This is a genomic window from Desulfomonile tiedjei (assembly GCA_016212925.1).
Taxonomy (GTDB): Bacteria; Desulfobacterota; Desulfomonilia; order Desulfomonilales; family Desulfomonilaceae; genus JACRDF01.
This window is the reverse complement of sequence record JACRDF010000002.1, coordinates 1-57671: the sequence shown is the minus strand read 5'-3', so window position 1 is coordinate 57671 and position 57671 is coordinate 1. Positions and strand designations below refer to the sequence as shown.

The window sequence follows — 57671 nt, the reverse complement described above, 5'->3', positions numbered from 1 at the left end:
TTCCCCAAAGGGGAATACTGTGAGTAGCCCTGGGTGAAACCCAGGGAAGAAGCCCCGACCAATCACGGAACCGGCCCCGGAGGGGTCGACCCCTTCAGGGTCGAAAGAAACTAATTATTGGCTCTGCGCACCACGGGTTTCATCCCGTGTGGCGCGGGACTACCCACCGTACTCCCCCTTCAGGGGAAAGATACAGGCGACAGCCATTTTCGCGATGGATTTTGAGAACTGTTATAATCCCAGATCGTTATCAGACATTGCTGTCCAGCTGGCAAGACACCGGCCTGTGGTCGCTTGTCCGAGTGCTGGTGTTCGAACCCGCGTTGTGTCTTTCATACGCTTCGTGTTCGACCTGCCCCGCGTGTTCATTGACAATTAAAGGGAGCTGACCGCGACACAGAGGCTGACTAATGAGAATGTGATCCAGTAATAACGGGTTCTGTGACGCGGGGATGCCGACCACTTCATCTTTGTACTTGGCCGACCATCGCAAATGGCCGGGAAAATCGAACAAGGAATGGTTGAAAAACCGCTCGGCAATCAGCACCTCGCCCTGGACGTTGCCGATCAGATCAAAGAATAAATAATTCGTCTCAAAGAAATCTTGACCGGGGCCGTCGTTGCAGTCGCCCATTACGACCAGGCCCGGCTGCGCGAGCTGCTCGAATTTCGCACTTATGTAACCTCGAATATTGCGTGCTTCGGTTGCGAGCTTTATGCGGGCTTTGATGCCTTCCTTCAGGTATTCACCCGTTAGGTTGCCGTCTTCGTCGCGAATAAGGCGCTGCTGGTTTATCTTGGACTTCAAATGCACGCCGATGAACTCGATTTGTCGGCCGTTTCCAAGGTCGTAAATGAGCACCTGGGGGTGCCGATAATGAGAGTGGCGTGTCGGTTTCTCTTCACCCCAGAGGAAAACGGTCCATGTGTTAGCGCCGACGAAGGACTGCCACACTTCCGGGGATTGGAGCCTACAGTTCGCTCGAAGGGCCTCTTTCACGAGGAACCATATCCATTGTGTTCCTTTGGTTTGATACTCGGCATCCCGCGCCCCAAGGGGATCGCCGTCTTGCCGCATGAGGACCGGCACCCATTGGCCGTTGAGGATCCGGGCGCAGAAATCGTGAATGGCCTGTTCCCCTTTGGGTCCTTCTCCCATGCAGATAAGATCGGGATTGATCTCTTCGATTGTTGCTCGGATGCGTCGCGCTCGATCTTCCGTGTGTGCTGAGGGACTTGCCGCAACCAGTCTGTCGGCATGCTCGACGTTCCAACTCATAATTTTCAAAGACATGGTTCCCCCTCCATGTTTGTGGGGCCGATTGGCCCATTTCTAAAAAGGCTGTAGAACCCGCGACTTTCTGGAAGAATTCCCGGGGAGGCCGAACAAAAAGGGCCTCCCCGGACCCCTCCCCAAAAACTCCCATGATTTTGTACCATTGTCGCCACTGGCGACAATGGCTTGGTGTGAGCCTCTCCCATGTCCATTCTATGCCGAGGGGTTCCGAAACCGCTGCTAATCCGAAGGGAAATGATCGATCCCATCGCAATGGTACCTGATCTCTTACGTCAGCAAATTGGCGCACTTTGGCAGTTTCTCAAAAGCCCGGACCCCTCAATTGGGCAGAACACATACCTGTCGTGGGCAATTATTGGTGGGACAGGCGTCTCGCCTGTCTATCGAGGACGGGCAATCCCGCGTTGTGCGCGGGATCTTCCCCACCAACTTATTCACGGTGTCGGACATCATTTTCGGCAACAACTATGTTAGGGGCGGACCTTCGTGCTCGCCATATTCATGATTATGGAACAAATTCGTGTAAGTCCTATCATCCCGGAGGGACGAATTGGTTTAAGAAGCAATTTAGCGCCTATGCGCAGCAATCAATCGCCGCGGGCCTTTTGGTTCCCTCTCCCGCTGGGAGAGGGCTGGGTGAGGGGTCGGTCTTTTGGCATCCCTGCGTCACCCGCCGATCATGCATGATTCACAAAGGTACGATAAATTCCCGAACCGGTTCGCAGGTGGCGCCACGCGCACTTTTTCAAAGGGCACGGTCTTGGGGCACTGCGTGCATTGGACTTCCAAGCTTGGTAAATGAATGTGCATACCAATCGAGGCGGGCAATATCGCTTTGGTTCCCGTCCGCTCTCGGATTGCTTGCACGAGATCAATGCGCAGATCCGTCAAGCCTGCCCAAAACTCACTCACAAGAGTGGCCTTCGGTTTACAGGCTTTAACAAGCTCAATAAGACCGCGGTAGCCCAGGTGGTTCTTCTTTCGAGCTGCTGGGTTCAAAAGTTCCTTTGTCGTTGGCTGGCTGATGTGGGCCACCAGCAAATCGCAACCGACTAAATCGCGAGCTAATCCCTTGAAAAATCCCGTGTCTCCCGTATACCCGATGGTGAGGTTGGAACCGTCATCGCTGGTAAGATGTAGCTTAATACCGACCGCATTGGGAACCTCTTCCTTCGCGTGCCGGACAGGGAAATACTCTACTGAAAAAGGTAGCTTGTGCAGATCTTTGATTTTGCGATCCGTTTCGGCACGCCCGGTGTCAAAAACAACGGGCTTGAATTGATGTTTAGGCTTTTCAACATCAAACTTCACAGCGGTTTTTGTTTCCTCATCCCAAACCAGGGCATAAGGCACCATTCCCTTCTTGTGCAGCCGCCTGTGGACCCCATCAAGCTCGTACCGCAGATGATCTATGCTCTTGAGATCAAAGTTGTGGTCTGAATGATTGTGGCTTACAAGAACAGCGTGGATTTCTCGACCGTGGTACCCTGCGTCGTGGAAATTCTGTAAGAAATCAAATCCAGGGTCGATGACAATTCCTTTACCTTGCCATTTAAGGAAATATCCTCCGCCGCTGCACACGCGCTCCGATCCCTCCAGCAGCGGCACTGAACTGCTCCACCCCCGCAGAATACTCAACACATTGTCTCGATCGGAGTCTTGTCTTTTCCAGTACTTATCGTACTGTGTTTCCCCCGCTACTTCTATCTTAGCAAGTATGCGCTCTTCCGGCGTAGGCTGCATGCCTATTGAAGGTTTGCTTTCGAGTAGAGCGCGGTCATCCGTGCTCAGTGACTCCTTCCGTAGTCCCGATTCCAACAGCGCAACAACCGACCTGGCCCGTGATGCCCAAGGCTCTTCCTTCCGCAATTTGGGATCTTCAAGGGCCTGTCGGAATGCGTCAATCGCCTCCTCGTTTTTGCCCCGGTCTTTTAACGCAAGGCCCAGGTTGTTCCATGCTTTACCCGGCGTGTCGTTCTTGGGATCTTCCAGGGCCTTATGAAAAGCCTTGATCGCCTCGTCGTAATTCCCCTTATCCTTCAGCGCAACGCCCAGGTTGTTCCATGCGTAACCCGGAATGTCGAAATCCGGATTTTCCAGGGCCTTGTGATAAGCCTTGATCGCCTCGTCGTATTCACCCTTGTCTGCCAGCACAAGGCCCAGGTTGTTCCATGCTTTGCCCGGCGTGTCGAAATTGGGATCTTCCAGGGCCCTGTGATAAGCCTTGATCGCCTCGTCGTACTCGCCCTTCCGCGCCAGCACAAAGCCAAGGTTGTACCAAGCTTTACCCGGCGTTTCTAACCTGGGATCTTCCAAGGCCTTCCGGTAACTCTTTATAGCCTCGTCGTACTCGCCTTTCCGCGCCAGCACAAAGCCAAGGTTGTACCAGGCTCTTCCCGGCGTGTCGTAATTGGGATCGCCCGGGGCCTTGCGAAACGCTTTGATGGCCTCGTCGTGCTCCCCCTTCTCCGCCAGCGCAACGCCCAAGTTGTACCAGGCTTTTCCCGGGGTGTCGAACTCGGGATCTTCCAGCACTTCGTGGTAAGCCTTGATTGCATCATCCGGGCGGCCTAGCGTCTGAAATGCTGACCCTTTGAGAAACCACAAATAGCCCTTTTCAGTCGCCGGAATTTTCTTTTCCGCGGAGTCAAGCAGCTTCAGCGCGTCCTCGGCTTTGCCGCGATTTTCGTTGAGGCTCGCGAGCAGAAGGGCTTCGCCCCATTCAAGTCCATGCTCCAGCGTGTAGTCCATAGCTTTCTTGTGAGCAGGAGTGTCACCGTCGGCAGAAGGGCGCTGCTTCACGTGCTCGGCACGAGCGGCCCAGAACAGTCGCCGGAATTCTGAAATGACTTTGTCCTTCATGGTTCTCCCCAACCGAAGAAAGAGGCCTGGTGCAGGAGCGAGGCGCAAGAGAAAGTATGTCAGATACGCGCGGGCATTATTTCATGTCGCGTGGTCCTCTAATTCTATTACCTTTTTCGGACGCATGCACCTTTTATATTGCCGCGCCCGGCGGTAAGGATTCAGCCCCTGGGGGTCAGATACACAGCGTTTTCTGGTTTGCCTTTCTCTGCCCCACCCCTAAAAATCCCCCTACCCTCATAAATGCAAAAATGATGCACCGGGATTCCTCATCAGGAACGATCTGGGTTCGAGGGGCGGCTGCGATGTCATGAACAGCATATCGGTAGGGACCGGCAGCCCGAGGTTTCGGGTAGCCAGGAGGAGAAGGCCTCCCCCTGGCCGTATTCAATCAGTCAGCCCGCGCCTGCTCAAGCGCGAGCTTATTTGGCCTGCTTGGCCGCTGTGGCTGGTTGCGTCGTGTCAGGCACGGTGAACTTCAGTGCTTCGGGCACCAGGCCCCAGACTCTCTTTTGTTGCTTTTCCAGGTTAACCTGGTCTCTCCAGTTCTGTCGCAGTCCGTTCCAATTGAGATCCTTTGCGAAAGCCACTGGAACCGAAATCACAAAAGATGCCAAGATCAGCAGTAACATTAGCTTTTTCATCGTCGTTCTCCTCTCTTGTCCGATTTTGTCCTACAGACATCGCAAGGCGACGGCCTGCCCGCCGTTCTCGCACGGCTTTTCGCCTCCATTGGTCTGAGGAACATGGCTGGGCTTAGGCTTTTTCCTGAGCTTCAATATCCCCGGCATACATGCGCATGGCACAAATAGCCTGATGTATTGAAACTCGGCTGGAAATGGGCCTGTGGATATGTCCGGAGATGGTCACATGAGCAGAAAGACGCTCTGAAGGGAGACAATGGCAGGATTGAGATGGGAAACCAAAGGCGGAATGCGTTTTCCGCCAGCCAGAATCCCTGAATTTACGGCTGAATTCTGCAGGCACAGCGCATGAACCGCCCCATGCATCCAGATGAACGAAGTCAGAGCCCCAAATACGGGGCTGGAGAAACATGTCGGACTCATAGGGAGGATAGAGCAGTTGCAAAGTGCTCCGTCCGCGGTCGGCCCATTTGAGGGCGAACCGTGATCGCAGGCCGGCGGGGCAGCGCCGTCCGACCGGGAAGGCTGGCAAGCATCATGGGCGTGGGCATGGAGGCAATTGTGTTGAGCACAACATGACCCTCCGAAGCCCGTGACCGAATCGACGAGAAATAGACTGACGATCAGCCAGATCCAAACTCGCGGCACAAATTTCGGAATTTTGCTCATGAAACCCGCCCAATTTGAAACGGTTCCTCAGCCTTTGATTTCAGTCTAGGACTCTCTCCTTGTCGCGTCAAGCTGTTCTTTACTAAATCAGTACGAAAAAGTGATGGCCCTCTGAGTAGTCTCCAGGAAATGCATGGGGACCCGCAGTTTCGGTCTGTCCTGGATCGTCTAATGAGGTCAAATATTTTCAAGGGTTACGCGCCCGCGTTTTTTGGTGCGTGGCCCTGGAAATCTCTTTGTCGCAGTTTCGGCGTTTCAATGGAATTTTACGACCTGTCAGGAATATTTACAGGGCTCGCGTAGGCGTCCTGTTGAGCCACTCGGAAAAGTCGCGTAGTTCCAAGCTGATATGTTGTTTACAAAGCAGCGGGATTCTTGGCACAGGCATTGCTTCGAGGTTCGGTGAATTAAACCGAGGATCGCTGGAATGCATAATCAGTTTTCATTATTAATTGCCGACCGAAACCGAAACGTTCGCGATTTTCTCAGGCGTGAGTTTGTCGCCGAAGGATACTCCGTGCAACTGGCCAAAGACGATCGGGAATTACTGGACTTGATAAATGCGGGAGCAGAGCCTGATCTGCTGATCCTGGATCTGGAAATGCCTTATGCCCCAGGACCGGATGTTTTGGCGCAACTCCAGCATTGCAGCCCATGCCTGCCTGTCGTGGTATACACCTTGCTCACCGATCATGCAGGGAACGAGGCCATCCAGAAAGCAGCGGCGTTCCTGGAAAAAAGAGGCAACAACATCGAAGACCTCAAAGCGGTGGTGGTGCAGGTGCTCAGAAAACGGTATCCCGGTGGGCCTGGAATTGCCACGCGGGGCCGTGAAACAACCGAGGAACCAGCAGAAGAATTCCACGATCCGGCAAGCAAGTGATACTCCGGTTGCCGGAGTAATGTCCCTTTGGCCACAAGATTATCAGTATGGTTTTCAGACTGTATCGACGGGGCCCACTTTGCCAGAGCTTCATAACGCCTGTCGTTCCCGCGAAAGCGGGAACCCAGGAAATCCCGCGGGACGGGGGACTGGATTCCTGCCCCGGTTTTCACCGGGGTAAACTTGAGGATCGCAGGAATGACGGAATGTAGTGCCTGCAAATCGGACAAAAATTGTGGCAACTGCTATATATCAGTGCTCAGCGGTTCTGTTGGCATGAAAGTGCACTGCTGGCCAAGGCAGCCGTGGCACCCGATCCACGAAAGCCGAGAATTATTATCCCATCGATATCGTAGTTGGAAAAGTTGCTAGGTTTTGCCCAAGTTTCTTGGACAGGCTGCTACACTGAACTGATCTTCTTCTCGATGCGCGCCAGCCGATCGTCAATGGAATTCAGTCTGGCAAAGACCATGTTCAGGAGGCTGCCCGCCTCGGCGGAATCCGCGGGGTAAACGGCCATTGAATCAGCCTTGCCTGTGGTTTCCTGCGGGCCGGGCACTGGGGCGGCCGGTTCCGATACAGTGGCGGCTTGCTTGCCGGCGTCCTTTGCCGGAGCCGAGTCAGTCGCGGGCAAGATATCCACGGCCGCGGGTGCTTCTTCGCGGGAAGCCGGACTAACCGGCTCCAGTAGCTCAAATGAGGGGTTTTCGACCACTTCCGACAACGCTCGAAAAATTTGTGACGGGGGCAGATCCGGAGTGGCCGGCTCACTGAACTCCTCGAAAGAAACCCCCTCGCCTTCCGCTGCGCGCGTCCGCAAGGGGACCCCTTTGAAGAAGTCGTTAAACTCTTCTTTTGTTAGCTTACCGTTCCGGTAAAGAGGCAGGAGGAACTTGGCGAGTTCCTGATCAGAGGTCCGGTATTTCTTCACCAACTCTCGCTTGAGGGCTCCGTCTCTAATGGCGTCCAAAAGCTCGGTCGGGGTTGCCAATTCTTCCAATTTCGCCATGCTGATTGCTCCGGAAAGGTAATTGTGCGCATTTATTATATCTATTATCCTTTTAAAGATCAACCACAAACACGTTTAAGTGAAGTTTCGGCTTGAATAAAAGCCACTGTATTTCGAATTGCGAACCTGGCGGAAGTCCGTTTCAGAAAAAAAGTTGCTTTTGAAGTTTTTCTGGTGGAACTTCCGGGTGGTAGCGGATGACCGAAGCGCTATCGAGAAAAGATCGCACATGGAGAGCCACATGATAAGAACCGCCCCGAAATACAAGGCGGTGGTCTCGTCCGATTGGAGCGAGTGCCTTTCGCCCAACGGCCCCTTCGACCCTATTAGCTTTAATTATCCGGAACTGACTGCACAGCTTTCCACCATCTTCCGCCAATATACAGGCAACGAGATCTCCCTGTCTCAGGCCGCACGCCAAATAAGAAGTTTGCTTCCGGGTCCTTTCACCGAAGAACAAATGGACGCGTATCTGGATCACTCCTTCAACACTTACACAGGGGTACCTGAGCTAATTGAATGGTGCCTAAGCCGCGACATCCTGTTCATGATCAATACCACCAATACGCAGGCATATTTTCAGCGTGTATTCAAAAAAGGATTGCTGCCCGAGGTGCCGGTCGTGGCCGCCAATCCAATGATAACCTTTGCCGAATCCGAGAAGGACCGCCGTTATGTGCACCAGATCCTGGAGATCGAGGACAAGGCCAGGGTTACCGATGCGTTGGTTCGTTCACTGAATCTCCCGCATCGAAAGGTGATTGTTATGGGAGATAGCGGAGGTGACGGGCCTCACTTCCAGTGGGCCGCGGGGTCAGGAGCCTTCATCATCGGAGTTATGACAAAGCAGTCCCTTGCTTCTTTCTGCCGCACGAAAGGGATAACCATAAATGTGCTCTTCGGAGTGTCTTACGCACCCGGGGAAATCAAAAACATCGAAAAAGAAATGAAAGTGAATTTCATGGAACTCGCTGATGTGATAGAAACAGCCCTCGCGTGACGCGTCTCAATGATGCGCCCGAAACCGTACCATCCTCGCGAAGGCTGAAGGAAGATCGCAGAATATGAAAGCGCTACTAATCGGGTTGTTCTTGATGCTGACTGCGGGCTTTTCAATCAGTGCAAACGCCGCGGCAGATTTCGGGGTGGCTGAAAACGCCTTGGGCGGGTTGCGAGGCATTCGCTATGAGAACGTTTACACGAAAGTCCCCACCTCCGGAAAGCTCGTCTCCATCAAAATCACCGACAGCGGACGAATCTACTATATTTGCCGCGAGAAAACCGGGTACGCGATTTACCACCTGGAAATCAGGCCCATCGAAGGATACAAGGAAAAGATCGAAGAGGAAGTGAAGGAAAAAAGCCGGAAATGGGACCAGATGCACCCTGACGAACTCCTATTCACCAAAGGAAGATACGAGCGTGAGCTGAACAAGCGTTTAAACAAGTACCGAGAGGCTGTTTGGGTCAGAAACGAAATTGTGGTGGAGGAACCTCCTCAGAAACCTGAAAGGGGCGGCAAATAGATAGAACCCAATTCGCTGAAAATCCGGGAATGCGGATCTGACCCGGGAAGATGGATGGAAACAAATCATGAAGCGCTTTGCCATTTTTGTACCTGTCTTTCTGCTGCTCATTTCTCCGGCCCTTTGCGGAGCAGATGACGAAATCTTTCGATTCGCGGTTTTCTCGGATACCCGCGGGCAAGCGAAAACCGCCAAATGCTCCGATGATAACTTCGGCGTTTCTCAAGTTTTGGAGCCGATAGTCAACGCCGTATTGGCAACGAATCGTTCACTACCCATAAAACTGGTCCTGTTCCCGGGAGACATGATGTCCGGCGGATGGAAGCGCGATGCTGCATCAGTCGCGGAGTGCAACAAGATTCAGCTTCTGCATTGGCGCGAAACAGTCAAGCCGCTTCTCGACGCGGGCATTGGGTTCTCGGTCACGGCGGGCAACCACGAAGTGATCGCAAGGGATGAATCGGTTCCTCGAAAGCAATGCTCAGAGCATGCGAGCGCATACACCCCCGCTGAAGAGAATTTCAAAGTTTTCAGAGAAGTCCTGGGTGACATGCTACCCGGCCGCGGCGGGCCGGAGTCCGATTTTGGATTAACCTACTCTTTTGACATGAACGGCTGTCATTTTGTGGTTCTCACCGCTTACACCATGTCTCAAAAAAACTCATTCTCCGAGGAGACCCTGGAATGGTTGGCCAGGGACTTGAGCGAAGCAAAGGCAAGAGGGTTGATCACTTTTGTTGCGTCCCACCCCCCGGCGTTTCCTGGTGGAGGGCATATGTGGGATTCGCTGCCTTTTTTCGACCCCGAGTACACCTGCGATAACCTGAGGGGCATTGATCGGCGCAAGGATAGGGACAGGTTCTGGGACCTTCTCAAGAAGAATAACGTGGCGGCTTATTTTTGCGGCCATGAGCACCAAATTCAGGTGCAGGAAGTGGAAGGTGTCTGGCATGTTGTTTCAGCCGGCCTGACTACTCGGCTGTATCCGCTCAATGGCTCGCCGTGGGACAAACAGCGCAACACGATTCTTTATGACGGGAAATTCCAGAACCCGCGGGCATCCATCATCTGGCCTTGGAATGAGACCCAAAAGGCCTATTGGGGCTGGTGTCTGGTAACTGTGGCTGGGAAGAAGGTCACGATGGAAGTCTTTGGCTCAGATGTTCCGCCCACGAAAGAATCCGATCTAAAGCTGCTCAAGTCCTTTACGCTAACCGAAGGAGGCTCCTAAGGCCGATGATTGAGGCAGCAGGACCTTGACGTCGTTGCCTTTTCCGTCATTCCGGCGAACGCCGGAATCCAGGGTTATTAGTCCGCGTTCTCCGCGGGGGGTTCTGAATTCCGGCTTTCGTCGGGATGGCAGCGTGGACTGATGAGATGCTCCTTATACCAATTGCCACAATTCTTGACCTTTTGCACCGCCCACGCTCCAAGAGAACCGGTGGGGTCCAGAGCCTGCGCCGGACCGCGATCCGGGGTCCCTGTCACGCCAGGGGCGTGATTGATTTGTAAGGGAGAACTGTGCCGGCACGGAGGCCGGCACCCACCAAATTCCAACAGGCACTTCTCACAATCGGACACTATTTTTGACACTTGCTACAAATCTACCGCGTTGCCGCAACTCCCGCCCAAAAAAGGACTTGTATCGTGAAACGCCGCTTTGATGACACAGTCGTTGCCATGCTCAAACGCTCGCCCTTGTTCATCGTATTTGAAGGGATAGACGGGGCCGGAAAGTCCACCCAGGCAAAAATGCTAGCGGATCGGCTGGCCAAAGCCGGTGTTCCTGTTCTCCTGACCGCGGAACCTTCGGACAGTCCCGCGGGGCTTGCGATCAAATCCATGAAGACCCGGCCTGCTGTTGAAGAAGAAGCCAGGCTTTTCACCGAAGACCGCCGCCACCACGTTAAACGAGTCATAGCGCCCGCTTTGAGGGAAGGCCGCACGGTCGTGTGCGACCGGTATGTATATTCTTCGGTGGCTTACCAAGGAGCACGAGGCATAAGCCCTGAGGCAATTATTTCCGCAAACCGAGATTTTGCCATCCCTGCGGATATTACCTTTCTGATTGAAATCCCTGTGGAAACTGCTCTCGCACGAATCGCAAGCGAACGGGCCGGAGGGTTTTCTCCTTTTGAGCTGAAAGAAAACTTGATGGCTGTTGACGCAATTTATCGAGTGCTGAACGATCCGTTGATCCACCGAATCGACGGAGTGCGTCCGACAGACCAAATTCATGAATTGGTGCTCGATGTCCTAGGGACGCTGATGGAGGACCGCCAGGCCGCGCGACTGCGATAGACTCGTCTCACGGACCCCGAAAGTTATTGTTCGAGCCCAACACTGTCAAATTACATAAGGCAATCACTACAACTTATTGACAGAATGACCATTTTTCTGGTATTATTGCTGCGGGTTTGGTTCGAATGGCTATCAAAGGAGAGACCATGCGAGCGATCTGTTGCATAGCAGCGGTGATTCTGGTTGCCTGCTTCGCTCTATACGATTCTTCGGACGCCTGGGCGGCTGCGGATTATGATTCCCGTTTTGTCCGAAATTATCCGCCGGGCAATTATGGGATGTGGTACAAGGCTCAGAGGTTTTCCGAGAATACCGACCCGGAAGTCCCGCGGCAAGAAACGTATCGGTGGGACAGGTTCATGAGCAGGGTTACCGAAGTAGCTTTCCCCTTCTATCCCATTCCTTACGACTGGGAATACGGAACCGATCGGGAGTTCAATCTCCCCGACTACAATCGTAATGATTGGTGGCGGTAACGCCTTTGTGGCAAAGAACTTTTTGGTAGAACTGCCGCGTCCCGAGCGATAATAAGTTTTAAGACCGGCTCAATCGGCGTGGTTAGCGTAGGTCAACCGGCAAGAGGCCCAAGCCGCCCTCCAGGGGCACCCCTGGCTTCTTGGAGTCATGGCGGAGAGAGAGGGATTCGAACCCTCGGAACACCTTGTGGGCATTCACGCGATTTCCAGTCGCGCCCCTTCGGCCACTCGGGCATCTCTCCTTACTAGAGGCAATCTTTATATCATAAAACACCATCGGCAGCACGGTCAAGGAGAATCCATGACTACTCCCGACCAATCCAATGCTTTCCGTAGCGGCTTCATCGCGGTGGCCGGCCGCCCGAATGTAGGCAAATCAACCCTGGTTAATCGCATAATGGGCCAGGAAGTGGCAATTGTTACACCTAAGGCCCAGACAACCCGGCACCGCATCACCGCCATTCACACGCTGCCGAACGTCCAGATGGTGTTTCAGGATACTCCGGGGTTCCACGATGCCAAGACCCCTCTCAATAAGTCCCTGGTGGCCACCGCGGTCAAATCGCTCGAGGAAGCCGACGTAATCCTGTTGATGGTGGAGCCGGGAGAAAAGATCCACGACGATGATCTCCGAATCATAGACCTGATCAAATCCGCCCGCCCCCCCTCGGTCGTTGCGATCAACAAGATAGACACCGTCGAACCACCCACTCTTCTCCCGTTGATTGATGCATTTTCCAAAGCCCACACTTTCGCCGCCATTGTCCCCATAAGCGCCCTGAACGGGTCCGGGGTGGATGATTTAGTTGAGACCCTGATCGCGCTGCTGCCCGAAGGACAGCCGCTCTTTCCTGAGGATGAGATAAGCGATTTGCCGGTGAGGTTTTTTGTCTCCGAGATTGTGCGGGAACAGATTATGAAGCTTACCGGGGAAGAAATCCCTTACAAAACCGCTGTCGTGGTGGAATCCTTCAAGGAGAAGGAGGACCTGGTAGTAATTCACGCGGAAATTCACGTGGAAAGGGACAGCCAGAAAGCGATACTAATAGGGAAAAACGGTACGATGATAAAACGGATCGGGATTAATGCGCGCAAAAAAATCGAGGAATTTTTGGAGCGCCGCGTGCACCTTGAACTCTTCGTCAAAGTGAGCCCTCGCTGGACCCGCGACCCGTACAAGCTCAAAGAATTCGGATACTGAAAGCAACCGGCACGCAGGATTACAGACCGGGCAAAACCCGTGTCAGGGGCACACATGGGCCGCTATTGATCGGCTGTTGGGTGCCACTGACCTGGGAACCAGGTCAGTGCAGTTTTTGATCTGAAGTCGTCTTCACCGTTTGAAAGCGAACTGGTATTATCGGTACCAGGCCACTGCCGGAAAGCACATGAGTTCCGTCCAACAATCTTAGAAGCGCATCCGTATCACCAAGAACCTATGAATTGGCGCTTCGGTCTCGCCCGCCTATTCAATTCTGAAGAACGATTCATCGAACTCCGGTTTACCTTCATATTTTTTCGTGAAGAAACCCGGCGCCATGTCCATATGCTTGAATATTTCAGGGTTCACTTCGACGCCGACCTGATGAAGCGCCTTAACTACTGCGTCCGGCGAGGGCGGGCATGTCTTGACACTTATCATCTTCCCGATATCCGGGTTATCCTTGTTCGCTTCGTAAAGGCACTTTCCTATAAGAACGGTCTTCTTGCCGGGGGTGGGCTTCATCAGTTTTCCTGTCAGGATTTCAACATTATCCCACGCTTGTCCCTTCCAGGCATAAGCGACAGCCGTCAGGGTCATCCCGGTCAAAATGGAACAATACGTACAGATAGTAAGATCGTATTTCGGGTACGCGAGTCCCTTTATGCCCATCTTTTCCATGGGCAAGGGCAATGTGCCGGCTTCGTTGTACTTAAACGCGTGCTCAAGGCGCATGGCCACGTTCTCAATCTTCTCCCCCACGACTTCCACGTCCGAGAGATCGATGGGCATATTGGCGTCCTTTGCGGCATGAACCAGGTGAGGAACCTTGGAGGGCTCGTGTCCCAGGATCGTGGCGCCCACTTTGTCCGCGGCCAAGACGTTCGGCGACGCAACCAGCAGATCGCTGCGCCGTATCTTGCCGTCAAACCCGGGGCCGCGCTCGTTCGTATAAATCCCGTCAATGATCGTGAATGAAGGAGGAAGGGTCTTCATCAGTTTCGAGACCGTATAGTGAAGGTCTTTTTCAAGGTCCGGGGAATGACATTTTTTCCGAGAGTTGACGTCGATCATGCCTTTGAGGTTCTTGATACCCAGGCTTACCACAGCCTGCGCGTGGGTTTTCATGACCGGAATATTGACGACAAAGTCGCTGTGCAAGTAGTCCGCATTAAATTTAAGCTCCAGGTCATCGGCGAGGCGGACCTTTTCAAAAGGCCTTTCTAAGACATTCAAAACCTGGACTCCGTAACGCTTCTTCAAGGCATTGTAGCCCAGGATTTCATGGGAGTGAGCAGCAGTCTCTTTGTCCTTCGGATTGTAGACCACTGTCCCTTCACCAATTGTGATGCGGTCAATTCCGCGCTCTTTGAGCAGGACCACCATGTCATGAATGACTCTAGACGTTGTAATGACCCCCCACTTGGGGAATTCCACCGACTGCGTCCAGAAAACGATGTTAGGTTTAATGAAAACGCTTGCCCCTGCCGGGACGTGATCGAGTCCTCGGCACAATTCAACGGCCTTTCTCACCGATTCCAGCGGGGTCTGATAGCGCACTACCGCTACTTTGGTTTTGCTCATGAAAAACGCTCCTCGACAAAAGGGTTGCCCCAGCGTAGCAGTTACACGCCCTATGTTCAAGGCAGGATGTTGTCAAAAAACAGTCCGTTCAGCTACGCGGGGGGTCTGCACAAGCTACATTGTTACCGCGCAGAGCGCGGAAAAGGGTCCACATGGACTCGTGGCGCGATCCGTGCGATCTTTCTGGAGGGAGGTCTCTTGCTTTCCAGGTGCATGCAAGAAAAAAGGACCGGAAATCGAATAGATTTCCGGTCCTGTGGCGTGTTTTGGGCCGGATTCGACGGTCATGTTGACCGGTTCATCTCGACCTACCTTTTCTCCCTAGCGGAGTCCCGCTTTCGTTGTGTTGATGGGTTGACCTTCCTACTCTTTGCCTGGGTATATACGAGCACAGGACTTCTGGAGCTTCGCGGGCCTAGGCCTGACCCACGACGTTCGTGTTGGGACGAGGACCACTGTTTTCAAGCTTGATCTCCTCAATTATGGAAGCAATTTCCGCATGAAGGATTTCTAATTGCCAATTGAAATAGATGTCCTCGCCGAAGTCCCGTAGAAGCTGTTTTTGAGCGTTGATATAGTCTCTGGGCGACACCGCGCCGGAAAAAACATGAATGGGGTTGATCAGAGTCGCTATCACTTCTTCTTGTCGGTCAGCGGTGTTTTCGAGCTTATCGTTGTTTTGGCTCATGTTGCCTTCCTCTGTTTTTTTCATGCCCTCCTTTAATGCAACCCAAATGCCAACCGACGGCAAAAGTGATATGACTCCTGAAATCAACCAGTTCCGCATATCAACCCCTCCTGGTGTGCCTCTTCCCACTGTCCAGAATCCGACAGGCTTCTCGGGAGCACTTAGCGCAGCATGCTGTTAACGCTCACACAGCAGCGACTGTCCAAAATCGGACATGTCTGTCGCATTCCGCGCAGGCTCCCGGCCCAAAGGAACATTTGACCAATTCGGCTCTATTAAAATATAATGACTCCGAGCCGATTCGAAAGTTCGGGAAAAAGGTAACCTTTCAGCGGGACAAACCTAACAGGCTGGAATCACGATGGGAGAGGCTTTGAGGAGGAGATGGTCTCTTCCTCCATCCTCACCGAGCGCACCGCGCCGAGGCGTGGAACCCCGGTGAAACAACACGAAAATAGGACACAAAAACCTCGTGATCGGGGTTAGAGAGGACGACATACAATGTTTGGTCTTGGTATGCCGGAATTGCTCCTGATTCTACTCATAGTGGTGATAATCTTCGGGGCCAAAAGGATTCCGGAGATTATGGGCGGCATAGGAAAAGGGATCAAGACTTTCAAGAGAAGCATGGAAGAGGAAACACCTCCGCCCCCGCCCGCAGGATCCAATGAAGTTCCCAAGGAAAAGATCGAGCCGAAATAGTCGTCTAGCCGGCAATAATCTAATTTCTTAGCGATAGGTGTACGCGCGGTTCCACAGCCCCGAGGACAGGCTGTGGAAACCTTTCCCCATGAACCCAAAGAGAAATTGATCACTTTTGCCCACCAGAGACACCGCGTCGCGGGACCACGGAGCCGAATCATGGCCTTCAGCAATTTGTTATGGATTTGGGAGATTGTGTCCCTTGCCACATTCATAGGGCTTACCATAATCGCCTGGATCAGGGGGTGGCGGTGGAAGGCTTGCTTTCCCTTTGGCCTGGCTGCTCTGGCTTCCGGTGTGGGAGGTTTTTTGCAGGAGATGATGGAACTGCCCCGCCTGAGCCCCTTGCAGGCCACGGTCCTGTTCCTACCGTGGGACCTTGTTGTGATAGGTATCCTGGCCTGGATGGTGGCATTTCCGCCACGAGTCAAGGACTGAAGAATTTGTGGGAATGGACATATAAAACGGTCGTCAAAATCTTTCTCGTTTTTCACCCGGCCTGAAAGAGTGCGAATTGTGGCTTGGGTGCCACTGACCTGGGCACCAGGTCAGTGCTGATTTGGACCTATGGTAATTGCCAAAATTGATGTCCGTTGGCCCCCGACGGCCCTCCTGCCATTGCTGCCTTGCTCGCCCCGTCGTTCCCGCGAAGGCGGGAACCCACGGAATCCAGCGAGACGCGGGCCTGGATTCCTGCCCCGGTTTACACCGGGGTGAACTTGGGGATCGCAGGAATGACGGAATGGAGTTCCCCCGAAACGGACAGAAATTTCCCAACTGTCACAAGTCATCTTCATCGTTTGAAAGCCAACTCGTATCAGACACTTTTGCTTAGCGGTATCTTTACCAGAGGCGGCCTTCAACGCCACGTTCAGGCGGGCGAAGTGGTTCAGTCTGCTCTTCGGTAGGTTCTTCCCTGAGTACATGGAGCGGATTGGGGGGTAGGGTCTCGCGGAACAGACCCTGCGTCTCTTTGAGCAGAGCGCTGACCCTTTCCACGCGGGCAGGTTGGTCCAGCAGCGTGAGAGCTTTTCGAAAATCTTCCGCGGCCTTCGCGTATTCACGTTTGTCCTTGTACGCCACTCCTCTATTAGCATATGCCAATCCATTCGCCGGCTGCATCTGTATCACCCTGGTCATAACTTGAATGGCTCGATCAAAGTCGGCCTTCAAAAGTAAGACCTTTCCCAGGTTGTAGTACATATCGGCAGAGGCTGACGCAGGGTCGGCTTCTATGGCGCGAGCGAAGTCCTTAATTGCAGCATCGTAGGCCTTCAGAGCTTCGTATGCCGTCCCTCGGTTCCAAAGGACCCCCACATCCGTGGGATCAGCCTTCAAAGCAACATCCAAATCCGGGATCGCCTCCTTGTGGCGGCCTGCAAGCACCTTTGCTTCTCCTCTCAAAGAAGCGACGGGCGCAGACCCGGGCTCCTTTTCAAGGGCCTTATCGAAGTCCTTGATGGCTTCAGCGGGCTTGTTCAAGGTGAGCAGGATCCGGCCGCGAGCTACATAAATGGCCGGATCGGAGGTCTGAAACGACAACAGTCGAGTATAATCTGCCAGCGCATCTTCATTGCGCTCCATCTTAAGATACACCGACGCGCGGTTTGACAAAGCCTGGCCGAACTTGGGGTCGATTTCGAGGGCCCTGGACAGGTCCTTTACCGCGGAATCAAGGTTGCCAAGTAAATACTGAGCCCAGCCCCGATTGTTGTAGGCCTCTCGATTGTTGGGGTCCTGGTTGATGGTTCGATCGTAATCCGCCACCGCCTGTTTTGTCTTGCCCTCGGACAGCGAGAGGTTTCCCCGTTTCAAGTACGCCCGCGCGTGTTTGGGATTCATCTCGATGGCCTTATTCAGATCAGCCAGAGCGGCCCGTGTGTCCTTTTTGCCCGCGTACGCGGTCGCCCGGAGATAGTAAGATTCCGTATCCTGTGGATAAAGCTTGAGCGCCTCATCAAGGTCTGCAACAGCCTGATCGAATTGCCCTAATTCGGTTTCGGCCTCGGCCCGGACCCGCAGCGCGCCCGTATGTTTGGGCTCCAAATCCAGGACGCGATTCATGTCCTCCACAGCCTTGTCAAAGACTCTCTTATGCAAATGAATGAGACCCCGACCGTAGAACGCGTCAACAATATTGGGGTCCCTTGATATTGCCTGGTTGAAGTCCGCCAGTGCCCTTTCCTCGTCCCCCTTGGACCGGTACGCTACTCCGCGATTGAAGTAGGCTCTGGCATTGTTGGGATCGAACACCAGTGCACGGCTGTAAAGGCGGATGGCCTTGTTCAGATCCCATTTCCAGTGGGCTTCCACGGCTTCGGAGTACAAGCTTTTGGCGTTTTCCGCAGCACGGCCGGCGGTCGGATCGAGTGACAATCCAGCAATGAACAAGAGGATCAGAAATAGGAATGGGAGCGAAGGTAACCGTTTCGCCAGCCCCCCGAAAGGGTAGGCGAAAGAGCGGGAGCTTCGGCCGGGCGCTTGGTATTTAGTTCCAGTTAACATGTTGATCCGGTTCGGGTTCGCCATGAAACACGGCCCGGTGAATTTCGTTCGGCCAGAAAATCGCATGAAATTGGCCGTGGCGCAACGATCAAATATCGACTCGGCCCCAAACTACGGATTTGACCTCATGATCTTTCCGGATTGGCTGTTCGTGAACAAGCCGAGAAAAATCATCGTGCGGTCAAATTTTCTTTTACTTGAGCAGTATTGACTGGTGCTCTCAGTGAATTGGGGCCCTGCTTGTCCTCCGGCAGCGCAAGCGCGGCGGTGAAATCAGCTTTCGCCCTTGCTGGGTCGCCTTGAAACTCGAACGCGATCCCTCTTTTAAGATAGGCTTCACGATAGCCCGAATTCAGCTCTATGCTTCTCGTCAACTCTTTAATTGCGTCCCCGATCAATCCCTTTTTCCCCAGCGCCACACCAAGGTTAAAATGGGAAACAGGATCATCCGGCCGGAGCGATACAAACCTGGAAAATAGATTCACCGCGCCTTCATAGTCCCCTGCATTCTCTTTGAGCGTTCCCAACACCAGAAGAGTCTCGGTGTCGTCAGGGTCCAGCTTTGCAGCGGCTTCCAGGTCACTGACGGCTTTATCGAGCTGATTTGCGGCCAGATAACAGGTGCTGCGATATGTGTAAACAGGGGCCGTTTCGCGATCAAGCTCCAACGCCCGTGTAAAGTCTGCAATGGCCTTGGGACATTCGTTGACGCTCTTGTGGATATAACCCCGATTGACGTAACCTCGGGCAAGGTCCGGATTCAAGGTCAAAGCCTTGGAAATGTCCCGCATTGCCAGAACATTATTACCCTTTTTGAAAAAAGCCCAGCCGCGATTGTTATAAATGTCCGCGTATGTGGGATTCAACCGGACAGCGGAACTATAATCCTCAATGGCCTTGTCCAGGTCCTCTTTTCTGAAATAGCCGTTTCCCCTCTGGAAATATGCCAGGGCATACTGGGGATCGAGTTCAATCGCGTACGAAAGGTCTTTAATGGAATTCTCGATGTCTCCCAGTTTAAGACGCGCCGTCCCTCGATTGTAATAGGCTAACGCATGGTTCGGCTTCAGTTTTATTGCCTCACCAAAATCCTTTACTGAAGCCTCAAGATTATTGTTCTGCAACAGGGCCCAACCGCGGTTGTTGTACGCGTCCGCGTCGCGTGGATCTATCTCGATGGCGCGAGAGAAGTCGTCAATTGCTTTTTGCAGGTTACCTTTCCCGTAGTAGGCGTTTCCGCGGTTGTAATGGGCAAGGGCATAGGTCGGGTTCAGCTCGATGGCACTTGAATAATTCTCGATGGCCTTATCAAAATTGCCCTCTCTGTAATACGCGCTCCCCCGGTTATTGAGCGCGGTCTCCATCCGAGGATTCAGCTTTAGTGCCTTCGAGTAGTCCTCAATCGCCTCCTTGTTAGCTCCGAGCCGCTCAAGGGCAAGCGCTCGCCTGAAATACAGGTCCGCGTTGTCCGGCTCCGATCTTATGGCGCGTGAAAAAAAGTCTATGGCTTTCTTATACTCGCCCGCGCTGTGAGCCTTCTTGGCGTTTTCAGCAAGCTCTTCCGGGGCAGGGCTCGCGGCTGTGGCGTGGGCAGGAATGACAAGAATTAATATTAGAAGAGCCGCCGCGCACGTCTTCGACGACATTTATAAAACTCCCTTTTCATAGGGACATGGTTTCTATAATGGTATCATAACATGAAGATAATTGTCTACCCGAATGTGACTTCAGGGTTTTTTGCCACACATTAACAAAGCACTCCCCAGTCCACTCGGTCTTGTCAGGTCCGGATTTTTCTTACTAGCTTATAATCCATACATGACAGTCGCTTGTCAGTATTGTTCCACCGCATGGAAATCTTTGCCGGAATTGACTTCAACAATCGAACGGGCACTGGAATAACCCTGGAAGAGGTCATCCCGGAAGCCTTACTGACGGAGTCCTGGAGAAGGTGCGAGAAGATCTCATAGCAGCTTGCCATTTTCCCTATAAGACAGGCGGCATGTCTCTTCCGCTGCGAACGGCGGACCTGACTTCGCTCCAGAGACATGCCGCCTGTCCACCCAAAGTCAGGTTATTTATTGCGAACTGGTATCAGTCGAACAGCTTGTGCTTTCTATAGAACAACGGCTTCAATATTTTCAGACCCATGAAGGACGCAGCCGGCTTGATCCACGAACTCGCGCGGGTCGCGCTCCCGAGGCAAAGGCGACAATGCGCGTGAACCAGTTTTCCCGTCCGGAATCCCCGCATAATTTTTTCGAGTTCGGGGCTCTTCAGTATTTCCAACAGGCTGGTATTTTTAATGTTTCCCACAGAGGTTTTTCCGTCGAAATCCACGCAACACAAAACCACATCCCCGGAGTATAGAATGGCAAAGTGATCTCTCATTCCAAAGCAATACCCGTGCCCTGCCTCCACGATCCGTTCTTGGCTCAACGCGTTCCCCCAATCAGTCAGAACATAGGTCTCAATAAAGATATTGGGGCTTATTTCGATTACGTTCCAGGCATGAATTCCGATTCTGCTTATCTTGTTTTGTAGTTTGGCTCGGTCGACAGGAGTGCGATTCAGGCGTTTGTAGATCAGGTCGGTCCATTCGAGAATGGTCTTGCGTAAAGTGTCGGCGTCGCCCATGAAGTCGGGGATGCCGAGCTGTTCTCTCATCTTTCCGGCAAACCGGGTGGTCATAATTCGGATCTTGAATATGGGTGGTGAAGGCCTTGCTTCACACGCGGCCAGAAGATCCAGGAGCCTGGCCCTATAGTTGTCAAAATCGATGCGAGTGCCTCTTGTGGCCAGGAAGCTGGCCGCATCGGGAGTTTGAAGGGAAATATCCACCTGGTGCAGGTCCTGCCTGGCGAGCTTGTCAATCGTTTCCGAAGACAGCAGGGCCCCGTTGGTCGTGAGGCCTACAGGCAGGCTCAGTTCTTTGGCGAAATCCAGTATCTGGAAGAAGCGTGGGTGGAGAAGCGGCTCCCCCATGACGTGAAAGGTGACTTTTTCAGCAAGATCGAGCTGTGCGATTTGATTTAAGGCAGACCGTGCCAACTCCTCTTCCATCACCCCGCGGGGACGGGTCATCACACCGTCAGGGCAAAACACGCACGAGAAATTGCATCTGTTGGTAAGTTCCAGATGAATACGCTTGAATTTTGTGGGCAGGTATGAAGGTATACGGTCGGTCACGGTCACTCATTTTCGGGTCATGGTAATCGCGGCACAAGCCGGCCCGTCCGAGGGGCTCGCTTCTAAAACCCCTCAAAGAATCTCTTGAGCGGGCCAGGCGCTGAAACCGAGTATAACTGAGATCATGGATTTTGGGAAGGAATGAGGCCTAGATTGCAACGGACGCCTCAGCCGCGTATTCAGATATCAGCTTGGCCGACACGAACGGCCGGTGATAGGATGCCTTCAAATCACATTTCCTGGAAGTATTCATGCCGCCAAGACTCATGAGCGTCATCGGGATAGGGTTGATCGTGGGGATTTGTTTTCTCGTGTCACGCGATCGGCGCAAGATAAATTGGATTCTGCTGCTGTGGGGGTTGGCCTTGCAGTACTGTTTTGCCGTACTGATGCTGAAAGCCTACCCCCAGGCCATATTTGCCGGAGCGCAATCTCTGTTTGACGGCATTTCCGCTTTCTCGTCACAGGGGGCCAAATTTCTTTTTGGCTCGCTTGCCGAGCATCAGGACTTCGTGATGTTGACCATGGCCGCGGTCATAATTTTCGTAAGTTCCGTTATGGCCGTGCTGAATTATCTCCGGGTCCTTCCTGCTGTGATTTATGTCCTGGCGCGTGGCATGCAACGGACAATGCGCACATCCGGCGCTGAGACGCTTTCCGCGGTGATGCAGATTTTCATGGGCATCGAAGCGGTGACAGGGCTGAAGCCGGTAATAGGGCGCATGACCACCTCGGAGCTTTTTACGGTCATGACCTGTTTTATGGCCAACCTTGCAGGCTCGGTTATGGCCGTGTATGTCGGGGTTTTTGGCGCGAACCCGGGCTACATACTGGCTGCAAGCGTCATGAGCGCGCCAGCGGCTTTGGCCTTCTCCAAGATGATGATCCCGGAAACCGGGACCCCCGAAACAGGGGACAGAATCGAATGGAAAGTCCTCATCCCTGGGGATCGCGGGATTGTTGAGGCCGCGGCCAGTGGAGCGATGGACGGCCTGAAACTGGCCGCCGGGATAGCGGCCATATTGCTGGCTTTCGTATCCATCATCCACATGATGAATGCATTCTTGGCAGTTCTCGGGACCTCATTTGAGCAACTGGGCGGTTACCTGTTCGCGCCGGTGGCATATGTGCTCGGCGTGCCGTGGGAGGACTGCGAGAAAGCGGGCAATTTGCTTGCCCTAAAGACCGTTTTCAACGAGTGGCTGGCCTACAGCCGCATGAAGGAGATGATTGCGGCAAACGAACTTTCACCACGGGCAGTGATGATCCTCACTTACGCTCTCTGCAACTTCGCTAATTTCGGGAGCATGGCCATTCTCATCGGTGGCATGTCCGCTCTGGCTCCGGAACGCAGGGAAGAAATAGTGGGGATGGCGTTAAGATCGCTATTCTGCGGCCTGTTGGCAGGCTTCTGCACCGCCGCGGTAGCGGGCACGCTGAGCGACTATTGAACGGCCGGTATTGGAATGAAGGCAGTTTCTGTCGCAAGCCCAATCCAAGTTAAAGAATCGCTCGGGGGGGCTACCATTACTTTTGCGCGTGTCCAATGTGGGAAAAGTGACCGGTCTCGGTGAGGGAAAGAATAAGGGGCGCAAAAAACCCGCCGGGGAGTCCCCTTTGCCGAAAGGACCTCCCCGCAATCTCCATATTTGAAAAAACTCGGCCCGTTCCCGACCGGGACCGCGACGGTTCATCACGAACCGGGAATCGCGACGCAACCGCAACCACCAAAGAGTTCCTGCTCGAAGCGTCTTTCCAAGTCGTCGTAATCTCCGGCCTCTTGCTCCATACTGCTTACCCGGTTTGCGACACATACATCTCCTCGGATGTCTCCCCCAACGACTTCCTCAGCCTGCGTCGCCGCCTCGGGCTTATTTTCCCAAGTTAGCTCAAAGGCCAGGCTTTGCCTCCCATGCTTGTCCTTGGCCTTGATCTCCAGATCAACCCCACCTGTAGGAGCGAGATTCACCGATTTGCCGTCCGCCTCGACCAGCAAATTGCCCGATCGCGCGGTCTCCAAGACCTGTTGCAGGTAATCCACCGCCATTTGAAAATCGAGTCTGGATTCATGTTCGACTTTGCGGTTGGTCAATTCGTCGCTCCCTTCGTCACGCCCCTCGCGTCCAATATTCTCCGTTGGTTTGAAACCTTTGTCCTCGCCCATGTGAGCCTCCACAGTGCAAGCAAATCTTACCTCTCTATTTTTTTTGATGCAGGACCGGGGCACGAGGGTTCAAAATACTTCGGGAATTCGGGAGGGCCTTGCTAACCCGTAAGATTGACTCGGCGGATGTGGTGTGGCATTCCGGACTGATCGCGTCAAACTGGGAGTTGTTCATGAAACCCTGGATGTTTCTTATTACAGCCATAGTCTTGGAAGTATCGGGGACCACCTCGATGAAGCTTTCCGAAGGATTCACTAAATTCTGGCCCTCGATTCTGATATTCGTCTTCTATGCGCTCTCGTTCATTGCTTTGACCTTCTGCGTAAAACAGATGCAAATAAGCATTGCCTACGCTGTTTGGTCGGGTCTGGGCACGTTCCTGATTGCGATAATCGGGGTAGCTTTTTTCAAAGAGCCTATGCCCGTTGTCAAGATGCTGTCGCTGGTTCTGATAATTGCAGGTGTCCTTGGGGTAAATCTTTCCGGGCCTGGTGAATAGAGAAGCCGCGGGTGGTCCTTCACACCGCCTGTCCTTTCAGCAATTGCCCGGGCCATTGGGATACTCCTGTCGGACAGCCTGGGGAAAAGCTGTTCAGGGCATCTCAAAAAATGGTATGCTGAGACGAGTTGGCTCAGGCCGTTTAACCTCGCAAATTAACTTTTTCGTGGGCGGAATCAAATAACTCTTCCATGTCAGTGTCTTCCCGATCGAAATTACGAGATTTGGCCGTCAATGTAGCGCTGGTATTGTTGTCCACCGTGATCGCGGTCCTGATTGCCGAAATGGCTGTGCGAATAGCCGGTTTCAGGTCAATGTATGCCGGCACCCAGTTTTTTCAATACGATCCGACTTTGGGCTGGCGTTTGCTGCCGAATTTGGAGGGTCCCTTTGAAAGACCGCAATTCCGTACTTACGTAAAGATAAATCAGCTTGGACTAAGAGATCGCGATCGTTCCTACGAGAAGCAGCAGGACAAGAAGAGAATTCTGGTGCTGGGGGATTCGTTTGTATGGGGGTACGGCGTCAACGCTGAGGAAACCCTCACCAGACGGCTGGAGGCAGAGCTTGCAGGAGCGGAAGTCATAAATGCAGGGGTGACCGCATACGGAACGACTCAAGAGCTTCTATGGCTGGAGCGGGAAGGCGTTAAATACCATCCGGACCTTGTCGTCCTGGTTCTGTATAAAAACGACATCCTGGACAACTTAACCCAAGGTTATAACGGATATTACAGGCCGATAATGGTTTTGAAGGACGATGGATCGCTTCAGCTTACTGGAGTGCCTTGTTCACAGGGATCGCTTAAAGATAAGCTGAGAAAGTGGCTTGTCCGTTATTCAGCTCTGACGGGGATAGCGCTGCGGTCGAACTTCCGTTTTCTGTTAAGTTTTGATCGAACAATCTTCGGGAGCGCGGCCCTCGAACAAGGCCGCGAAAATATGGCCTCGGGCTCTAAGCATGATGATTATCCTGTTCGATTAACCATCGCTCTTGTCGAGCAGGCAAGAAAAGTAGCCCAAGACCACGCGGCGAGACTTCTCGTGGTCGCAGTTTGCCATGGTGACTCGTCTTGTACAGATGTTGTCCAGGGACTCACTTCAAAAGGCGTCTCTGTGTTGGAATTGGACAATTTAAAAGGCTATTCTCCCGCGGACATGATCATTCCGGGTGACGAGCACTGGAATGCCGCGGGCCACGCCTTAGCTGCAAAAGCCATCACGGATTTCATCAAGAAAAACGATTTGCTTCCTTGAACGGGGAACGCACCAAGGAGAAGACAATGATCGCTATGAAAACCAATGACGTGGAAGAAGTGAAAGTGGGATCGGTCAACTATAAAGGCCAGACTTCCGAAGCCAAGGACGTAGGTGTTCGCTGGCTTTCAAGAGTCGACCAGGACTCGGCAGGAGGCCCGGCCTATGGGCTGAGATTGTTCACCGTTGGACCGGGAGGCGAAATCCCGACCCACGATCATGCCTACGTTCAGACCATGTACATTGTCTCAGGGGAATTCGAGTGCTGGGAACTGAATACTGATACGGGCCAAGCCATCAAGAAGATCTGCGGACCCGGCGACATGGTCTATGTGCCCAGCATGGAGCCCCACGGCATGCGCAACATCAGCAACACCCAATCCGGGCAATTCCTCTGCTGCATCTGTACTCTGGATGCTCCGCAGGTGTGTCCCGGATGATTCGGACCATAGTAATTGCCAAAATGAATTTCCGAAAAGCCGCCGCGACCGAGGGTGTTGGCAACAACCATAGTCGGCGGGCACAGCCCGCCCTACGATTGGGCCGTGGGCTTCCTGTAGGGCGGGCTGTGCCCGCCGGCAATTATCAGCCAATCATTTCAGGATAAAAGAAGGCCTTGATGGCATCGAGCAGAGTCATTGCCAATCCAATGCACAAGGCCGCATGCGGAAGCATTCCTTCCAATGCAGGAAACAGCCTCTCGTGGCTCGAACGCCCGAGCCGGTAAATTATCATCAAGCTCCAGAGCAGTCCTATCCAAATAAGCAGTTGTTGAATAAACAGCGTGACCGCGGGCGGAACCGTGATGATCAGTTGGCGGAATATCTCAAACTGGAAAGTTTCGCTTATAAGGATGGGCAATTGAACGCCCAAGTTGATCAGATAGTAGATATGAAACGCTATAAACGCGGCCAACGTCAGAGGCAGCAGCGCAAGCCCGTAGCGTGAATAGTTCTCCTCGAAAGTGTCGTCATAGACCCTGCGCGAGAAGCCTGTAGCAAGGGCCAAGAGAATATTGACTATCAACAGCACTGCCGCGAAGACTATCGTGAATTTGACGATTTCGGGAAAAGGCCAGGGAGCCGTCAACCAGTTGTAGACCGGCATCTTGTGCACCAATTCACTCAGGAGGCCGCCGAGCATGCCGATGATCAGAAATGCAGTCCACATGTTGGTGTGGCGCATTTCCCAGATCTCTTTGCCGGGGATTCGAAGATTGAGATTGATCGCGCTGTGCGGGCAATTCTTGACGCATGATCCGCACAGCTTGCAGAAGCGATTGCTGTGCAGTTTCGGGCCTACTTGCCCGAACGGACAACCTTCCCTGGTACTTGTGCCCACGTAGCATTCATTGGACGTGCACTGGGAGATGCACACGTTGCGATCAGCGCGCAATTCAATTATCGAACCTTTGGCCAGCACGCTGATCATCCCGCCAAGACCGCAAAGGTAGCGACACCAGGATAGCCGTTCGTAAATGACGGAAATCACCACCGCGGACGTAAGCATGGTCATCAGCAACAGGCCCACGTTAAAAGGGGAGTGCCTTATATCGGTTGCAGTTTCCAGCCAGATAATGCCCAAGACAGCAGCCGCAATGATCAAATCGCTGTGGTTTTTCAAAAACGTCGGGAACGGCTTTTCCAGCGCGATCACCTTCTTGGCCAACTGGCTAAGGGTGCCGATAGGACACAAGGAACACCAGAACCTCGCCCAGAAGAATGCCCCTATCATGATAGTCGGCCACCCGACAGCCCAGCTAAAGAGCGCCGCAGGGTTCCTCATGAGGTCCGCAGGTCCGAGGAAAAGTAGTACCAGAAGTATAAAGAAGAATGGAGTCACCGCGCTCTGGAAAATTGCAGGAAAGAGCGGGCTCAGGATTGCTTGCTTCGCCGCGGGCATCCTCAGCAGGTTGAACTTCCCCTGCCCTTCCACTCTTTTCAGGTCAAAATAGATGTCATGAGGTTTGAGGGCCCCACCTTCGGATACGAGGACGGCCCGTTTGAGAGTAGTTGACAGTTCCACGTCATTTCCGGGCCAGGAGTACTGGATCAAGGTGTTGAGCGTTTCTTTTGGGACGTCGGGAACGTCCTTTCGAAGTTCCTGTGCGTACTTGGCCAGGTAATGCTTAACTACTGAGGGGATTTCTCGGCGGCGCTTTCTCAGCGGAGGGATAACTATGGAGCGGTCCAACAGGCCGTGCATCAGGGGGTGCATTTCGGGAGATATTTCCGAAGAATCCAGGTTTGTGGTGGCGATGAGACGGATCTTTGCCTGCTTTTCACCGCTACCGCCGTAACGCCTGAATGTCCCTGTTCGGACCGCGTCGAGCAGTTTTTCCTGCATTAAGGGGGTGAGCTGTTCAACGGCCCTGACAAGCAGAGTGCCGTCTTCCGTCAACTCGATGTAACCCGCGGTTTCGTTGTGGGAGTTTTCAGCGGTTTTCTCCCTTGACCCGAAGAACAGACGCATCTGCTCTTCGGTAGGGCTCTGTTCCTCGGTGGAAACGGCAGGTTCCGGCGCTCCAAAATTGTCCTCCGAACGCACTCTCAGCATGTCCAGCAAAAGAAAGACCGCCTTGTACTGATGGCTCATCCGGAATATTGCGTGGGCCAGCACCTCCTTACCCACACCGGTTTCCCCGATTATCAGGACAGGTCCGTCGGTCTCGGCCATTTCCTGCAATCGTGTCGCAAGATTCCGGCGAACATAATCCCCTATGACATAGTCGGGAAAAATGTGATCTTCCCGGCTGATCAAAGACTGAAGAGCGCGGCGCTGCTGTTTGCTCTTGTAAATGTCGCGATCGAGGCGAGTTATCTTTCGCGCCAGGCTTCTCACAAGAGTCAGGGTGAATTCGTGGTTTTCCTGAAGGATTTTTTCAAAGGATTGCGCGGGTATTTCCAGGACCAGGCACCTTTCATCCGCGATAAGCTCGGCATCGGAAGGCGAAGGCCGCCCCGTGAGGAAGCTGATCTCTCCAAACATCTCACCGGGTTTAAGGTCGTCTACATCGATCTGGCGATCCCCGTCTTCACGGAAAATCACTGTCGCATGCCCTGAAATCAGAAACCGGACCGTATCGCCGGTGTCCCCCGGCGCCATCAGCACCCCGTTGGGCGGGTACTCGCGTAATATACCGTTTTCCTTGATATATTGGCGCAGACCTTCCGGGAAGTACTTCAGAGGATCAATGCTTGGCTCGTTCAGGTCCGGTATTTTCAACATGAAATGTTCACGTGGGCCAACTACGGGGTTGCTAGCCGGCGAAAAAACTAACGATATTCAGCACGACGTTTAGGCGCGGTGAGAATTACTCTCACTCCGTTCCGTTGCTCCGGAACCAAACGCCCTATTAAATTAATACACCACTGAGCTGTGGGAATCAATGCCCGGCCCATTGCCTGGGGCTTTCGTCGGTCTCCTGACGAGTAATCATTCAGTTAAAGGGGGAGTTGCCGATTTTCTGTCATTGCGAGGAGTGAAACGACGAAGCAATCTCAGCGCTCAAAGGCAGAGATTGCTTCGCTGCGCTCGCAATGACAATATTTCGCCTTTGGTAACTCAATGTTTACCCTAATGAGGTATGACAAAATGGAATAGGATTCCTGGATAGTGTATATTGAGGGGCACAACGAATTGCTTCGAGGCCAAAGGTGGCAGCGACTCATGCATAGACGCATTGGAATTTGAGCAAACCAGCTTGCTATGAGTAGGCAGGGCATAAGTCCTTTTTCTGGGCAACAACCGTTTTCGGTACGCCCCCGTGTAGTTGTTGGATTTCCCATAAAAATTATTGCCAAGGAAACGATCAATGAATACGAGCATTAGATGGGAGTCGGACCTCGATATCGCATTGTCCATGGCCAGGGTGCAAGAAAAGCACGTTCTGCTGGATTTTTTCAATCCGGGTTGAGGCGCTTGTCGCCAGATGGATACAGTTACGTATCCCGAGCCAAGGACCGTTCAGTTTGTGAATCAGTACCTCATACCTCTGCGTGTAAACGCTCATTCGCCGGACCCCTTGCCGGTGAAGTTCGCAATTCAGTACACGCCTACTCAAGTGCTCCTGGACGATGAAGGAAAAGAGCAACACAGATCGGTGGGATTTCAGCCTCCTGAAGAATTCGTCGCTTCAATGCTCCTGGGTATCGGCAAGTCCTTGTTCAACCACAATCAGTTCTCCAAGGCTCTCGCGATTTTTAACAAGCTTCTTTCCGAGCATCCTCGCAGCTCATTCGCGGTCACAGCGAACGATCTGAAGAACGCCTGTCTGAGCAAAGGCGCGAGATAGGCGATCCGGAGCCGAAGGGTCAAGGGCTAATGTCACCCGCTGGACTATGAATTGGCAGCGGACCCTGTTGAACCCGACCTTGAACCTTATTTTGCTTCCAGCTTCCTGTAATACGAATTATGGAGATAAACAGCGGCCAAAGGGTTGTGGCCGGTGACTCGATCTTTCACGGCCAGGACCGTTGTGTACGCTTCCGCGTATTTGAAGAAGAGCGAATCGTGGCCCACGCAAAGACCCAGTAAGATGTTGAAATCGGTCTTTTCGTCATTAACGGTCATTGCCTGAAAAACAGGGTTGCACATTGCTTCGTCGGTTCCTTGGAAAATCTTGTCTTGATCCTCAATGCCGATAAGATCCTTCGAGGTCCTTCCAGCCTTGCAGCACACCGACACCACATCAAAGCCATGCTTTTTGAGTATATTCTCCACAATCGCGGCTTCACTGCTGAGACCCACGCAGAAAACCAGGCCGAGGCGCTTGTAGTCCATGCGGTTCGCGAATTCGCATATTTCGGCAATACGCGTCTTGGTTGGTTGCATGACATACGGGCGCTCGTGCCGGTTCGCATAGCATGAGGCTTCCTGCATGGAAGCCTGGCGAGCAAACAGGCCGGTTGCCGGATTCTCATACTCCCGGTTGGCCTGGGCCAATAGGTCTTTCCGGGTCAAAGTCGGGCATCCTTTATGGCCGGAACCCTTCTCGTTCATACAGATCTTGTTCGGATTCCCGTTGGGACAAGTGGCACAATCAGGGGCAGGTTTTTTCTTGTTTTGGGCCATGGGCCCCTCCTTTCGGAAGAGTGCACCGGGGAGGCCGAACAAAAAGGGCCTCCCCGGTCCTCTCCCCAAAAACTCCCTTATCTTAGACCATTGTCGCGGTCGCGCCAATGGTCTCTCGTTCCCAAAACCGCGGTGTAAAATTACCGCTCCGGAGCTATAAAACAGTTCTTATTCATTTTCCAATATATCCGGCATGTCCTTCTGGTTCACGAGTCCATAGCCTTGCCACAAAAGCGTGGATGTATTCCATGTAACGGAACGCTAGAAAGCTCAGCACAAGGCACAACAGACAGCATGCGAGGAACACAACTACTACCGGGGTCATGGTCGTATGAAGGTAGTCCCCTGCAATGCGGACGAAATCCATGTCAATATCGCCGCCCTTTGCGCTCGCATACTCCGCTCGGTACGAGGCGCTCGTCAGGAGCCTGTACGCCAGGGCAAGGTCCGCGAAAACAATGAAGAAGCCTATGATGCCGTATAGCGGCCTCTCGAAGGAATGAAATACCGCACGGCCGGTCAACGATCTGTAAATGAACAATCCGGCAATAATGAGTTCGGTTCCATGCCCCATGAACAGGATGAGTATCGAGTGAACCGAAGTGAAACTGAACAGCGCATGAAGGATAGCCGTGGCAATTAACAGCGCCATAGTAGCCTGATTCTTTCTGTACAACCAAATGAGGCCGGCAAAGCCGAAATAGATGAGGACCAACAAAGCTGTAGACCGCGCGGTGTGCAATGTCACCCCACCACCCCACATGAAATCAAAAGCCGGAAACGACGGATAGCCGAAAATCCAGCCGAAAATCGCGTGGCCCATTTCGTGGACAAGCGTCTTGAAGGTTTCCAGGGTCCACCGGAACCAAAAAACCGCAAAACATATCAGAGCGACGGCTGGGCACACCAGGATCAGAAGCCACTCGGTCTTCCCCATTCTGAGCGTTTCCGGGGCCACATCGGTCAATTCATCGGATGTTTCGTCCGCGTACCCGGCCTGGTCATGATTGAAATCAGGGATCGGTGGAACGAGCGCATGTTCAGGGCTTGCCATCCCTCCGTCTCTGGAGGCCGTTGACGTGTCCTGAAAAACCGATTCTGTTTGGGGGGCCGCTCCCGATGGATGGCCGGCCGTTCCTGATTCGCGGGCTCGGGTCGCATGGAACTTCTTTACTATGACGCCGCACTCGGGACACTCGTTATATTCTCTGGTCTGAGCAAAGCCGCATGCCGGACATTTCCAAGCCATGTGAAGCGTTCCCGGGGCCCCGGCGGTCCTTTCCTCCAGTTCGGCCTGAGTCAAAACCCCTGCAGCAACGAGCTTATTCAGAAGGCTGTCCAAGCCTTTTTCCGACAGTTTGTACTTCTCTCTCAAGGCTCGATCGGGTGTTCCGGCCCGAATGTCCTCCAATACTTCTTTTACTCTTATGGTTTTCTTGTCCAACTGAAGAACACCCACTTGGAGAAGCTAGCTGGGCTACTATATCATCGGCTGGTATCAAACGGAAAAATTCGAATACTTACCTGTAGCAAGTGCCAAAAATAATGTCCGATTTGTCTCTCGCAACTGTGAGCGATCGTATTTCTCAGGTTCAAAGAGAAGTCCTGCCCTAGTACGGCGCGGACCCCCGCGTCCGCCCTTGTCTTGGCGTCTCGTTGGGCCTAGGGAAGGCACGGGGGCCTGACCCTACACAGGCTAACCGCATTCGGACAAAAATATTGGCACTCGGTATACCTCCTCGCGAAGAATCGCTCCGAGGCCCTTTACCAACGGGCCAAAATAAAAAAGAGGCAACGGACTTTCACCGTAACCTCTTGTTGTCTCATGGTAGCGGGGGGAGGATTTGAACCTCCGACCTTTGGGTTATGAGCCCAACGAGCTACCTGGCTGCTCCACCCCGCGGCATCCAGATACTATAGTTGTCCGAGGGCCGGGTGTCAAGAGCAGCGGAGCGCCTTCTACCAACCGGTATTGCCACGGGACCGGCAGCCTGGGCCGGTTCCAATCCCGATCGCCATGGCGCTTATTTTGCCATAGCCGCCAAGTACGCTGTTATGAGATGGTCAAGCACCATATGGACGTCTTCGACAGGCCCATATTCACCCTTGTCCGTTTGCACGTGGATGCAGTATTCGGCAAGCTCCTTGAGCCGGCCACCATCGAAGCCGACCAACGCCACAGGAATCCCTCCGTTTTCTTTCGCGAATTCCAATGCTTTGACAACGTTGGGTGAATTGCCGCTTGCAGAGATGGCAACCACCACATCGCCCGCGCGCATAAGGTTCCTTAACTGCCATGAGAACACGTTTTCAAAACCTATGTCATTGGCAAGGCACGTAATAAAGGAAGTATTGGAACTCAAACTCAAAGCCCGGAAGGGCTCTCTTCCTTCCGGGGAAGCACAAAATCCCAGATCGTTTGCAAAATGGGCTGCTGTGGCCGCGCTGCCGCCGTTGCCAAAGAAAAAGATCGTGCTCCCCTTGGAGCGAGCCTCCAGGAAAAGGTCTATGACCCTTCCCACGTCCTGAAAATCCAGCCGGGTCATCACCGTTGCCAGGTGACGGGTGTAAAGTCCGGCAAATTCGGCTGCAGAGCCGGCCTTGGAGGCAATCTCATCCAGTTCTGACATATATCAATCCTCTTGTTCTTTGTGTTATAGCGGTTCTCGAAAGTAATCACGGATTCATCGGTGGGTGTCCCGCCAACGCGGGACTGGCTCGTCCAGCAGTGCTGCTCCATTCCGGAAGAACTTTTGAGAACCACTATAACGGTTGCCAATCGCTCCGCCACGCGGACCGGTAAGGCGCGTAGCAGTCAACAGCCCTACCTTACAACAAAAAAATATCCCCCGTGTTTTTTTTTGAAATGCCCTGCCTGAGCAAGGCCGAGAGGCACAGCTGACCCTTTACCGAGGCGCTTCCCTTGACCTGCCTCGCGCCAGAATCTACAATCAAACCCTCCAAGTAGCGGCCGGCTATTCTTTCCCGGAATCGTCCGCGGGGCTCCGCCTATAGATGTGTTCCACGCGCCCGGTTTCAGGGCTTTTCAGGGAGAACACGCATGAGAGACGAAGACAGGCCTAAGAAACAGATCCTAACAGAGCTTGAAGAAATGCGCCGGCGATGCGCGGACCTGGAATCCGCGGAAACCGACCGCCGCGCGGCCCTGGAAGCTCTGCAGGCCTCGGAGATGAAATTCCGCTCCGTGGCACAATCGGCAGTCGATGCGATTATTTCAATAGACGCCAATGACGCGGTGGTCTTCTGGAACCAAGGCGCCAAAGACATTTTCGGGTATACCGAAGAGGAGGTCCTGGGGCGGCCCGTAGCCATGTTGATACCTGAACGATACCAAGACGCGCATCGGAGGGGTATCGAACGGTTTTTGGCCACAAGACGGCCTGTTCTAATAGGGCAGGTCGCCGAACTGAAAGCCGTGAGGAAAGGAGGGATTGAGTTTCCGATCGAACTCTCTCTTTCGACCTGGAGCACCAAGGATGGAACATTCTTTACAGGAATAATTCGAGATATTAGTGGGCGCACAGAGGCCCGAAAGGCTCTGGAGCAAAGAACCGAGGAGGCGAGACAGAGAACCGGAGAGTTGGAATCGCTTATCCAAATGGTAGCACACGATCTGAAGTCTCCTGTCATTTCAATTGTAGGCCTGGTTCGCGCTCTCAAATCTCATTGCCGCAACCTGCCTTCTGATGAGCAGAGAGATCGGATCCTGGATCAACTAACAAGTTCCGGGGAAACAATGGAGAAATTCCTGAAGGAACTCCTCGACGGCCTGGTGTCCGAGCACAGCGAACCTGTCCGCGACCAGGTTGCGATGGACCGGGCCATACGTGATTCTATCCATCAGCATCATCAAACCATCGAGGAACGCGGAATCCGCATTGAAGTGGAGATAGCTCCCGATCTTCCCAGAGTCTGGGGCGACCATCATCGGATTCGGCAGATTATTGACAATATCTTGATAAACGCGACCCGGCACATGGGGGACCGGACCGATCCAAGGATCAAAATTGAAGTCCGCGAATACCGCGAGTCAGTCCTCACCAGCATATCCGACAATGGAGTCGGGATACCCGGCAAGTATCTCCGCAAGGTCTTCGACCGCTTTTTTCGTGTTCCCACGCCCGGCGCGCAGCCCGGAACAGGCCTCGGACTATCTATTGCCAAGAAAATTGTCGAGAGTCACGGCGGACAAATATGGGCCGAGTCCAAAGAAGGTCACGGCACAACATTTTCGTTTACGCTGCCGAAATCCAAACCCTGCTGATCTTGCATCTACAACGCGACAAATCCATCACCGGAGAACCGTCGCGGCCTTGAGGATCTCGTCAGGAAACTTCAGCCCCAAACCTGTCATCATGGCTTCATTAATGGTGAGCTTTGGCTGCGGGTCCATCTTCACAGGGACCTGAGAAATCGGTTTGCCCTTAATCAGCACGTCCACCACGGACTCGGCAAGCATGGCGCCCAACTTAAAGTCGTCGGCAGCGATTCCGGCTACCGCGCCTGATTTAACGGGCTTGTCGGCAAACGAGAACATAGGCGTTTTTGTAGCATTAAATATCGGCAGCAAGCTTGTGATATTGTCCATCACAACCCGGGTGTTGGCTATGATAATGAGGTCAACTTTGCCGAGTTTTCGCGCGCCCTGCACCAACTCGTCCAGGTTCGAGGCCACCACCTCGCTATAGTTTAGCCCTAGCAGCCGGCATTGTTGCTGCGTTCCCGCTTGTTCGATTGGACCGCTGGGATGGCCCTTTTCCACGAGAAGCGCCACGCTCTTTATGTTGGGGAACAGTGACATAATGATCTCGAAACGCCTTTCGTAAGGAATGAAGTATGTGACCCCCGTGACCTTTCCTTCCGGAGCATTGAGATTCTGTATGACGCCAAGCTCCTTCGGATTGTTAGACGCCCCCACAAAGCACGGGACTTTGGGCTGAACCTTCGCCAAATATTCGGCCCCTGAGGACCTGAGAAAGACTATTCCGTCAACTTTTAATTCCTCCTCATGGAAGACTCGCTTGGCCTCTTCCATGTCTTTGAGTTCGCGGTACAGCGTTACTTTGAGATCCGGAGCAAGACTTCTCAAAGCCGGGAGAAAGCCCATGGTGACGTTGGTGACCATAGCGGATTTGGTATCCCAAATTACCGCTATCTCCTTTGCTTGAGCCATAGATAGGCCCGCAATCCCGAAGATGCTCCAAGCCAGTGCGTTGATTGCCCAAAACTTTAACCGCTTTCTCATGGTTGGTCCCCCTTCCAGGTACTGTTTTGTGTGGCAGTGGTGCTTTGAGCCTAGCTGAACGGGTCGATACGGACAGAAGCTTCGTAGGAACAGTCGGTGTCCCGTCGCGTAATATACTCCCAGAGCACTGGAAATGTAAACCATTTTGATCGAATAGGGTAGCCATTCAGTTACACGGGGCGGTTTGCCGTTGTGCGTCATTGCGAGGAGTGAGACGACGAAGCAATCTCTGCCTTTTAGCGCTGAGATTGCTTCGCTACGCTCGCAATGCCCATCCTTCGCCGACGTTAACTGAATGAATACCGAATAAGTCTTTAGTCTCGCAGGTGAGGCCAAACCATTGCTCTGGACATTGAGCGCGGCTTTCTGAGCCATTCTTCAAGCAAATGAACACAACTTTGAAAAAATTTCTTCCTAACGTGTAACCGATATGATCGTCGCGCCACTAATGTGGCAAAGGTTCCGATCGATCGACGGTTCGCCTTTGACCAAGCGACTGTGATTTCGAGGAGGAAGAACATGAGCAAAGCAAGAACGGGCATAGGGATCTGTTTTCTGGTCGCTGCAATTCTGGGGATGTCGGCTCCCGGGTGGGCAGCTCAACCCATGGGCGGGCAGGATCCTTCGACCTTATTTTCATCTCCTCTGGCACGTCTCATTACCGGCAACATTGGCCGATTCCTCGTCCTCAGGTCGGAACTAAATGTCACGCCGGAACAGCGGGCTAAGATTGCCGCAACAGTCAAGAGTCACCGCGATGAGATCCGGCCGGTGGCCAAAAGCATTCTGGAAAAAAGGAGCGCTTTGCGAGAGGCGGTCCTCGCGACCACCAAGAACGACGAAGCGATACGAAAGGCTGCGAACGACCTGGGCAAGGCAATCGGTGACGCGTCGGTGCTGGCTTCCAAGGTCATCGGAGAAGCACGGACTGCTTTAACGCCTGAGCAGATAGAGCGTATCCACAAATTCAGAGCGGAAAATAACAAGGCCGCTATGGCATGGGTTGACCAGATCGGCCAATAGACTTGCGAGATGCTCCGCGAGCTGACGAGGAAATTGCGGGCATGATCTTTTGGACAAAAAGGTTCTTCCCCGCATTCCTCCCCGGAAACTGCTTTATACTGTTGGGGGGCTGGTTCTGCGGCACGCGGCCCCGACACATCTTTTGTCTGAAAGAGAGGGTTTGACGGCCCCAAATTGAATGCAGTCGATCTGGACGACATACGCGGTAGTCTGAATGGCGATGGTGACGCTTACGCCCGGCTTGTTAAGCGTCACCAACCGAAGGTGGCTTCCCAACTCTGGCGGTTCACGCGGGACAAGTCACACCACGAAGAACTGGTGCAGGATGTATTTGTGGAAGCCTTCCTCAGCCTGAAATCCTACCGCGGTGAGGCACCTTTCGAGCACTGGCTTGCGCGAATCACCACTACAGCGGGATACCGATACTGGAAGAAACGCACCAGGGAACGCGAGAAACCACATGTTCCTATCGAGGAGTGGCATCGAATTGCAGAGGAAAAGGTCGAAGCGACAGATCCTTCCAAAGCGGCCGATCTCCTCCATAGCCTGCTGGGCCGACTCCCGCCCCGAGACCGGCTGGTCCTAACGCTCCGGTACGTGGAAGACCTCAGCGTGGAAGAAACGGCCGACCGAACGGGATGGACACAGACCATGGTCAAAGTTCAAGCATGGCGCGGCCGAAAGAAATTGAAAAGACTATTGAAGGAAGCCGGCCTGGAGATAGAGCAATGAATGAACTGGACCTTCTGAAGAAGCTTTCCGTGGCAGCCGGCAGAGAAGATGTTCCTCAGCCGGACGTTAGCCGGCGAGTGCTTGCGGTGCTCAGGGAGAAGGAAGAGGATTCTTTCAAACCTCTGGCATGGGTGGCGGTTCTGTCGTCTGCGGCGGCAATTCCGCTGGCGATAGCTGCCTTGTACGCGCTAGAAACAATTACCGACCCGCTCCTAAATGTTTTTTATCCTTTAAGGTGGGTGATGCTATGACTCAGCACCCTTCAGAATCGTCTCCCTCTTCCGAATTGCCGCCCGTTAGAAAGCCACGTCAATGGAAAGCCGTCTTGCTCGGCGTTGTCATTTTGATTTGCGGCGCGCTGATTGGATCAGGGATCACCGTGATAGTCGTGCACAAAATGGTATCGCACGCCATCAGCCACCCTGAAGAGGCCCCAATGCGAATCACGAACCGGATTCAGCGCAAATTAGGGTTATCCGAAGAACAGACCGCAAAAGTGCGAGAGATCGTCACGACAAGGCAAAAAGCTATCACAGCGATACGAAAGGAAGTTCAACCGAGGGTGGAAAGCGAACTAGCAGGCGCTAAGGAAGATGTGGCAGCGCTCCTCGATCCCGAGAAAGCCCGACGATGGCGAGAATGGTTCGACTATATGAGGAAGACGTGGATTCCAGGGCCGCCGCGAGAAAGCGAGGGCGGCCAGTGAAGGCAGGTTTCGCAGGGAGACCCTTTCTGCAAGAAGGTGGCAATCGCCGTATTGTTCTGTGTCATTGCGAGGAGTGGGACGACGAAGCAATCTCCTCTTCGGTCCTGCTGGAGATTGCTTGGGGCTTGCGCCCTCGCAATGACAGTATGCAGCAGAATATGGAACTTTTTTGAAGGGAGTTCGGGAGTGCCCTCTTTTGCACAAGAAAGTTGGCCCCGCCGCTTCTCCTCTATCCTATGGCGGGCACTTGGCGCAGATGGATTTGAACAGGGTAGTGCTGAGGTATCGATCTCCGCGGTCAGGCAGTATGCACACAACCGTGCCGTTCTTAAGATCTTTAGCGGCCTGCATCGCGCCGTAAACCGCAGCGCCTGAACTCATGCCTACAAATATCCCTTGGGTCAATGCCAGCCAGCGGGTGGTGTCATAAGCCTGGTCATCATTAACCTGAATGATCTTGTCGATTCGCTTGGGATCGTAAATCTTCGGCACGATGGCTTCATTCATGTTTTTCAAGCCCTGGATGGCATGCCCCTCGACAGGCTCGACGCCAACGATTTGGATGGCCGGGTTATGCTCTTTCAGTCGTCTGGAAACTCCCATCAGAGTGCCGCTTGTCCCAATACCGGCCACAAAGATGTCTATTTCGCCCGCGGTCTGTTCCAGGATTTCTTTGCCTGTTGTCATGTAATGGGCTTCGATATTGTATGGGTTTTCAAACTGATTGGGCATGAAGTACTTTTCCGGGTCCGACTCGTAAATCACATGGGCCTTCCGAATCGCGCCGTCAGTGCCATCGCAGGCCACCGTGATTTCAAGTTCCGCGCCGAAGGCTCGCAGCGTGTTTCGCCGTTCGATACTCACACACTCGGGAAGAGTCAGTAAACAGCGATACCCTTTGCTCGCGGCAACCATGGATAGACCGATGCCGGTATTGCCCGAAGTGGGCTCAAGTATGATCTTGTCCTTTGTCAAACGACCTTCTTCTTCGGCTTTTTGGATCATGTGATACGCGATACGGTCTTTTATAGAGCCACCAGGATTGTTGCCCTCAAGTTTTCCCAAAATGCGCACACCGTTCGACCCGTTGGGGTCCTGAATTTTCACCAGGGGAGTGTTTCCGATAAGATCAAGGATATTCATTGTGGGCTTGCCTCTGCGTTTCTTACGAAACGTTAAATATACCTCTTTTTGGGCAAAACGAGCAACAATATTCACGTCTAGATTATTCTTGTTATTTTATTTCAATATGATATAGCAATTACCTAATGTAACTTCCCAGCCCCGAGGGGCTGATTCAGGGGGGTCCCATGCAAGGCTTTCCCACTATAGGATCTTCCGTCAACGATGAGCTTCATGGCACCGCAACAGCGGCACCAGGTTCGCGACGCTCCGACCATCAGCGATGCACGCCTCATGGCGCAGAGACCCCGGCCGGCCAGGACACGGACTCCCTCGAAGTTGCAACGTGCCCGGAATCGGAGCCACAAGACACCAACTTGTTTGATGACGACGAGAATGCCCAGCTCATCAGGTCCTTTGATATGATTTTTCGCCTTCATCAGCGTTCGGAGGAAATCCGCTCCCATCTGGAACGTATTGACCTGGTCCTGCTGAATTCCCGTTCCGTCGAGCAGCTTGTCGAAAACACAATAGCTGCCCTGGAAGCAGAGTTGGATCTGGTGGCGGTTCGTTTCCTCTTGAAGGAAGACCACCCGGTAGCTTCCGTGTTCCGGCGGAACGCGTCGCGCGCCACGGGTATTATCTCCGAGGATTTCTTGAGCGACGAAGGGCTGTTCCGAAGCGACCCTTTTATTTTGGATGACCCGGCCGGCGACCTGGCCCATCGCCTTTTCGGTGATTCGGCTTCTCTCATCGCTTCCGCGGCTGTGGCGCCGCTTTGCCACGGAGAAGACGAACTGGGTCTCTTATGCCTGGGCAGCGATGATCCTTTCCGGTACTGTGGCGGAATGAACACCGATCTTATTGCTTCCATGGCGACAAAAATTTCGCTGGGCATCCTGAACGCATGGGATCATCAGAACAGCTCGCTCCGCGCCTTCAAGACAAGGGTCGAGGGAGTACACACGGAGTTGTTCTTCGAGGAATATCTTGAGAAGGAATTCAACCGAGCCTGGCGCTACCGAACCACCTTTTGTCTCCTGGCTGTGTCGTGGAAGTCGGCTTATGAAGGGGCTGTGACCTGTCCTGACCTGGAGGTCGTCGAGCTTCTTCAAGGACATTTGAGATCGTCGGACCTGGCAGCCCAGGGCGAAGCCGTCAAGCTGTGGGTGCTCCTGCCTGACTCGAACTCCGTTAATGCTGAAGTTGTCGCTGAGAGACTAACGGACATTTCGACGCGGTACTTCGATGGCGAAATAAGCCTGTACATCGGAATCACTGAATTTGCCAGATCCGTGCCGACCTTCTCCATGCTCCTTCAACAGGCACGCTCAGCCCTGGACGAGGCCTTGGGACATGACTCCGGCAATACGGTAATCAATATTCCCTCGCCGCCAGGTTCGCCCGCGACTGATCCGGCCGAACATGAATTACAACAGTCAGCCGCCAACCAACCGTAGTATATGGCTCCCGAGGGTCCAGGTGGCCGGAGTGTCCTCCCTGGAAGAAGCCCTGTTTTGTTGCGAGGTGGGAGTTGGCGCGCTCGGCTTCACGCTCGGCCTTCCCGACGGATTCCACGACAACCTAACTGAAGACAAGGCCCGATCAATCATAGCAAAGCTCCCCCAGAGCGTGCTGCCGGTGTTGATCACTTACATTTCAGCTGCCGATGAGGCTTGCAGACTCGTCAGGCATATTGGAGCCGCGGCGGTTCAGTTTCACGGCGGAATCGCAAACGAAGAACTTTTCACGTTCCGAAAAGCATGCCCTGATGCCAGAATGATTGGCCGGGTGACCGTAGACGACGAAAGCGCCCTGGAACGAGCCGGTAGCTTTAAACCACCATTATGGGACGCAATTATTCTGGACTCTTTCGATCCCGGGACAGGCCGCCGCGGGGCCACGGGAATGACCCATGATTGGTCGATTAGCGCTGAAATCGTTCAGCGTTCATCCCTGCCGGTCATCCTTGCCGGGGGCCTTAATCCCGACAACGTAGCAGAGGCTGTTCTTAAGGTGCGCCCCGCCGCAGTGGACGCGCATACGGGTCTTGAAGAAGCCGGCGGAGCCAGAAGTCCGGCAAAAATCAAGGCCTTTGCGGAGACGGCCTTGAAAGCATTTGACCTTCTGTCTCCGATTGCCACCCCGCCACAACCTTTTTGACGTCCCGCAGAACCCACTCCGACCGCACGTCGCCGCAACGATAGCCTCCAAACTTGACGCCAATCGAACCATAACTATAATGCTTCTTACAGCCTGTCCCACACCGCGGGGCTAGCGACTGAAAATACTGCACAATTGGAACTTTGCAGCCAAATCAATTAGGAACCGACTGGATGAACCCGCCCATCCCTCGTTATATTTGCATTCACGGGCACTTTTATCAGCCCCCAAGGGAAAACCCTTGGCTGGAATACATAGAAACCCAGGAGTCTGCACATCCGTTCCACGACTGGAACGAGAGGGTCGCTTACGAATGCTACACTCCGAATGCTCATGCGCGAATCCTGGACGAGCAGGGCCTGCTCAGGCTTATTATCAATAATTACGAGTACCTCAGTTTTGACTTCGGGCCCACCCTGATGTCCTGGCTGGAAAACTTCGCCCCTGAAACCTATCACGCGATTATTGAAGCCGATGCTGTCAGCCAAACACGACGATCCGGACATGGAAATGCCATAGCTCTGGCTTACAATCATATGATCATGCCACTGGCGTCCACTCGGGACAAAATTTCCCAGATAGTCTGGGGAATGGAGGACTTCCGGAAGCGATTCAGCCGCGACCCTGAAGGAATGTGGCTCCCCGAAGCCGCGGTGGACAAAGAAACCCTCGAAATTCTCGTTCAGCACGGCGTTCGCTTCACCATTCTCGCCCCTAAGCAGGCAGGCCGATTTCGAGATTCATCCAAGGATCAGTGGATCACCCTGAATCCCGGCTCCATAGACCCTTCCCGTCCGTATGTGTGCAATCTTTCCGAAGGGCGCTCCATTGTTCTGTTTTTTTATGACGGGCCCATTTCCCAAGCGATTGCGTTCGAGAAACTTCTGCAGAGCGGCGAAGAGCTTAGAAGCAGACTTCTCGGCGCGTTTTCCCCTGGAAGGACATGGCCGCAGTTGGTGAACATCGCTACCGACGGCGAATCATTCGGCCATCACCACCGGTTTGGTGAAATGGCACTGGCCTTTGCTCTGGAGCGTCTACTGGCCGATCCCACTGTACGGATCACCAATTATGGGGAATACCTGGAGAAACATCCGCCGACGGCAGAAGTCGAGTTCATTGAGAATTCGGCGTGGAGTTGCGCACACGGCGTGGGTCGCTGGTCCACGGATTGCGGCTGCTCCGTCGCGCCAAAACCCGGCTGGAACCAGAAATGGCGAGCACCGCTCAGGCAATCCCTGGATCTGTTACGCGACAGGGTAGACAGGCTGTACGAGAAAAAGGCGAGTGGGTTCCTCAAAGACCCGTGGGCCGCCAGAGATGCATACATAGATGTATTACTCGGGGAACGCTCAAACATCCCCGGGTTCCTCACCATGTATGCAAGCCGCAAGCTTCACATACATGAACGTGAGATGGTTCTGAAACTATTGGAAATGCAGCGCAATCGCATGCTCATGTACACAAGCTGCGGGTGGTTTTTCGACGATATTAGCGGTATCGAGTCGATGCAGGTGCTCCGTTACGCTGCCCGAGTTCTGCAAATTGCCTTTCCGTTTGAACCTCGCCTTGTTGATGATTTTATGAAGCGCCTGTCCGCCGCGATCACCAATGCGAAGCCTCAAGTGCACGGGGACGAACTGTTCCGCGAGCGCGTCATGCCCCAAATTGCCGACCTCCCCCAGGTGGCGGCACATGTGGCAATTGCTTCGGCTTTTCAGGACGCGCCTGTCAAGGAACGCCTGTACTGCTATGAAATAAAAATCAACGACCTTGCGAGGGATGACGCGGGCGAGAGAATTCTCCTGGTCGGCCGGATCGCGGTCAAGAGTCAGATCACCATGGAGCGGCGGGAGTTTATAGTGGCTGTGATCCACTTCGGAGGGGTTGACCTGCGCTGCTCGGTTAACGATTTCAAGGACAAGACAAAATACGCGGCCGTGAAAAATGACCTTCTGGAAACTTTCAGCGGCCAGTCGTCCACCGATTTGATCCGAAAAATGGACTTCTACTTCCCGGCGAAGTACTTCCGTCTAAGAGATCTGTTCGTCGAAGAGCGCCGCCAGATCATCGAAATTGTGACCGAGAAGGTATTCGAGGAGCAGGCCCGGCTGCTTGAGACTTTTTACGAGAAAAACAAAGGCCTGGCCGAACTCTTCGTGACCCATGAAGCCAGGATTCCGGAAACTTTTATGGACGCAGCCAGGGTCGTGCTAAACCGCACGTTGATGAGGGAGTTGGAAAAACTCGCGGTCGGCGACTTTCCCGACCAACTACGGGCCGTCCTCGAAGAAGCCAGATCCTGGAAAATCGAGCCTGACACTCAAGAGGCGGAAAAACTGATCCGCGGCCATATTCTTGCTCTGGTCGAACGCCTGGGAAAAGAGCCTGCGAATGAGAACATCTCTGCGGAGATTATCGAATTCCTGGACCTTGGCCGGGACCTGGACCTCTCTTTGCAATTGGAGGAAGCACAAATACTTTTTTTCCGAATTGTCCGTTCAATAGAGCAGTCTAATGAAAAACCGCCCCCTCTTTTTCCGGAACTTGCCGAGAGGCTGGCAGTGAAGTTGAGCGACTGACTTTTAGGTTTTGTGCCTCGCGCTTTCGTGGGGGAAAACGCCAATTTTACGGTACCAAGACTGCCGCCCCCGGCAGACCGTAATGAGACGCATGATGTTCCGCCATAACCAACGATTTGGTATCCTCTCTCTTTTGCTGATCCTCGTTCTTATCTTTGTCGGCATGCATATCGTGCCGGCCGGCGTTCCACCGGCCGATCCCAAAAGCCATTCCGCGGAACCAGCCACCATCCCAGTGGCGGATCTTCCGCCGGAAGCGGTGCAGACCCTCACGCTCATAAAACAAGGAGGGCCTTTCCCCTACCCCAAGGATGGCACCACTTTCGGGAATCGGGAAAAGCGGCTGCCTGCACGCCCCCGTGGATACTACAGAGAATACACGGTCAAGACCCCAGGGAGAGGCGATCGAGGGGCCAGACGCATTGTCGCGGGGTCAGGAGGTGAACATTATTACACCGACGATCATTACAACACATTCAAGCTTATCAAGGAGTAAGCAGTGACAAGACTCTCCGACCTGCTCAAGGACAGCAAAGGCTCGGGTGTTTATCAGCTTCAAGGGACATGGTCGACAAATGACCTGAAAAGCCTCGTGTCTCAACATGGGCTCGCATTTTTCTTCATTGACGGCTTGGAGATCCGCAGCAAGGATCAGTTTCTCGAGCACGTGGCCGGAACTTTGGCATTCCCCGAATACTTCGGCCATAACTGGGACGCTCTTGCAGACTGTCTGACCGACATGTCCTGGTATGGGGCCGACGGGTTCGTCATTCTCTACGCGGCGGTCGATCCTTTTGCCGAAGCCTCGCGAGAGGAGTTCGGTACTGCACTGGAGATCTTCAAGGAATCGGCGGAGTTCTGGCACGACCGGGAAAAAGTGATGATACTGCTGTTGTCGGGCTCGACCGAAAAGGTGAAAGGGCTGCCGGCGATCATCGTCTAGCCCTCTAGTTTCCCGCCCATATTCCCATTTCACGGCCCATTCGCAAGGGCCTGGGAGAATGCAATGCTCACAATTTCAAATGAATGGAGGCAAACTTATCCGGATGCTCGCATCGGCATCCTGGCCATGAACAACGTCTCCAATCCGGATTCTCATCCGATGTTGGACAAGGAGAAAGCCGATCTGGAAACCGACTTGCGGACCCTTTTCAAAGGCGAAGCGAGCCTCAAGTCCCTAGAGCCTATCAGAACGTACCAAGCATATTACAAGCGCTTCAGGAAGACTTACCACGTTCAACACCAATTGGAATCCGTGGTCTTCAAGGGCAAACCCATCCCCAGAGTGGCCGCGCTGGTCGAAGCGATGTTCATGGAGGAGTTGAGGAATTCGCTCCTTACTGCGGGCCATGATCTGGACCTGGTGCAGACCCCGATAGGAGTGGGCGTTGCCAAGGGTGATGAAAAATACGTGAGACTAAACGGGCAAGAACAGATTCTCAAAACCGGGGACATAAAAATATCGGACTCTCAAGGCGTAATCGGGTGCATCATCTACGGACCGGATCGGCGCACCATGATCAGGCCGTCGACCCGACGAGCGATGTTCGTGGTTTACGGCGTCCCCGGCGTGGCTGAAAAACCTATCTTCCAACACCTGCAAGGCATCGAGGCTAACGTGAAGCTGGTATCACCGGACGCACAAGTAGAACTGATGAAAGTGTTCGGCGGGGAATGAGGAGAAGCAGGGAGAAGAAGGAGAGGGAGAGGAAAAGGAGAAGAGGAAGATTTTCCGGGGAACCCTTTTTTCTGTAAAAAAGGGTTCCCCGGACCCCTCCCAAAAAACTCCATATTATTCTTGGTTGTTCAGCCTCCGGTGGCCGGAGGCTGAACAACCAAGAATGAATAGAGATCTTTTCAGACGCGGCAGGAAGATCCTTGTTTTACAGCAGTTCTCGAAAGCAATGACGGATTGACTTGTGGGTGCCACTGCTGGCTTGTCCAGCAGTGCGGTTCCATTCAGAAAGAACTTTCGAGAATCACTATAGGACGGTCCGTCTATCATGGTAGGCACCAATTCGGTCATGGCCGAGAACTGGGGTCCACCATTGTAGGGGCACGGCGTGGAGACTGTCTCAAGACCAATGAATACGACGGAATCGTGTTACGCGACGGGTAGCCCGGACGTTACTACGTCCGGGTCGCGAAGCGACAGGAGGTCTGGTGGCCGAACAAATTCTTGAACCTGCTATTTTCATCAATGAATCCATTGCAATACCACAGGTCCAGACCTCTTGTGCCTGCGGCACCCGGAGGCAGTAGCCTCCGGGCTACCCACCATGAGCCGCTGTGGTTCAATTCGTAGCACGATCTGAACCTTTCACCGACTTTTGAAACAGCCTTCGTGCCGTGCCCTTGTCTAAATAATTCAGCTTGGTCACTTGTTTGTTGGCCTCTTGGTATGGGATTCGGCCAGGCACCGACCTGGTTCCCAGGTCAGTGGCACCCAATATTTTCAACTTCCAAGGGGTGTTGGGTGCCACGGACATGCTAGAGCAGGTCTGCGCGTCTTCTTTTCATATTAGGCCTTCGCCCGCGAATCGGTAGGAGTTCGTTCTTCAATTCCTCGAAGCCGCTCGGGTATTCCCCACAGTATCATTAGCCTTGCCGTGCTCCGGGGAACCAGGTGTTCCCACGGTTTGCCTCGGACCATCAATCTCCTTACTTCCGCGGCGCATATGCCTTTTTCTTGCGGCGGCTTTTCCCACATGACCTCGGCTTTCAGCCCCAGCGACCGCAGCAGGTCCAGCTTACGCCTGCCCCACTTGTCGTAAATGGTCAGATAGAAGACCGCATCCAACGGGACATAATGTTGGTAAAGGTCAGGGAGGTTTATGGGAAAGGGCACAATTGAGAATTCCCGGTAATCCACCCCCGCGTCTACAAGGGCCTCGCGCAAGGTGACATACCGCTCAAAATAGGTGAGCGGATTCGCCGAGGGGTCGCTCCTCTCCGGGTTGGTAGAATCGTTTCGAGTTAGGGTCGGGTCCGGATTGGTGATACCGACCACCAGGTGTTCACAGCGGGCCTTGCCCGCCAAAATGTACTTCATGTGGTCGTTGTGTAAGACCTGGAACCGACCGTGGATAACGCCTGTCGTATCCATGCTGACAGCCACCTGTAGTCGGACTACTGTGCGTCCCAACCTCTGATCTTTTCCAAGTATTCTTCAGGGAAGGCCCAGAACTCCGCGGCTTCGAGCACGATTCTCTTATAATCGCGGGTGGGGCGCAGACCCCTGCTTGCGCCACGATTGGGATTTGCAGTATAGAGCCAAGCCATAACCGTTTCGCTGTCTGTAAGTCTTTTCACAGGCACGCGGCTGTCGCCTCGCGAGTAGAAGAAAGGGTGGCCTTCTTTGCGGTCGAACGCCTTCAACAACGAGTCGTCAAACTCGATGAGCACCCCCCAAATCGTCGAACCTTCCTTACGTTCCAGATTTGCTGTAGCCCCGCCCCTGCCCTGGGAATAGAAATTCCACACAAAATCATATCCCTCGAGAATCGCGGGTGTGGCATCCACAACCAAAGACGAATCATACCCTCCGCCTTCCAACCACGACCGAAGGTCGGACCGATTCATGTTCGAACCATAAGCAAAAGTAAAATCAGTGACCATGATGACCCTCCGAGAGAAGAGGAGATTTCCGGGGAGGCCCTTTTTTGCAAAAAAGGCCCTCCCCGGACCCCTCCCCAAAAAACTCCCACATATTTGTTCACGTGGTCTGAGTGCCTGTTCCCCGACCGGTTTCAACCTTCATCCAGAGGAGTCATTCCGGGTACGCGGAGATCTCTCCTCGTTACTGTTGACATCACCTAACAGATTAGATCCAGTCAAGTCATTTCGTCAACACCAGCCCCAGTGCAGGATTGTTTCTTGGATCGCCGGCTCCCAACTTACTACTGGCTTTCTCCGAAGCCACGAGTTTGGTGGCCATAATATTTAGGAGTTTTTGGAAGGGGGCGCGGGGGAAACTTTTTTGCAAAAAAGTTTCCCCCGCAATTTCCCGGCCCTGCTATTACTCTTCCCGCTTGTCAAAAACCCGTTTGGTTTTTCTCTCGCTCCTTGGCAGCGACAAATAGGGCACCACTTCAACTTCAGGCGTAACCAGTATTTTTTTCCTCACGGCCTCCTTTACCATAGTGCGGATACTGGAGTCCGTCCAAGGATCGGCGTTAAGGCTTCGTTCCACCTTGAGGGTCATTGTGTCCTTTCCATCCGCGCGTTCCAGGACGACTTGGTATTCACTCCCTATGCCGTTGAGTTCGCTCAAAACGCTATCAATCTGACCGGGATAGATATTGACCGCACGCACGATGAACATATCGTCGGATCGGCCAAGAATACGATCATGCCTTGGGATGAGCCGGCCGCAAGCGCAGGGGCCCGGCTTCAATGCGGTAAGATCACGAGTCCTATATCGTATGAGAGGCACTGCCTCCTTTCGCAGCGTGGTAACGACCATCTCCCCTACTTCGCCTTCGGGCACCGGCTCCAGAGTGTCGGGGTCGAGGATTTCCAGAATGTAATAATCCGCCCAATAGTGCATGCCGTCGTGAGCGGAGCATTCAAGCCCCGTGCCCGGGCCGTAAAGTTCGGTCATGCCGGGAATGTCGTACATGTCGGAGAGATTGAGCAGACTTTTTATACGGTTCCTCATCGCGTCCGAAGAGCGCTCGGAGCCGTAAATCATCTTCTTGAGCTTTATCCGGTCGCTCAGGCCGCGACGCTCAACCTCTTCCGCGAGCAGCAAGCCCATTGAAGCTGTACAACACATTACAGTGCTCTGAAAATCCATGAGGAATTCCATCTGCATCTCAAGGTTTCCCGGACCCGCGGGCACGGCCAGTGCCCCAAACTTCTCACATCCAAGCTGGAATCCCACGCCGGCTGTCCAGACACCATACCCGACGCAGATCTGCACCCTATCTTCGGCTGTAAGCTGGGCCATTTCATAGCACCGCGCGAAAAAATCGGCCCAGTCATCAATGTCCTTTTGTGTGTAGCACAGGACCTTCCTCTTGCCAGTGGTCCCGGAAGAAGCGTGCAGCCTGACCACCTGACTCATGGGCACGCAGAGCAACGGAAAAGGGTACCCTTCGGCAAGGTCTTTGGACGTTGTAAACGGTAGGCGTTTCAGGTCATCCAGGGTCTTGATATCTTTCGGAGCCACTCCAGCGCCCTGGAGCTTCTGCCGGTACGCCCGGGAGCCGTTGTACGCATGATTGACGGTCCATTGGAGGCCCTTGAGCTGAATTTCAGCAAGCTCTTCATAGGATGAATACGTGGGCATGAAGGATCTCATACTGTAACTCCGCGGGGGATTGCTCACCCATTCCCAATAGGTCTGGAGGATCTGAGTCTCTCTGTTTCCGCCCTGTTCACCGCAAAAGTCTCGGGATCGACCACAACGCCGTAATCTCCGGCCGCGGCTTCGAAGGAGATTATTCCATTGCGCACTTCTTCGGCCACTTTCGCTTCAGGTCTGAGGAACGGATCTCCGTAACCTCCTCCGCCACCCGCCTGCTGAAAATAGGCCGTCCCTTTTGGGACGCCTTCAACCAAGTCCTTTGTGGTGCATAGGTACTTCCTGCCGTCCGGATAAGTAAGCTCTATCTTGTTCAGGGTGCCTTCCATGCCGCCATGCGCGCCGCGAGCGGGCTCCACGTCACCATCACCAAACGTCACCACCTTGGTGATGTCAGAACCGATAATGAATTCGGTTTCCACGCCCAAACCGCCTCGCCACTGCCCCGCGCCGGCGGAATCCGTCCAATATTCATGCTTGACCAGGAGATGTGGGGTCTGCTGCTCGAACATTTCATAATCCTGGTCGAGCACGCCGCCGGACGCGTCGATCATGCCGATGTGGTCGTATCCGTCCACACCCTTGATCGCCCCTGAACCGCCTTTGAGTCCCATGAAACCTATATCGACATACGGCGTGCCCTTCCGGGGATCAATCCCTGTAGTGAGCGAACAGAGCAGTTCGTTCCATTCAGCGGTTACCCTGTCCGGGATCACCGGGCCGAGCGCTCTCATGATCGCGTCGGCATTGTTCGGGCACAGATGGTTCCCATAAGTGGTTGCTGCGGGATATGCCGCGTTAAGGATCGTCCCTACAGGAATGATAATCTTGATCGGCCTCACCATACCGTCGTTGTGAGGTATGTCGGGATTGACCATTTGCAGGAAAGTGAGAATGGTTGCCGACGCGCTGGAGGTATAGGTTCCGTTGACGAAACCGTTGGTTTGAGCGTCAGTATCCGAATAATCGAACGAGATTTCATCGTCATCAACCGTTATCTGGACTCTGATCTCATATTTGGAGCCCGGATTTTTGCCGTCAAAGTAGCAAGTGGACTCACCGCTGTACGTTCCCGTTGGTATGGTGCGAATCTCAGCTCTCATCATTTTTTCCGTCGAGTCGAACAGGTACTCCTTGTGCCTTTCGAAACTGTCCAATCCATATCGTTCTATGATTTTGAGCAGACCGCGTTCGCCGACAACGCAGGAACCAATTTCAGCCCGCATGTCTTCAGCCACGATATCAAGGCGGATGTTCGCAAAGATCAGGTCCCATACATCTTTGCGCAATCTTCCTTTTTCGTACACCTTTACCGGAGGAATGCGCAGAGCCTCTTGCCAGACTTCGGTCGCGTTGGGATTGTACCCGCCTTGCACTGCGCCGCCGATGTCCGCCTGGTGGCCCTTGCACGCGGCCCATCCCACGAGGGTCCCTTCCCAGAAAACGGGCTTGTACGCGGCCACATCATTGTTCTGATTGCCCATGGAAAAGACATCGTTGTGGAAGATCACATCACCGGGGTAAATTTCATCGCCGAAGTAATCGACTATGTACTGACACACAGGTCCCAGGGAAAACGATAAGATGGGGAGGTTTTCAGTCTGTTCGAGCATCTTGCCCTTCGCGTCGTAAAGCCCGGTGACGAAATCTTTGGCCTCGCAAAGGATCGGGGATCGGGTCGTCATGGTGAGAGCGATGCTCATTTCTTCCGTGATGGACTTGAGGCGGCGCTGAAGTATGGAGACGAAGACTTTGTCGATTTCCCGGCTCATGACAGGATCCTCCTTTTCACGTCTTCCTCCCGTTCCTTGAGGTACATGGTGAAGCTGCCGAACCGATCCGTCAGCACGTTGAACTCCGGCGCGACGAAGGTAGTGGTGTTGACCTGTTCAACGATCGCCGGCCCTTCGATTCGATTGCCAAAATGAAGGGCCAGACCGTCAAAGACGGGTATCTCCTGGAATTGCTTCTGGAGGGGAAGATACACGTTACGATGTCTCTTGTAGGCCTTGGATGCGTCCTCGCCGGCAGGCTCCTGTTCCTGGAATCGGGGCTTTTCCGTCCGTCCGATACAAACCAGCCGCATGTTGATCAATTCTATGGGCGTGCCCTGCTCTTCCAAGGAATAGCCGTAAAGGCTGTTGTGAGCCGGGTGGAACCTTCGCGCCATGGCTTGTATGTCGAATCTGTCTACCTCGTGGGGCGTTATGTCGACTTCAACCTCGTGGTACTGCTTCACGTACCGAAGATCCAGCGAGTATCTGTACTCGATATCCGACTCCACAATACCTTCTGTGACCAAAAGCTGCTTCCCTTCACGCTTCATCTCATCAAAAAGGCGCCCGAAAATCTGAGGGTCCGCGTCCTTGAGATTGACAGCATACGTTCTGACGAAGTTGTGCTTCAAATCGGACATGAGCATGCCCGCCGCGCAGAAGATGGACGATTCCCGCGGTACGATCAAGACAGGATTCTCCAGTTCCAAGGCGATCATACAAGCATGATTGGGCCCGGCCCCGCCTGCCACAACCAGCGGGAAATCGCGCGGGTCTTGGCCGTGCTTCACAGCCACTTCTCTTACGGCCGCGGCCATATTGACGTTGATCACACGGTACATCCCCGCGGCTGCTTCGTACAGATCGTACCCCATTCGTTTGGCGATTTTGTCTTCAATGGCTTCCTTCGCCCGATCCGGATAAAGAGGCATCCTGCCCCCCGCGAAAAAGGCCGGGTCAAGGTATCCCAGGACCAGGTCCGCGTCCGTGCATGCAGGGTCTTGTCCACCGAGACCGTAGCAAGCCGGGCCGGGGTCCGAAGACGCGCTCTGCGGACCCATACGAAGCAGCCCGCCTTCGTCGATCCACCCGATGGAGCCGCCTCCTGCGCCGATGGTCACAACGTTGAGCATGGGTAGAGCCAGTCTCAGGCGGTTGATCTCCCCGACCGTGGTAGTCAACGGAACAGCATCCTTGATCAGGGCGCAATCGAACGATGTCCCTCCCATGTCCATTGTTATGCAATCGCGGTATTCCTGGATTCCGGAGTAGACAATCCCGGCCACAGGTCCGGCCGCGGGCCCCGAGAGCAGCGTAGTTGCAGCGTGGTCCATGGCGAACTTGGGGGAAATGACTCCTCCGTTGGACTGCATTATCAGCAGGATGTTTGGAAATCCCGCGTCATCGAGTTTATTAAGCAGGCTCTCCAAGTATCTTTTCAGGATCGGACCCACGTAAGCATTCAGCACGGTGGTGGAAACACGATCGTAGAATCGTATTGACGGCAAGACATCCGTTGACACGGACAAATAAGCATCGGGCATGCTTTCACGAACAATCCTGGCCGCTCGTTCCTCGTGCTCCCTGTTGGCGAAGGAGTTCATGAAGCATATGGCAACGGCTTCAACTCCTTCTTTGCAAAAGAATTCGGTCCCCTTTCGCACATCGTCTTCGTTCAGTGGGGCGATGTCGTTCCCCGCGTAATCCAATCGCCCTGTTACGGGAAGTCGTCGGTAACGGGGCACCAGGGGCTCTACATTCGTGTATCGGTTGTTGTACTGCTCTTCCCGTATGCCGCGCCGCATTTCGAGCGCGTCCCGAACCCCTTTCGTAGTAAGCAGTCCGGTTTTTGCCCCACGGTATGTGAGCACCGCGTTTGTGGTTACCGTGGTGCCATGAACGATCACTTCCACAGCGGCCAGAAAATCCTTCAGGGTCATTCCTTCGTCCTGAGCCATCTCGGAGATTCCCTGCATGGTCGCGATGGATGGATCTTTGGGAGTGGACAGCACCTTGTAAGTTCGGGATTGACCGTCGGAGCGGGTCAGCAGGAAGTCCGTGAAGGTACCGCCTACGTCGATGCCGATCTTGTAGTTCATGGTAGCCTCTTGGTTCTTGCGGGAAAGATTCTGTGCAAAAAAGACGATGTTATTTAGGGAGTAAGAATATTAGAATGCAGCTATGACATTGTCAATGTTGAAGGGATGCGAAGAGGTAACCTTTCTCTTTCGCCGGCCAATGGTCGGTTCTCTGTCATGGGAGGTGAGTTGATGCCATACGATGAAGCACTCGATGCACGAATCAAGAAGATTGTATCACGCTGGAAAAACACCGTAGACAAGAAGATGTTCGGCGGAGTGTGCCATTTGGTGCAAGGAAATATGTTCTGCGGTGTTTACAAGGACTTCCTGATCCTGCGCCTGGGAGAGGATGAAGCCAAGGAAGCGATGAAACTGCCGTTTGTCAAGCCATTCGACATCACAGGCCGACCCATGAAGGGATGGGTGATGGTGGCCAGTCGGGGATTCGAGAATGACGAATCCTTGAAACAGTGGCTTGAAAAGGCGCGAAAATTCGCCCGAAGTTTACCTGCAAAATGACTAGATTTTGGCCGCGAAACCGCCCAACCGGTCTCCCCAGCTAAGGTTTACCCGTGTGCCCGCACGTTCGTGTCGCGCCTCGGGAATCTCACATCCCGTGGCAGAAAGTCATCGATTGACCTCGGATGAATCCCCGCATTTAGAGCAGTCTTTAACTATGCTGCCTCCCTCATCGTAACAACTGCCTGCTTCCCACGGCGACTCGAACTTTCTGCACGAGGCATCAATGCAGCATCTGTATCTGGTATCCGGCGGACCTATGGATTTTCTCATTGGCGGCCTCCTTCAAAGCAAAAGTTAGCTCGGCCTTTTGCCCGAACTCCTTACAAGAAACAATAGACACGGCTATTGGGGAGTCAAGGCCCGGGCCAACCCTTGCACCGTTTCGCTGTCCCACCCTGAAAATGAACGCGAAGAGGCACGGTCCAGGGCATTGGCAACGCACAGACGGCGGGCACAGCCCGCCCTACGAGAGGCGTATCGTCCAATCGTAGGGCGGGCCGTGCCCGCCGATTGCGGTCTTAGCCAACCTATGACCCCATTTTCGGACATTTTTTGCGGCAATCAATATGTACCGATCCTATGTAGGGGCGCTTCGAGAATGCTCTCTCAAAATCGAATTTCAAACAGGGATCGTGCCACGAATTGGACGCGATTGCAGGTGTTGGGTAGCCCGGAGGCTACGGTCTCCGGGTGCCGAAGGCACAAGAGGTCTGGACCTGTGATACATGACCGGAATCAATGCGAAAAATAGGGGCTTGGACGATCAGTACGGCCAATAGACCTCTTGTCGCTTTGCGACCCGCGGGTAGGACCGGCATCTTGCCGGTCATCCTAATAGACAGGCTGGAAGCCTGTCCCACCGAACGTCCGGGCTACCCGGTCTCGTAACACGATTTGTCTCGTGCCTTGACTTTGGAGACAGCCTTCGAGAAGTACCCTGATTTCGGGCTGTTCTCGTACCGCGCCGTACCGACGGCCCGAGGAAATCATCGGTTTTGAGACCGTGTCTCTAAGGTGAGGCCCGCCCGGCCGTGCGGTAATCCGGTGTAATACTCGATCTGACCGGCACGAACAGCCAGGCAACCCGTCATTTAACCTCCCCATCCACAGTGTAGAAATATACGACGAGTTTATCAGGCGGGACAAAATCCTTCTGAACAAATTCATATGTCGTAGGGCTAATTTTTTCAGGCCTGCCGGGAAAACAAACTGACACGAACTGGTCCGGTTTTTCCTTGATCAGCCTCAACTTGAATTCCCCTATTGGTCCTTTCCAGTTGCGCCCAGTGCCGAGAATGTATTCAATGCTGACATAACTCACGGAAACCGAATTTGCGCCTTCGGCCACAGCCACCTTAACTCGATTTTCAACCGCGCGCTTCGTGGCCTCATCAAGACAGTCTTCATCTTCACGTTCTTCAAGCTTCCCTGAGAAAGAACTCCATAAATTGGCCACACTCTTCTTAAACTCTTCTTTGGCACCCCCTTGATAAGGTATCGTCCACCCACCACCAGCCCCAGGCTCATATTCGTGCTCCACAATAGTTTCCTTATGGGTAGGAAAGGTCATTTCCCAATAGAGGGTATGAGAGATCGACCAATCGCCGAATTCTTCTCGTGGTTTCCTCAGTTTTTCTAATAAAGGATCCAAATTTTCGTAGGAAACCTCAAAAAAGATTTCTTTATCAGACAAACCTAATTTGCGTAACTCAGCCGTAATGTCGCGGCCATCTACGACAGCCTTGCGCTCATGCTGTGTGGTCAAAAGTCTGCCGTTCACCAGAACCTTGAAGGTTTTCAAAATGTTACTACTAAATGCGACAGGGGAATGATAGCCCAGAATAGGGTCTTCAGGAGACACCGGAAACGCGACTGTAGTATGGGTATCCTGGTCGGATTCGTTAAGGAATCGATATTTGACACGTACCTTGGTTGGGGATATTTCCAGAACTTCCTCGAGCATCCGGATATGCTCGTTTTTAAGCAGTTCTATCCCGCCCGCGCCTAAACGAGCAGTGGAATCATTGGCAAAAACTTGAGATGTGCAGAGCAACACGATTCCGACGATTGCGGGCAGGGGGAATATGGTAAACATCTTAAGCTGTGGCATTTGGTGATCTCCAACTCCGAATTGATGAAAGTCAATCGCAGGCGATGCCGTATTTTTTCATCTTTTTGTATAGAAGGGTCCTGTGAATTCCCAGCAATGCCGCCGCGCGGACCTTGTTGTTGTCGGCCGATTCCAGTGCGTACACGATCGCGTCTTTTTCAGCTTGACCCTGCACGTCCTTCAGAGAAAAGCGATCCGATTCGGAAGCCCCTTTGCCGCGTCGGGACAAATGGAACGGTAGATCGCGAATACGAACCGAGTCTCCGTCAATGGAGTTGGCGATTCCTTCAAGGACATTGGACAACTCCCGCACGTTACCGGGCCAATCATATCGGGCCAGCGTCTTGGCAGCTTCGGGGTCGACTTGGATTTCGGGGAGAGGCGGTTCTCTTACGATCTGCTGCAGAATATGGTGTGACAGAGGAACAATGTCCTCTTTGCGGTCTCTCAAGGGAGGGATATGCAATCGTATCACATTGAGTCTATAAAAAAGGTCTTTTCTGAATCGTCCATCTGTAATCATCGCGTCCAGGTCCTGATTGCTCGCGGCTATAAGACGAAAATCAACACGAATGAGCGAAGTGCCGCCAACCCGTTCAACCTCTTTCTCTTCCAATACCCGCAACAGCTTGGGTTGCATTTCGAGCGGGAGGTCTCCTATTTCGTCTAAAAATACCGTGCCCCGATGTGCCAGCTCGAACTTGCCCGGTTTTCCTTTGTAAAGCGCTCCTGTGAAAGCGCCCTGCTCGTAACCAAACAGCTCGGATTCCATTAGGTCACGCGGAATAGCCGCGCAATTGATGCGCACAAAGGGATACAATCTCCTGGGACTGGCGTGATGGATCGCCTGAGCGAACAACTCTTTTCCAGTACCTGATTCCCCGGTTATTAGGACGGGCAGGTTGGTTCCAGCGGCCTTGAGAGCTTCCCTTTTCAGATCCTGGATAGGCTTGCTCGAGCCGGCAATGCTGTCAATGGTGTACCGAGTGGAGCGCAGCGAAATAAGCTCCTGTTCGTACAATTCCACTTTGGATTCCAACATGGAGAGCTTTTTGGCCAGCTTGCTCAAGTCTTTGACATCCTTGAACATCACCTGGCCAAAGACAGCGATAACCTTGCCGTCTTTTTTGATGGGAATGCGCTGGACGACCATGTCCTGGCCCCCGATGCGCTGGGTAAGGTTGATCTCGGCCTTTCCGGTCTGGGCGACTATGTGCATCCGGGTGTTTTCGACGACCTCGGTGCAGTGTTTCCCGATCTGAACCCGCGGATCGACCCCCAGGAATTGTCCGTACGGGGTATTGAAATGAGTTATATACCCCTCGACGTCCGTGATCATGACGCCGTTGTAAATGCTGTCCAGAATCAAGTTGAGCAAGTCAATTTCATGGCGCGTTGAGGGAGCTTCCAAGGGAGCCTTACCGGCGGTATCGGTTCCAGCGCCATGTCGCGGCGGGCGGGATTGGTCGCGGGCCATGCCAGCGCCTCCTGTATCTGTCAGGCGACATGTATCCGGTTTGACACACCCATTCTATAGTGCGCGGGCAAAACCTGCAACGAGAATCATTCTGGCCGCTTAACTCCTCAGTCACGCGGGGAAATCGCGGGCCGTGTGTCATTGCTGTACGTGTCAAGTAATTCGTGGACAAGACTCGAGGAATTCTAGGGGAGTTTTCCCCCCTAGGGCTTGATGCGGTCTTAGGTTGTTGTAGTAGTAGATGTACTGTTCGAGTTCCTTTTTGAACTCTTCTT

The 57671-nt window shown here is 53.4% G+C and carries 51 protein-coding genes and 2 tRNA genes; 26 read left to right on the top strand and 27 right to left on the bottom strand.

Annotation, left to right across the window (positions count from 1 at the left end):
• Positions 1-250: 250 nt before the first annotated feature.
• From HY913_00355 to HY913_00345, 3 genes are all read right to left on the bottom strand, one after another.
• A complete protein-coding gene (locus tag HY913_00355; protein ID MBI4961703.1) occupies positions 251-1294 on the bottom strand; it encodes an endonuclease/exonuclease/phosphatase family protein in 1044 nt (347 codons plus the stop codon).
• 669 nt (positions 1295-1963) lie between these two features.
• Positions 1964-4159 carry a tetratricopeptide repeat protein gene (locus HY913_00350; protein MBI4961702.1) on the bottom strand — a complete coding sequence of 732 codons (2196 nt, stop codon included), beginning with the start codon at positions 4157-4159 and terminating at the stop codon, positions 1964-1966.
• Positions 4160-4581: 422 nt separating this feature from the next.
• Positions 4582-4803, bottom strand: a complete 222-nt coding sequence (locus tag HY913_00345; protein MBI4961701.1) for a hypothetical protein — start codon at positions 4801-4803, stop codon at positions 4582-4584.
• Between the two features lie 1096 nt (positions 4804-5899).
• Here HY913_00345 and HY913_00340 point away from each other — a divergent pair.
• Positions 5900-6355: a response regulator gene (locus tag HY913_00340; protein ID MBI4961700.1), complete on the top strand. Its 456-nt coding sequence runs from the start codon at positions 5900-5902 to the stop codon at positions 6353-6355.
• A 400-nt stretch (positions 6356-6755) separates the two neighbouring features.
• On the opposite strand, the gene HY913_00335 is transcribed toward HY913_00340, so the two are convergent.
• Positions 6756-7364, bottom strand: coding sequence for a hypothetical protein (locus HY913_00335; protein MBI4961699.1), 609 nt, complete (start codon positions 7362-7364; stop codon positions 6756-6758).
• Positions 7365-7605: 241 nt separating this feature from the next.
• Here HY913_00335 and HY913_00330 point away from each other — a divergent pair, with 241 nt between their 5' ends.
• The 5 genes from HY913_00330 to HY913_00310 all read left to right on the top strand — a co-directional run bounded on the left by HY913_00330 (position 7606) and on the right by HY913_00310 (position 11667).
• Positions 7606-8364: a hypothetical protein gene (locus HY913_00330; protein ID MBI4961698.1), complete on the top strand. Its 759-nt coding sequence runs from the start codon at positions 7606-7608 to the stop codon at positions 8362-8364.
• A 64-nt stretch (positions 8365-8428) separates the two neighbouring features.
• A complete protein-coding gene (locus HY913_00325) occupies positions 8429-8890 on the top strand; it encodes a hypothetical protein (protein ID MBI4961697.1) in 462 nt (153 codons plus the stop codon).
• A gap of 67 nt (positions 8891-8957) precedes the next feature.
• The gene (locus HY913_00320) at positions 8958-10121 is read left to right on the top strand and encodes a metallophosphoesterase (GenBank protein MBI4961696.1); all 1164 of its coding nucleotides are present in this window, start codon (positions 8958-8960) and stop codon (positions 10119-10121) included.
• Positions 10122-10537: 416 nt separating this feature from the next.
• Positions 10538-11191 (top strand): dTMP kinase, encoded by a 654-nt coding sequence (gene tmk / locus HY913_00315; GenBank protein MBI4961695.1) that lies wholly within the window; start codon positions 10538-10540, stop codon positions 11189-11191.
• A gap of 125 nt (positions 11192-11316) precedes the next feature.
• Positions 11317-11667: a hypothetical protein gene (locus tag HY913_00310; protein MBI4961694.1), complete on the top strand. Its 351-nt coding sequence runs from the start codon at positions 11317-11319 to the stop codon at positions 11665-11667.
• 149 nt (positions 11668-11816) lie between these two features.
• Here the strand turns inward: HY913_00310 and HY913_00305 are convergent.
• Positions 11817-11909: transfer RNA gene (locus HY913_00305), tRNA-Ser, on the bottom strand.
• A 59-nt stretch (positions 11910-11968) separates the two neighbouring features.
• Here HY913_00305 and era point away from each other — a divergent pair.
• Positions 11969-12868, top strand: coding sequence for a GTPase Era (gene era / locus HY913_00300; GenBank protein MBI4961693.1), 900 nt, complete (start codon positions 11969-11971; stop codon positions 12866-12868).
• 264 nt (positions 12869-13132) lie between these two features.
• Here the strand turns inward: era and HY913_00295 are convergent, their stop codons facing one another.
• Both HY913_00295 and HY913_00290 read right to left on the bottom strand, forming a co-directional pair.
• Positions 13133-14452, bottom strand: coding sequence for a DUF362 domain-containing protein (locus HY913_00295; protein ID MBI4961692.1), 1320 nt, complete (start codon positions 14450-14452; stop codon positions 13133-13135).
• 415 nt (positions 14453-14867) lie between these two features.
• Complete coding sequence (locus HY913_00290) at positions 14868-15164, bottom strand: hypothetical protein (GenBank protein ID MBI4961691.1); 297 nt, start codon at positions 15162-15164, stop codon at positions 14868-14870.
• Between the two features lie 477 nt (positions 15165-15641).
• Between HY913_00290 and tatA the strand changes: the two genes are divergently transcribed.
• Positions 15642-15842, top strand: coding sequence for a twin-arginine translocase TatA/TatE family subunit (gene tatA / locus HY913_00285; protein MBI4961690.1), 201 nt, complete (start codon positions 15642-15644; stop codon positions 15840-15842).
• A 159-nt stretch (positions 15843-16001) separates the two neighbouring features.
• A complete protein-coding gene (locus HY913_00280; GenBank protein ID MBI4961689.1) occupies positions 16002-16280 on the top strand; it encodes a hypothetical protein in 279 nt (92 codons plus the stop codon).
• Positions 16281-16685: 405 nt separating this feature from the next.
• Here HY913_00280 and HY913_00275 read toward each other — a convergent pair whose 3' ends face one another.
• The 3 genes from HY913_00275 to HY913_00265 all read right to left on the bottom strand — a co-directional run bounded on the left by HY913_00275 (position 16686) and on the right by HY913_00265 (position 21536).
• The gene (locus tag HY913_00275; GenBank protein ID MBI4961688.1) at positions 16686-18170 is read right to left on the bottom strand and encodes a tetratricopeptide repeat protein; all 1485 of its coding nucleotides are present in this window, start codon (positions 18168-18170) and stop codon (positions 16686-16688) included.
• Between the two features lie 347 nt (positions 18171-18517).
• Positions 18518-19993 carry a tetratricopeptide repeat protein gene (locus HY913_00270; protein ID MBI4961687.1) on the bottom strand — a complete coding sequence of 492 codons (1476 nt, stop codon included), beginning with the start codon at positions 19991-19993 and terminating at the stop codon, positions 18518-18520.
• Between the two features lie 448 nt (positions 19994-20441).
• Positions 20442-21536 carry a radical SAM protein gene (locus HY913_00265; protein MBI4961686.1) on the bottom strand — a complete coding sequence of 365 codons (1095 nt, stop codon included), beginning with the start codon at positions 21534-21536 and terminating at the stop codon, positions 20442-20444.
• A 251-nt stretch (positions 21537-21787) separates the two neighbouring features.
• Here HY913_00265 and HY913_00260 point away from each other — a divergent pair, with 251 nt between their 5' ends.
• Entirely contained in the window at positions 21788-22987 is a 1200-nt protein-coding gene (locus tag HY913_00260) for a NupC/NupG family nucleoside CNT transporter (GenBank protein MBI4961685.1), read from the top strand.
• 242 nt (positions 22988-23229) lie between these two features.
• On the opposite strand, the gene HY913_00255 is transcribed toward HY913_00260, so the two are convergent.
• The gene (locus HY913_00255) at positions 23230-23700 is read right to left on the bottom strand and encodes an amphi-Trp domain-containing protein (protein MBI4961684.1); all 471 of its coding nucleotides are present in this window, start codon (positions 23698-23700) and stop codon (positions 23230-23232) included.
• A gap of 173 nt (positions 23701-23873) precedes the next feature.
• Here HY913_00255 and HY913_00250 point away from each other — a divergent pair, with 173 nt between their 5' ends.
• From HY913_00250 to HY913_00240, 3 genes are all read left to right on the top strand, one after another.
• Positions 23874-24200: a multidrug efflux SMR transporter gene (locus HY913_00250; GenBank protein ID MBI4961683.1), complete on the top strand. Its 327-nt coding sequence runs from the start codon at positions 23874-23876 to the stop codon at positions 24198-24200.
• 191 nt (positions 24201-24391) lie between these two features.
• Entirely contained in the window at positions 24392-25456 is a 1065-nt protein-coding gene (locus HY913_00245) for a hypothetical protein (protein MBI4961682.1), read from the top strand.
• Positions 25457-25482: 26 nt separating this feature from the next.
• Positions 25483-25896, top strand: coding sequence for a cupin domain-containing protein (locus tag HY913_00240; protein ID MBI4961681.1), 414 nt, complete (start codon positions 25483-25485; stop codon positions 25894-25896).
• Between the two features lie 145 nt (positions 25897-26041).
• Here the strand turns inward: HY913_00240 and HY913_00235 are convergent, their stop codons facing one another.
• Entirely contained in the window at positions 26042-28684 is a 2643-nt protein-coding gene (locus HY913_00235) for a sigma 54-interacting transcriptional regulator (protein ID MBI4961680.1), read from the bottom strand.
• A gap of 703 nt (positions 28685-29387) precedes the next feature.
• Here HY913_00235 and HY913_00230 point away from each other — a divergent pair.
• Positions 29388-29750 carry a hypothetical protein gene (locus HY913_00230; protein MBI4961679.1) on the top strand — a complete coding sequence of 121 codons (363 nt, stop codon included), beginning with the start codon at positions 29388-29390 and terminating at the stop codon, positions 29748-29750.
• A gap of 86 nt (positions 29751-29836) precedes the next feature.
• On the opposite strand, the gene HY913_00225 is transcribed toward HY913_00230, so the two are convergent.
• The 4 genes from HY913_00225 to HY913_00210 all read right to left on the bottom strand — a co-directional run bounded on the left by HY913_00225 (position 29837) and on the right by HY913_00210 (position 33159).
• The gene (locus tag HY913_00225; GenBank protein ID MBI4961678.1) at positions 29837-30529 is read right to left on the bottom strand and encodes a DUF1847 domain-containing protein; all 693 of its coding nucleotides are present in this window, start codon (positions 30527-30529) and stop codon (positions 29837-29839) included.
• Between the two features lie 172 nt (positions 30530-30701).
• Complete coding sequence (locus HY913_00220; GenBank protein MBI4961677.1) at positions 30702-31973, bottom strand: hypothetical protein; 1272 nt, start codon at positions 31971-31973, stop codon at positions 30702-30704.
• Between the two features lie 382 nt (positions 31974-32355).
• Positions 32356-32432 (bottom strand) — tRNA-Met (locus HY913_00215).
• 121 nt (positions 32433-32553) lie between these two features.
• Entirely contained in the window at positions 32554-33159 is a 606-nt protein-coding gene (locus HY913_00210) for an SIS domain-containing protein (GenBank protein MBI4961676.1), read from the bottom strand.
• Between the two features lie 431 nt (positions 33160-33590).
• Here HY913_00210 and HY913_00205 point away from each other — a divergent pair, with 431 nt between their 5' ends.
• Positions 33591-34814 carry a PAS domain S-box protein gene (locus HY913_00205; GenBank protein MBI4961675.1) on the top strand — a complete coding sequence of 408 codons (1224 nt, stop codon included), beginning with the start codon at positions 33591-33593 and terminating at the stop codon, positions 34812-34814.
• 27 nt (positions 34815-34841) lie between these two features.
• Here the strand turns inward: HY913_00205 and HY913_00200 are convergent, their stop codons facing one another.
• A complete protein-coding gene (locus tag HY913_00200) occupies positions 34842-35795 on the bottom strand; it encodes a hypothetical protein (GenBank protein ID MBI4961674.1) in 954 nt (317 codons plus the stop codon).
• Positions 35796-36314: 519 nt separating this feature from the next.
• Between HY913_00200 and HY913_00195 the strand changes: the two genes are divergently transcribed.
• The 4 genes from HY913_00195 (at position 36315) to HY913_00180 (ending at position 38256) form a co-directional block, all read left to right on the top strand.
• Entirely contained in the window at positions 36315-36818 is a 504-nt protein-coding gene (locus tag HY913_00195) for a Spy/CpxP family protein refolding chaperone (GenBank protein ID MBI4961673.1), read from the top strand.
• A gap of 174 nt (positions 36819-36992) precedes the next feature.
• Complete coding sequence (locus HY913_00190; protein ID MBI4961672.1) at positions 36993-37550, top strand: sigma-70 family RNA polymerase sigma factor; 558 nt, start codon at positions 36993-36995, stop codon at positions 37548-37550.
• A complete protein-coding gene (locus HY913_00185; GenBank protein ID MBI4961671.1) occupies positions 37547-37801 on the top strand; it encodes a hypothetical protein in 255 nt (84 codons plus the stop codon). Before HY913_00190 ends, HY913_00185 begins: the two co-directional genes overlap by 4 nt.
• A complete protein-coding gene (locus HY913_00180) occupies positions 37798-38256 on the top strand; it encodes a hypothetical protein (GenBank protein MBI4961670.1) in 459 nt (152 codons plus the stop codon). Before HY913_00185 ends, HY913_00180 begins: the two co-directional genes overlap by 4 nt.
• A gap of 234 nt (positions 38257-38490) precedes the next feature.
• Here HY913_00180 and HY913_00175 read toward each other — a convergent pair whose 3' ends face one another.
• Entirely contained in the window at positions 38491-39399 is a 909-nt protein-coding gene (locus HY913_00175) for a cysteine synthase (GenBank protein ID MBI4961669.1), read from the bottom strand.
• Between the two features lie 167 nt (positions 39400-39566).
• On the opposite strand from HY913_00175, the gene HY913_00170 reads away from it, so the two are divergent.
• The 6 genes from HY913_00170 (at position 39567) to HY913_00145 (ending at position 45801) form a co-directional block, all read left to right on the top strand.
• Positions 39567-40838 carry a DUF484 family protein gene (locus HY913_00170; protein MBI4961668.1) on the top strand — a complete coding sequence of 424 codons (1272 nt, stop codon included), beginning with the start codon at positions 39567-39569 and terminating at the stop codon, positions 40836-40838.
• A 31-nt stretch (positions 40839-40869) separates the two neighbouring features.
• Positions 40870-41541: a phosphoribosylanthranilate isomerase gene (locus HY913_00165; GenBank protein MBI4961667.1), complete on the top strand. Its 672-nt coding sequence runs from the start codon at positions 40870-40872 to the stop codon at positions 41539-41541.
• Between the two features lie 173 nt (positions 41542-41714).
• Complete coding sequence (locus HY913_00160; GenBank protein ID MBI4961666.1) at positions 41715-44123, top strand: DUF3536 domain-containing protein; 2409 nt, start codon at positions 41715-41717, stop codon at positions 44121-44123.
• Positions 44124-44214: 91 nt separating this feature from the next.
• Positions 44215-44619, top strand: a complete 405-nt coding sequence (locus HY913_00155; GenBank protein ID MBI4961665.1) for a ribonuclease — start codon at positions 44215-44217, stop codon at positions 44617-44619.
• 84 nt (positions 44620-44703) lie between these two features.
• On the top strand, positions 44704-45066 hold the full coding sequence (locus HY913_00150) for a barstar family protein (GenBank protein ID MBI4961664.1): 363 nt from the start codon (positions 44704-44706) through the stop codon (positions 45064-45066).
• Between the two features lie 63 nt (positions 45067-45129).
• The gene (locus tag HY913_00145) at positions 45130-45801 is read left to right on the top strand and encodes a hypothetical protein (protein ID MBI4961663.1); all 672 of its coding nucleotides are present in this window, start codon (positions 45130-45132) and stop codon (positions 45799-45801) included.
• A gap of 843 nt (positions 45802-46644) precedes the next feature.
• On the opposite strand, the gene HY913_00140 is transcribed toward HY913_00145, so the two are convergent.
• The 5 genes from HY913_00140 to HY913_00120 form a co-directional block, all read right to left on the bottom strand.
• Positions 46645-47229, bottom strand: coding sequence for a nicotinate-nucleotide adenylyltransferase (locus tag HY913_00140; GenBank protein ID MBI4961662.1), 585 nt, complete (start codon positions 47227-47229; stop codon positions 46645-46647).
• Between the two features lie 23 nt (positions 47230-47252).
• On the bottom strand, positions 47253-47741 hold the full coding sequence (locus HY913_00135; protein MBI4961661.1) for a gamma-glutamylcyclotransferase: 489 nt from the start codon (positions 47739-47741) through the stop codon (positions 47253-47255).
• Positions 47742-48141: 400 nt separating this feature from the next.
• Positions 48142-49428 (bottom strand): phenylacetate--CoA ligase, encoded by a 1287-nt coding sequence (locus tag HY913_00130; GenBank protein MBI4961660.1) that lies wholly within the window; start codon positions 49426-49428, stop codon positions 48142-48144.
• Positions 49429-49451: 23 nt separating this feature from the next.
• Positions 49452-51203, bottom strand: coding sequence for a hydantoinase B/oxoprolinase family protein (locus HY913_00125; protein ID MBI4961659.1), 1752 nt, complete (start codon positions 51201-51203; stop codon positions 49452-49454).
• Positions 51200-53305, bottom strand: coding sequence for a hydantoinase/oxoprolinase family protein (locus HY913_00120; protein MBI4961658.1), 2106 nt, complete (start codon positions 53303-53305; stop codon positions 51200-51202). The genes HY913_00125 and HY913_00120 overlap by 4 nt, the downstream gene beginning before the upstream one ends.
• Before the next feature lie 171 nt (positions 53306-53476).
• Here HY913_00120 and HY913_00115 point away from each other — a divergent pair, with 171 nt between their 5' ends.
• Positions 53477-53806 (top strand): TfoX/Sxy family protein, encoded by a 330-nt coding sequence (locus tag HY913_00115; GenBank protein ID MBI4961657.1) that lies wholly within the window; start codon positions 53477-53479, stop codon positions 53804-53806.
• 108 nt (positions 53807-53914) lie between these two features.
• Here the strand turns inward: HY913_00115 and HY913_00110 are convergent, their stop codons facing one another.
• The 4 genes from HY913_00110 to HY913_00095 all read right to left on the bottom strand — a co-directional run.
• Positions 53915-54079, bottom strand: a complete 165-nt coding sequence (locus HY913_00110; GenBank protein ID MBI4961656.1) for a hypothetical protein — start codon at positions 54077-54079, stop codon at positions 53915-53917.
• Between the two features lie 817 nt (positions 54080-54896).
• A complete protein-coding gene (locus tag HY913_00105; protein ID MBI4961655.1) occupies positions 54897-55919 on the bottom strand; it encodes a DUF4424 family protein in 1023 nt (340 codons plus the stop codon).
• 31 nt (positions 55920-55950) lie between these two features.
• Positions 55951-57396, bottom strand: a complete 1446-nt coding sequence (locus HY913_00100) for a sigma 54-interacting transcriptional regulator (protein ID MBI4961654.1) — start codon at positions 57394-57396, stop codon at positions 55951-55953.
• A 153-nt stretch (positions 57397-57549) separates the two neighbouring features.
• Positions 57550-57671: transposase (locus tag HY913_00095; GenBank protein MBI4961653.1), on the bottom strand; the 122-nt coding region annotated here is incomplete at its 5' end.

Excerpts from the sequence above, each read along its gene's own strand:
- HY913_00355 (MBI4961703.1), bottom strand. The coding sequence starts at position 1,294 with ATGTCTTTGAAAATTATGAGTTGGAACGTCGAGCATGCCGACAGACTG.
- HY913_00350 (MBI4961702.1), bottom strand. The coding sequence starts at position 4,159 with ATGAAGGACAAAGTCATTTCAGAATTCCGGCGACTGTTCTGGGCCGCT.
- HY913_00345 (MBI4961701.1), bottom strand. The coding sequence starts at position 4,803 with ATGAAAAAGCTAATGTTACTGCTGATCTTGGCATCTTTTGTGATTTCG.
- HY913_00340 (MBI4961700.1), top strand. The coding sequence starts at position 5,900 with ATGCATAATCAGTTTTCATTATTAATTGCCGACCGAAACCGAAACGTT.
- HY913_00335 (MBI4961699.1), bottom strand. The coding sequence starts at position 7,364 with ATGGCGAAATTGGAAGAATTGGCAACCCCGACCGAGCTTTTGGACGCC.
- HY913_00330 (MBI4961698.1), top strand. The coding sequence starts at position 7,606 with ATGATAAGAACCGCCCCGAAATACAAGGCGGTGGTCTCGTCCGATTGG.
- HY913_00325 (MBI4961697.1), top strand. The coding sequence starts at position 8,429 with ATGAAAGCGCTACTAATCGGGTTGTTCTTGATGCTGACTGCGGGCTTT.
- HY913_00320 (MBI4961696.1), top strand. The coding sequence starts at position 8,958 with ATGAAGCGCTTTGCCATTTTTGTACCTGTCTTTCTGCTGCTCATTTCT.
- HY913_00310 (MBI4961694.1), top strand. The coding sequence starts at position 11,317 with ATGGCTATCAAAGGAGAGACCATGCGAGCGATCTGTTGCATAGCAGCG.
- era (MBI4961693.1), top strand. The coding sequence starts at position 11,969 with ATGACTACTCCCGACCAATCCAATGCTTTCCGTAGCGGCTTCATCGCG.
- HY913_00295 (MBI4961692.1), bottom strand. The coding sequence starts at position 14,452 with ATGAGCAAAACCAAAGTAGCGGTAGTGCGCTATCAGACCCCGCTGGAA.
- HY913_00290 (MBI4961691.1), bottom strand. The coding sequence starts at position 15,164 with ATGAAAAAAACAGAGGAAGGCAACATGAGCCAAAACAACGATAAGCTC.
- tatA (MBI4961690.1), top strand. The coding sequence starts at position 15,642 with ATGTTTGGTCTTGGTATGCCGGAATTGCTCCTGATTCTACTCATAGTG.
- HY913_00280 (MBI4961689.1), top strand. The coding sequence starts at position 16,002 with ATGGCCTTCAGCAATTTGTTATGGATTTGGGAGATTGTGTCCCTTGCC.
- HY913_00270 (MBI4961687.1), bottom strand. The coding sequence starts at position 19,993 with ATGTCGTCGAAGACGTGCGCGGCGGCTCTTCTAATATTAATTCTTGTC.
- HY913_00260 (MBI4961685.1), top strand. The coding sequence starts at position 21,788 with ATGCCGCCAAGACTCATGAGCGTCATCGGGATAGGGTTGATCGTGGGG.
- HY913_00255 (MBI4961684.1), bottom strand. The coding sequence starts at position 23,700 with ATGGGCGAGGACAAAGGTTTCAAACCAACGGAGAATATTGGACGCGAG.
- HY913_00250 (MBI4961683.1), top strand. The coding sequence starts at position 23,874 with ATGAAACCCTGGATGTTTCTTATTACAGCCATAGTCTTGGAAGTATCG.
- HY913_00245 (MBI4961682.1), top strand. The coding sequence starts at position 24,392 with ATGTCAGTGTCTTCCCGATCGAAATTACGAGATTTGGCCGTCAATGTA.
- HY913_00240 (MBI4961681.1), top strand. The coding sequence starts at position 25,483 with ATGATCGCTATGAAAACCAATGACGTGGAAGAAGTGAAAGTGGGATCG.
- HY913_00235 (MBI4961680.1), bottom strand. The coding sequence starts at position 28,684 with ATGTTGAAAATACCGGACCTGAACGAGCCAAGCATTGATCCTCTGAAG.
- HY913_00230 (MBI4961679.1), top strand. The coding sequence starts at position 29,388 with ATGGATACAGTTACGTATCCCGAGCCAAGGACCGTTCAGTTTGTGAAT.
- HY913_00225 (MBI4961678.1), bottom strand. The coding sequence starts at position 30,529 with ATGGCCCAAAACAAGAAAAAACCTGCCCCTGATTGTGCCACTTGTCCC.
- HY913_00210 (MBI4961676.1), bottom strand. The coding sequence starts at position 33,159 with ATGTCAGAACTGGATGAGATTGCCTCCAAGGCCGGCTCTGCAGCCGAA.
- HY913_00205 (MBI4961675.1), top strand. The coding sequence starts at position 33,591 with ATGAGAGACGAAGACAGGCCTAAGAAACAGATCCTAACAGAGCTTGAA.
- HY913_00200 (MBI4961674.1), bottom strand. The coding sequence starts at position 35,795 with ATGAGAAAGCGGTTAAAGTTTTGGGCAATCAACGCACTGGCTTGGAGC.
- HY913_00195 (MBI4961673.1), top strand. The coding sequence starts at position 36,315 with ATGAGCAAAGCAAGAACGGGCATAGGGATCTGTTTTCTGGTCGCTGCA.
- HY913_00185 (MBI4961671.1), top strand. The coding sequence starts at position 37,547 with ATGAATGAACTGGACCTTCTGAAGAAGCTTTCCGTGGCAGCCGGCAGA.
- HY913_00180 (MBI4961670.1), top strand. The coding sequence starts at position 37,798 with ATGACTCAGCACCCTTCAGAATCGTCTCCCTCTTCCGAATTGCCGCCC.
- HY913_00175 (MBI4961669.1), bottom strand. The coding sequence starts at position 39,399 with ATGAATATCCTTGATCTTATCGGAAACACTCCCCTGGTGAAAATTCAG.
- HY913_00170 (MBI4961668.1), top strand. The coding sequence starts at position 39,567 with ATGCAAGGCTTTCCCACTATAGGATCTTCCGTCAACGATGAGCTTCAT.
- HY913_00160 (MBI4961666.1), top strand. The coding sequence starts at position 41,715 with ATGAACCCGCCCATCCCTCGTTATATTTGCATTCACGGGCACTTTTAT.
- HY913_00155 (MBI4961665.1), top strand. The coding sequence starts at position 44,215 with ATGATGTTCCGCCATAACCAACGATTTGGTATCCTCTCTCTTTTGCTG.
- HY913_00145 (MBI4961663.1), top strand. The coding sequence starts at position 45,130 with ATGCTCACAATTTCAAATGAATGGAGGCAAACTTATCCGGATGCTCGC.
- HY913_00140 (MBI4961662.1), bottom strand. The coding sequence starts at position 47,229 with ATGGATACGACAGGCGTTATCCACGGTCGGTTCCAGGTCTTACACAAC.
- HY913_00135 (MBI4961661.1), bottom strand. The coding sequence starts at position 47,741 with ATGGTCACTGATTTTACTTTTGCTTATGGTTCGAACATGAATCGGTCC.
- HY913_00130 (MBI4961660.1), bottom strand. The coding sequence starts at position 49,428 with ATGAGATCCTTCATGCCCACGTATTCATCCTATGAAGAGCTTGCTGAA.
- HY913_00125 (MBI4961659.1), bottom strand. The coding sequence starts at position 51,203 with ATGAGCCGGGAAATCGACAAAGTCTTCGTCTCCATACTTCAGCGCCGC.
- HY913_00120 (MBI4961658.1), bottom strand. The coding sequence starts at position 53,305 with ATGAACTACAAGATCGGCATCGACGTAGGCGGTACCTTCACGGACTTC.
- HY913_00115 (MBI4961657.1), top strand. The coding sequence starts at position 53,477 with ATGCCATACGATGAAGCACTCGATGCACGAATCAAGAAGATTGTATCA.
- HY913_00110 (MBI4961656.1), bottom strand. The coding sequence starts at position 54,079 with ATGAGAAAATCCATAGGTCCGCCGGATACCAGATACAGATGCTGCATT.
- HY913_00105 (MBI4961655.1), bottom strand. The coding sequence starts at position 55,919 with ATGCCACAGCTTAAGATGTTTACCATATTCCCCCTGCCCGCAATCGTC.
- HY913_00100 (MBI4961654.1), bottom strand. The coding sequence starts at position 57,396 with ATGGCCCGCGACCAATCCCGCCCGCCGCGACATGGCGCTGGAACCGAT.